General features: G+C 59.1%; 56 protein-coding genes and 2 pseudogenes (1 of these 58 running past the window's edge). 15 read left to right on the top strand and 43 right to left on the bottom strand.

The window, feature by feature from the left end; genetic code table 11:
- Positions 1 to 111 precede the first annotated feature (111 nt).
- Complete coding sequence (locus tag C6382_RS10630; RefSeq protein WP_038616029.1) at positions 112 to 519, top strand: SMI1/KNR4 family protein; 408 nt, start codon at positions 112 to 114, stop codon at positions 517 to 519.
- A gap of 144 nt (positions 520 to 663) precedes the next feature.
- Here C6382_RS10630 and C6382_RS10625 read toward each other — a convergent pair whose 3' ends face one another.
- Complete coding sequence (locus C6382_RS10625) at positions 664 to 2,424, bottom strand: cation:proton antiporter (RefSeq protein WP_107024452.1); 1,761 nt, start codon at positions 2,422 to 2,424, stop codon at positions 664 to 666.
- Positions 2,425 to 2,746: 322 nt separating this feature from the next.
- Between C6382_RS10625 and C6382_RS10620 the strand changes: the two genes are divergently transcribed.
- The gene (locus C6382_RS10620) at positions 2,747 to 3,232 is read left to right on the top strand and encodes an acyl-CoA thioesterase (RefSeq protein WP_107024451.1); all 486 of its coding nucleotides are present in this window, start codon (positions 2,747 to 2,749) and stop codon (positions 3,230 to 3,232) included.
- Here the strand turns inward: C6382_RS10620 and pdxY are convergent.
- Entirely contained in the window at positions 3,229 to 4,101 is an 873-nt protein-coding gene (gene pdxY / locus C6382_RS10615; protein WP_107024450.1) for a pyridoxal kinase PdxY, read from the bottom strand. The two genes, C6382_RS10620 and pdxY, sit on opposite strands and share 4 nt — an antisense overlap.
- A 118-nt stretch (positions 4,102 to 4,219) precedes the next feature.
- Here pdxY and C6382_RS10610 point away from each other — a divergent pair, with 118 nt between their 5' ends.
- Positions 4,220 to 4,612: a DUF3301 domain-containing protein gene (locus tag C6382_RS10610; protein WP_107024449.1), complete on the top strand. Its 393-nt coding sequence runs from the start codon at positions 4,220 to 4,222 to the stop codon at positions 4,610 to 4,612.
- Here C6382_RS10610 and C6382_RS10605 read toward each other — a convergent pair.
- A complete protein-coding gene (locus C6382_RS10605) occupies positions 4,609 to 5,580 on the bottom strand; it encodes a GTP-binding protein (RefSeq protein WP_107024448.1) in 972 nt (323 codons plus the stop codon). The genes C6382_RS10610 and C6382_RS10605 overlap by 4 nt on opposite strands.
- Before the next feature lie 77 nt (positions 5,581 to 5,657).
- Positions 5,658 to 6,866, bottom strand: a complete 1,209-nt coding sequence (gene zigA, locus C6382_RS10600) for a zinc metallochaperone GTPase ZigA (protein ID WP_107024447.1) — start codon at positions 6,864 to 6,866, stop codon at positions 5,658 to 5,660.
- A 133-nt stretch (positions 6,867 to 6,999) separates the two neighbouring features.
- Here zigA and C6382_RS10595 point away from each other — a divergent pair, with 133 nt between their 5' ends.
- Both C6382_RS10595 and folE2 read left to right on the top strand, forming a co-directional pair.
- A complete protein-coding gene (locus C6382_RS10595; RefSeq protein ID WP_107024514.1) occupies positions 7,000 to 7,380 on the top strand; it encodes a glutamine synthetase in 381 nt (126 codons plus the stop codon).
- A gap of 30 nt (positions 7,381 to 7,410) precedes the next feature.
- On the top strand, positions 7,411 to 8,298 hold the full coding sequence (folE2, locus tag C6382_RS10590; protein ID WP_107024446.1) for a GTP cyclohydrolase FolE2: 888 nt from the start codon (positions 7,411 to 7,413) through the stop codon (positions 8,296 to 8,298).
- A 16-nt stretch (positions 8,299 to 8,314) separates the two neighbouring features.
- Here the strand turns inward: folE2 and C6382_RS10585 are convergent, their stop codons facing one another.
- Entirely contained in the window at positions 8,315 to 8,842 is a 528-nt protein-coding gene (locus C6382_RS10585) for a DUF3617 domain-containing protein (protein ID WP_107024445.1), read from the bottom strand.
- Positions 8,843 to 8,969: 127 nt separating this feature from the next.
- Here C6382_RS10585 and cls point away from each other — a divergent pair, with 127 nt between their 5' ends.
- Complete coding sequence (gene cls / locus C6382_RS10580; RefSeq protein ID WP_107024444.1) at positions 8,970 to 10,409, top strand: cardiolipin synthase; 1,440 nt, start codon at positions 8,970 to 8,972, stop codon at positions 10,407 to 10,409.
- A gap of 4 nt (positions 10,410 to 10,413) precedes the next feature.
- On the opposite strand, the gene cfaB is transcribed toward cls, so the two are convergent.
- A complete protein-coding gene (cfaB, locus tag C6382_RS10575; protein WP_107024443.1) occupies positions 10,414 to 11,598 on the bottom strand; it encodes a C17 cyclopropane fatty acid synthase CfaB in 1,185 nt (394 codons plus the stop codon).
- A gap of 210 nt (positions 11,599 to 11,808) precedes the next feature.
- Between cfaB and lpdA the strand changes: the two genes are divergently transcribed.
- On the top strand, positions 11,809 to 13,209 hold the full coding sequence (gene lpdA / locus C6382_RS10570) for a dihydrolipoyl dehydrogenase (protein ID WP_107024442.1): 1,401 nt from the start codon (positions 11,809 to 11,811) through the stop codon (positions 13,207 to 13,209).
- Between the two features lie 2 nt (positions 13,210 to 13,211).
- Here the strand turns inward: lpdA and C6382_RS10565 are convergent, their stop codons facing one another.
- The 12 genes from C6382_RS10565 to C6382_RS10510 all read right to left on the bottom strand — a co-directional run bounded on the left by C6382_RS10565 (position 13,212) and on the right by C6382_RS10510 (position 25,578).
- Positions 13,212 to 14,417, bottom strand: coding sequence for a benzoate/H(+) symporter BenE family transporter (locus C6382_RS10565; RefSeq protein ID WP_107024441.1), 1,206 nt, complete (start codon positions 14,415 to 14,417; stop codon positions 13,212 to 13,214).
- Between the two features lie 103 nt (positions 14,418 to 14,520).
- Complete coding sequence (gene catA / locus C6382_RS10560) at positions 14,521 to 15,453, bottom strand: catechol 1,2-dioxygenase (protein WP_107024440.1); 933 nt, start codon at positions 15,451 to 15,453, stop codon at positions 14,521 to 14,523.
- A gap of 38 nt (positions 15,454 to 15,491) precedes the next feature.
- Positions 15,492 to 15,782, bottom strand: coding sequence for a muconolactone Delta-isomerase (catC, locus tag C6382_RS10555; RefSeq protein ID WP_038616059.1), 291 nt, complete (start codon positions 15,780 to 15,782; stop codon positions 15,492 to 15,494).
- 11 nt (positions 15,783 to 15,793) lie between these two features.
- Positions 15,794 to 16,915, bottom strand: a complete 1,122-nt coding sequence (locus C6382_RS10550; RefSeq protein WP_107024439.1) for a muconate cycloisomerase family protein — start codon at positions 16,913 to 16,915, stop codon at positions 15,794 to 15,796.
- 18 nt (positions 16,916 to 16,933) lie between these two features.
- A complete protein-coding gene (locus tag C6382_RS10545; protein WP_107024438.1) occupies positions 16,934 to 17,695 on the bottom strand; it encodes a 1,6-dihydroxycyclohexa-2,4-diene-1-carboxylate dehydrogenase in 762 nt (253 codons plus the stop codon).
- A 66-nt stretch (positions 17,696 to 17,761) separates the two neighbouring features.
- A complete protein-coding gene (gene benC / locus C6382_RS10540) occupies positions 17,762 to 18,769 on the bottom strand; it encodes a benzoate 1,2-dioxygenase electron transfer component BenC (protein ID WP_107024437.1) in 1,008 nt (335 codons plus the stop codon).
- Between the two features lie 25 nt (positions 18,770 to 18,794).
- Entirely contained in the window at positions 18,795 to 19,283 is a 489-nt protein-coding gene (gene benB / locus C6382_RS10535; protein ID WP_038616069.1) for a benzoate 1,2-dioxygenase small subunit, read from the bottom strand.
- Complete coding sequence (gene benA / locus C6382_RS10530; protein WP_107024436.1) at positions 19,280 to 20,638, bottom strand: benzoate 1,2-dioxygenase large subunit; 1,359 nt, start codon at positions 20,636 to 20,638, stop codon at positions 19,280 to 19,282. Before benA ends, benB begins: the two co-directional genes overlap by 4 nt.
- A gap of 106 nt (positions 20,639 to 20,744) precedes the next feature.
- Positions 20,745 to 21,701, bottom strand: coding sequence for an AraC family transcriptional regulator (locus C6382_RS10525; protein ID WP_107024435.1), 957 nt, complete (start codon positions 21,699 to 21,701; stop codon positions 20,745 to 20,747).
- Between the two features lie 111 nt (positions 21,702 to 21,812).
- Positions 21,813 to 23,066 carry an OprD family porin gene (locus tag C6382_RS10520; RefSeq protein WP_107024434.1) on the bottom strand — a complete coding sequence of 418 codons (1,254 nt, stop codon included), beginning with the start codon at positions 23,064 to 23,066 and terminating at the stop codon, positions 21,813 to 21,815.
- A 76-nt stretch (positions 23,067 to 23,142) separates the two neighbouring features.
- On the bottom strand, positions 23,143 to 24,474 hold the full coding sequence (locus C6382_RS10515) for an aromatic acid/H+ symport family MFS transporter (protein ID WP_107024433.1): 1,332 nt from the start codon (positions 24,472 to 24,474) through the stop codon (positions 23,143 to 23,145).
- A 147-nt stretch (positions 24,475 to 24,621) separates the two neighbouring features.
- A complete protein-coding gene (locus tag C6382_RS10510; protein ID WP_107024432.1) occupies positions 24,622 to 25,578 on the bottom strand; it encodes an AraC family transcriptional regulator in 957 nt (318 codons plus the stop codon).
- Between the two features lie 129 nt (positions 25,579 to 25,707).
- Here C6382_RS10510 and C6382_RS10505 point away from each other — a divergent pair, with 129 nt between their 5' ends.
- Positions 25,708 to 26,583, top strand: a complete 876-nt coding sequence (locus C6382_RS10505) for a LysR family transcriptional regulator (protein WP_107024431.1) — start codon at positions 25,708 to 25,710, stop codon at positions 26,581 to 26,583.
- 17 nt (positions 26,584 to 26,600) lie between these two features.
- On the opposite strand, the pseudogene C6382_RS10500 reads toward C6382_RS10505, so the two are convergent.
- From C6382_RS10500 to C6382_RS10490, 3 genes and pseudogenes are all read right to left on the bottom strand, one after another.
- Positions 26,601 to 26,899, bottom strand: a pseudogene (locus C6382_RS10500) (FAD-dependent oxidoreductase); the annotation flags it as partial.
- 1 nt (position 26,900) lies between these two features.
- Positions 26,901 to 27,992 (bottom strand): NAD(P)/FAD-dependent oxidoreductase, encoded by a 1,092-nt coding sequence (locus C6382_RS10495; protein ID WP_107024430.1) that lies wholly within the window; start codon positions 27,990 to 27,992, stop codon positions 26,901 to 26,903.
- A 42-nt stretch (positions 27,993 to 28,034) separates the two neighbouring features.
- Positions 28,035 to 28,373 (bottom strand): helix-turn-helix transcriptional regulator, encoded by a 339-nt coding sequence (locus C6382_RS10490; protein WP_107024429.1) that lies wholly within the window; start codon positions 28,371 to 28,373, stop codon positions 28,035 to 28,037.
- A 184-nt stretch (positions 28,374 to 28,557) separates the two neighbouring features.
- Between C6382_RS10490 and C6382_RS10485 the strand changes: the two genes are divergently transcribed.
- From C6382_RS10485 to chrA, 7 genes are all read left to right on the top strand, one after another.
- Positions 28,558 to 28,914, top strand: a complete 357-nt coding sequence (locus tag C6382_RS10485) for a metalloregulator ArsR/SmtB family transcription factor (RefSeq protein ID WP_107024428.1) — start codon at positions 28,558 to 28,560, stop codon at positions 28,912 to 28,914.
- 54 nt (positions 28,915 to 28,968) lie between these two features.
- Entirely contained in the window at positions 28,969 to 30,030 is a 1,062-nt protein-coding gene (gene arsB, locus C6382_RS10480; RefSeq protein ID WP_107024427.1) for an ACR3 family arsenite efflux transporter, read from the top strand.
- A 4-nt stretch (positions 30,031 to 30,034) separates the two neighbouring features.
- On the top strand, positions 30,035 to 30,751 hold the full coding sequence (gene arsH, locus C6382_RS10475; RefSeq protein WP_107024426.1) for an arsenical resistance protein ArsH: 717 nt from the start codon (positions 30,035 to 30,037) through the stop codon (positions 30,749 to 30,751).
- A gap of 65 nt (positions 30,752 to 30,816) precedes the next feature.
- Positions 30,817 to 31,821 carry an ArsJ-associated glyceraldehyde-3-phosphate dehydrogenase gene (locus C6382_RS10470; RefSeq protein ID WP_107024425.1) on the top strand — a complete coding sequence of 335 codons (1,005 nt, stop codon included), beginning with the start codon at positions 30,817 to 30,819 and terminating at the stop codon, positions 31,819 to 31,821.
- Positions 31,822 to 31,830: 9 nt separating this feature from the next.
- Entirely contained in the window at positions 31,831 to 33,063 is a 1,233-nt protein-coding gene (gene arsJ, locus C6382_RS10465; RefSeq protein ID WP_107024424.1) for an organoarsenical effux MFS transporter ArsJ, read from the top strand.
- A gap of 443 nt (positions 33,064 to 33,506) precedes the next feature.
- Positions 33,507 to 34,451 carry a chromate resistance protein ChrB domain-containing protein gene (locus C6382_RS10460; protein ID WP_107024423.1) on the top strand — a complete coding sequence of 315 codons (945 nt, stop codon included), beginning with the start codon at positions 33,507 to 33,509 and terminating at the stop codon, positions 34,449 to 34,451.
- The gene (gene chrA, locus C6382_RS10455) at positions 34,444 to 35,838 is read left to right on the top strand and encodes a chromate efflux transporter (RefSeq protein ID WP_107024422.1); all 1,395 of its coding nucleotides are present in this window, start codon (positions 34,444 to 34,446) and stop codon (positions 35,836 to 35,838) included. The genes C6382_RS10460 and chrA overlap by 8 nt, the downstream gene beginning before the upstream one ends.
- Before the next feature lie 43 nt (positions 35,839 to 35,881).
- Here chrA and C6382_RS10450 read toward each other — a convergent pair whose 3' ends face one another.
- The 22 genes and pseudogenes from C6382_RS10450 to mnmE all read right to left on the bottom strand — a co-directional run.
- Positions 35,882 to 36,013 carry a YHYH domain-containing protein gene (locus C6382_RS10450; RefSeq protein ID WP_107024421.1) on the bottom strand — a complete coding sequence of 44 codons (132 nt, stop codon included), beginning with the start codon at positions 36,011 to 36,013 and terminating at the stop codon, positions 35,882 to 35,884.
- Positions 36,014 to 36,069: 56 nt separating this feature from the next.
- On the bottom strand, positions 36,070 to 36,810 hold the full coding sequence (locus tag C6382_RS10445; RefSeq protein WP_107024420.1) for a TraX family protein: 741 nt from the start codon (positions 36,808 to 36,810) through the stop codon (positions 36,070 to 36,072).
- A pseudogene (locus C6382_RS10440) lies at positions 36,810 to 37,047 on the bottom strand (hypothetical protein). The gene C6382_RS10445 and the pseudogene C6382_RS10440 overlap by 1 nt, the downstream one beginning before the upstream one ends.
- 12 nt (positions 37,048 to 37,059) lie before the next feature.
- A complete protein-coding gene (locus C6382_RS10435; protein ID WP_107024419.1) occupies positions 37,060 to 38,190 on the bottom strand; it encodes a nickel/cobalt efflux protein RcnA in 1,131 nt (376 codons plus the stop codon).
- Between the two features lie 7 nt (positions 38,191 to 38,197).
- Positions 38,198 to 38,515, bottom strand: a complete 318-nt coding sequence (locus C6382_RS10430; protein ID WP_107024418.1) for a metal-sensing transcriptional repressor — start codon at positions 38,513 to 38,515, stop codon at positions 38,198 to 38,200.
- Positions 38,516 to 39,082: 567 nt separating this feature from the next.
- Positions 39,083 to 40,918 (bottom strand): glutamine--fructose-6-phosphate transaminase (isomerizing), encoded by a 1,836-nt coding sequence (gene glmS / locus C6382_RS10425; RefSeq protein WP_107024417.1) that lies wholly within the window; start codon positions 40,916 to 40,918, stop codon positions 39,083 to 39,085.
- Entirely contained in the window at positions 40,918 to 41,697 is a 780-nt protein-coding gene (locus C6382_RS10420; protein WP_107024416.1) for a DeoR/GlpR family DNA-binding transcription regulator, read from the bottom strand. The genes glmS and C6382_RS10420 overlap by 1 nt, the downstream gene beginning before the upstream one ends.
- A 218-nt stretch (positions 41,698 to 41,915) precedes the next feature.
- Positions 41,916 to 43,283, bottom strand: a complete 1,368-nt coding sequence (gene glmU / locus C6382_RS10415) for a bifunctional UDP-N-acetylglucosamine diphosphorylase/glucosamine-1-phosphate N-acetyltransferase GlmU (protein WP_107024415.1) — start codon at positions 43,281 to 43,283, stop codon at positions 41,916 to 41,918.
- A 123-nt stretch (positions 43,284 to 43,406) separates the two neighbouring features.
- A complete protein-coding gene (locus C6382_RS10410; RefSeq protein ID WP_107024414.1) occupies positions 43,407 to 43,826 on the bottom strand; it encodes a F0F1 ATP synthase subunit epsilon in 420 nt (139 codons plus the stop codon).
- Positions 43,827 to 43,870: 44 nt separating this feature from the next.
- Complete coding sequence (gene atpD / locus C6382_RS10405) at positions 43,871 to 45,247, bottom strand: F0F1 ATP synthase subunit beta (RefSeq protein WP_107024413.1); 1,377 nt, start codon at positions 45,245 to 45,247, stop codon at positions 43,871 to 43,873.
- 27 nt (positions 45,248 to 45,274) lie between these two features.
- Positions 45,275 to 46,135: a F0F1 ATP synthase subunit gamma gene (gene atpG, locus C6382_RS10400; protein ID WP_107024412.1), complete on the bottom strand. Its 861-nt coding sequence runs from the start codon at positions 46,133 to 46,135 to the stop codon at positions 45,275 to 45,277.
- 50 nt (positions 46,136 to 46,185) lie between these two features.
- The gene (atpA, locus tag C6382_RS10395) at positions 46,186 to 47,730 is read right to left on the bottom strand and encodes a F0F1 ATP synthase subunit alpha (RefSeq protein ID WP_107024411.1); all 1,545 of its coding nucleotides are present in this window, start codon (positions 47,728 to 47,730) and stop codon (positions 46,186 to 46,188) included.
- 21 nt (positions 47,731 to 47,751) lie between these two features.
- Complete coding sequence (locus C6382_RS10390; protein WP_107024410.1) at positions 47,752 to 48,288, bottom strand: F0F1 ATP synthase subunit delta; 537 nt, start codon at positions 48,286 to 48,288, stop codon at positions 47,752 to 47,754.
- Between the two features lie 12 nt (positions 48,289 to 48,300).
- Positions 48,301 to 48,771, bottom strand: a complete 471-nt coding sequence (locus C6382_RS10385) for a F0F1 ATP synthase subunit B (protein ID WP_010222733.1) — start codon at positions 48,769 to 48,771, stop codon at positions 48,301 to 48,303.
- A gap of 57 nt (positions 48,772 to 48,828) precedes the next feature.
- Complete coding sequence (gene atpE, locus C6382_RS10380) at positions 48,829 to 49,086, bottom strand: F0F1 ATP synthase subunit C (protein ID WP_003097235.1); 258 nt, start codon at positions 49,084 to 49,086, stop codon at positions 48,829 to 48,831.
- Between the two features lie 143 nt (positions 49,087 to 49,229).
- Positions 49,230 to 50,099, bottom strand: a complete 870-nt coding sequence (atpB, locus tag C6382_RS10375) for a F0F1 ATP synthase subunit A (protein WP_107024409.1) — start codon at positions 50,097 to 50,099, stop codon at positions 49,230 to 49,232.
- Positions 50,100 to 50,115: 16 nt separating this feature from the next.
- Positions 50,116 to 50,523, bottom strand: coding sequence for a F0F1 ATP synthase subunit I (locus tag C6382_RS10370; RefSeq protein ID WP_010222722.1), 408 nt, complete (start codon positions 50,521 to 50,523; stop codon positions 50,116 to 50,118).
- A gap of 149 nt (positions 50,524 to 50,672) precedes the next feature.
- Positions 50,673 to 51,545 carry a ParB/RepB/Spo0J family partition protein gene (locus tag C6382_RS10365; protein WP_107024408.1) on the bottom strand — a complete coding sequence of 291 codons (873 nt, stop codon included), beginning with the start codon at positions 51,543 to 51,545 and terminating at the stop codon, positions 50,673 to 50,675.
- A 9-nt stretch (positions 51,546 to 51,554) separates the two neighbouring features.
- Positions 51,555 to 52,346, bottom strand: a complete 792-nt coding sequence (locus C6382_RS10360) for a ParA family protein (RefSeq protein ID WP_045186348.1) — start codon at positions 52,344 to 52,346, stop codon at positions 51,555 to 51,557.
- Positions 52,347 to 52,364: 18 nt separating this feature from the next.
- On the bottom strand, positions 52,365 to 53,009 hold the full coding sequence (rsmG, locus tag C6382_RS10355) for a 16S rRNA (guanine(527)-N(7))-methyltransferase RsmG (RefSeq protein WP_107024407.1): 645 nt from the start codon (positions 53,007 to 53,009) through the stop codon (positions 52,365 to 52,367).
- Positions 53,006 to 54,898, bottom strand: a complete 1,893-nt coding sequence (mnmG, locus tag C6382_RS10350) for a tRNA uridine-5-carboxymethylaminomethyl(34) synthesis enzyme MnmG (protein ID WP_107024406.1) — start codon at positions 54,896 to 54,898, stop codon at positions 53,006 to 53,008. The genes rsmG and mnmG overlap by 4 nt, the downstream gene beginning before the upstream one ends.
- A gap of 516 nt (positions 54,899 to 55,414) precedes the next feature.
- Positions 55,415 to 56,374, bottom strand: the 3' portion of a protein-coding gene (mnmE, locus tag C6382_RS10345; RefSeq protein WP_107024405.1) for a tRNA uridine-5-carboxymethylaminomethyl(34) synthesis GTPase MnmE. 411 nt of this gene lie beyond the right edge of the window; 960 of the gene's 1,371 nt are visible here — the last part of the coding sequence; its start codon lies off the right edge, out of view; it ends in the stop codon at positions 55,415 to 55,417.

Here is a 56,374-nt window from a genome sequence, read left to right as displayed (position 1 = left end):
CTTGAGGCATTGCACAAAAAAACCCCGGGCTTGTCCCGGGGTTTTGCTTTTAGCGCAGCGGGCTACTAGGGTATAACGCGCAGCGTGTCGTAAAGGTTAGAGGATAGAACCGTGGAAGAAGTCATCGAACAGCTCCGAGAAGCCAATGAACCGGTACCGGTGCCGCTGGAGTTGCCGGACGAAGACCAGCTGGTCGAAATCGAAGAAGAGTTGTTCATCAACATTCCATTCGTCTTCAAGGAGTTCCTGCTGACGGTCAGCGACGTGGTCTATGGCAGCCTGGAGCCCGTCACTGTCACCGATCCGCAGTCGCACACTTACCTGCCGGAGGTGGCGGCCAACGCCTGGGATGCGGGTGTGCCGCGGGACCTGATCCCGATCTGCCAGGATGGCGACGATTACTACTGCGTCGAAGAAGACGGCACTGTCGTGCTGTGGTCCGGCGAAGAAGAGATCGTCACCGAAGAAAGCTGGGAATCGGTCTGGCACTGGGCACGGGATGTCTGGCTGGAAAGTTGAATGAGAAATATCCTCACAAATTAACGGCCCTTCGCCACTAATGTTCGTAGAATCGCCATGCCTTTCTGTGCGTGGCGATTTGCTACCACTCCATCCCCTCGGACATTCGAATCGTCCGCGCAGGAAGCGTCTTGCCCCATCGCCCTAGTGATGATTCTCCTGATGGTTGTCCAGCGTCTCCAGCAACGCGATCTGCATGCGCGTGTGCACGCGGATAAGCCAGCGCCAGAGCAACGCCGCCACACCCGCCGCCACCACCACAATCAGCACCAGCAATTCGCTGGTCGGCAGAATGCTCGCCGAAAGTGCTGACAACAGCAGGAAGATCACCAGCAGCGACAACAGCGGGATCACTTCGGCAATCACCCGGCGCACCCGTTGGGTATGGCGCCCGGCCATTTCCGGTTTGACCCCCATCTCGGCCAGCAGCATCGACAGTGCCTTGAGCTTGCGATAGGCGGCAATCAGGAAGGGTAGCGACAGCAGCAATGCCGCGCCCCAGATCAGTGCCTTCTGCTGGCCTACGTCGCTGATCCATTCCCCCAGGTATTCGCCGATGCGCGCAGCGAAATAGCCGCCACTGAAAAATATCGCCACCACCAGTGCCAGGTTCACCCCCACCTGCAGCAGGATGCGCCGGATCATCGAGGCCAGTAACGCGCCCTCGCCCTGCGGCTGAATACTGCGTAGCCACTCGCCGTACAACGACAACACCCGCGCCAGGCGCTGCGGGACGACCTTGGCAAGCTTCAGCGACAAAGGGTCAGCGCCACGGATCAGATAAGGCGTGAGCAGCGTTGTGATCGCCGATACGGCCACCGTGACCGGGTAGATAAAGTCGCTGGTAACCTGCAGGGTCATGCCCAGCGCCGCAATGATGAAGGAGAACTCGCCAATCTGAGACAGCCCCATCCCCACCCGTAGCGAGGTGCGTCCGTCATTGCCGGCGATAAATGCCCCCATGCCACAGGACAGCATCTTGCCCAGCACCACGGCCACGGTGATGACCGCGATCGGCCAGGCATATTCGACCAGCACCAACGGGTCGATCATCATGCCGATGGCGACAAAGAAAATCGCACTGAACAGGTCACGAACCGGTTCGATCAGACGCTCGATTTTCAGCAACTGTCGTGACTCGGCCATGATTGCACCGATCAGGAAAGCCCCCAGCACCATGCTGTACTCGAGCTTGACCACCAGCAGGCAGAAACCGAAACACAGACCGAGCACGGTGATCAGCAGCATCTCGTTGCTTTCGAAACGTGCGACGTAGGCCAGTAGCCGCGGCACCAGCAGAATACCGATGACCAGTGCCACGATCATGAACAGCGACAGCTTGCCGACGGTGGAAAACACTTCGCCGGAACTGACCGAGCCACTGACGGCGATCCCCGAGAGCAAGGCGATGATGCCGATACCAAGGATATCCTCGACGATCAGCACCCCAAAGATCAGCTGGGCAAAGCGCTCGTTCTTCAACTTCAGGTCGTTGAGCGCCTTGACGATGATGGTGGTCGAGGAAATCGCCAGAATTGCACCCAGGAACACCGAGTCCATGGTGCTCCAGCCGAACCAGCGGCCGATCTCGAAACCGATCCAGATCATCAGCACGATTTCCAGGAACGCCGCGATAAACGCCGTGGCGCCGACTTTGAACAGCTTGCGCAGGCTGAACTCCAGGCCCAGACAGAACATCAGGAAAATCACCCCGAGCTCAGCCAGGGTATTGATCGTGTCTTCGTCGTGAATCAGGCCAAAAGGCGGGGTGTGGGGGCCGATGATAAAGCCGGCGACGATGTAACCCAGCACCACCGGCTGTTTGAAACGGTGAAAGAGGATGGTGACCACACCCGCAACCAGCATGATCACTGCCAAGTCCTGGATAAAGCTGATGGCATGCACGGCGTGGTACTCCTTACCTTGAGACGAAGGACAAACCGCGACTCATCCCAGGAATAGACTGATTGAGTTGCGGGTACATAGTGTTTTTAATGTAGAAAAACCACCTTGCATGAGCCTTCTCAGGTTAACACTGCCGCCTTTCGCGAAAAGTCGGTGCAATAAGTGGAAACAGATCGACCAAATCAACGCCGTAAATGGCACAAACAGCGTGACGGCAAGGCCGCTGTCAGCGTCCCGTCTTTAGATGGGAATCGTAATAGGGGAAAGAAGCGTGAATACCAGTCGCCACCCCGCCTCAGCGCAACCTAACCGTGAGCACACTATGGAACCTGGAAACGCCCAGCTGTCGATGACCGTCCTGATGACCCCGGACATGGCCAACTTTTCTGGCAACGTTCATGGCGGCACGCTGCTGAAATACCTCGATGAGGTCGCCTATGCCTGCGCCAGCCGCTATGCCGGGCGTTATGTAGTGACCCTGTCAGTCGACCAGGTGGTCTTCCGCGAGCCGGTGCATGTCGGCGAACTGGTGACCTTTCTGGCCTCGGTGAACTACACCGGCAACACCTCGATGGAAGTCGGCATCAAGGTGGTCACCGAAAACATTCGCGAGCGTTCGGTGCGCCACAGCAACAGCTGCTTTTTCACCATGGTTGCCGTCGATGACGACCGCAAACCCGTGGCTGTGCCGCCGCGCCAGCCGGAATCCAGCGAAGAAAAGCGCCGCTTCCTGCAAGGCAAGCAGCGCCGGCTGATTCGCCAGGAGCTGGAAAAACGCTACCAGGAGCTCAAGGGCGACTCGCTTTAACAGCTCAGGCGCCGAGCCTCGAAGCGCACCCGTGGATGCACGATGCGGTCCTGGGCCCGCGCCAGCTCGAGTTCGTAGCTGGCGCAGGCCTGGGTTTCGAGCAACACTTCATGCACGGCGGCGGCGGTGAATTCGAACGCGGTCACCCAGCTATCGCCCAGCAACAGGCGGGCCAGAAACAGCCCTGAAGTCAGGTCACCCACGCCCACCGGGTGACGCGGGAAGGCCAGCAGCGGCCGACGCAGGTGCCAGTTGCCTTCGGCGGTGACCAACAGCATCTCGAAGTCTTGCGCCCCGCGTCCTGGATAAGCCAGGTGCTTGACCAGCACCGCTTTCGGCCCACGATCCAGCAGGCTGCGAGCCATGGCTACACAGTCTTCCAGGGACTCCGGCCGGCGATCACAGAAACTGTCCAGTTCGAGCTGATTCGGGCATAGCACATCGGCAGCCGCCAGCGCTTCTTCGAGCAAAAAGCTGCTGACTTCAGCCGGTACGATGCAGCCCTTTTCCGGATGCCCCATGACCGGGTCACACAGGTACAGGGCTTGGGGATTGGCAGCCTTGATCCGCGCCACGCCATTGAGGATTGCGCGCCCCTGCTCGGCGCTGCCCATATAGCCGGACAACACCGCATCGCAATTGCCCAGCTCGCCGATCGCGGCAATGCCCTCGACCAGTGCGGGAATTTGAGCTGGCGCAAGCACTTCTCCCGTCCACTGACCATACTGAGTGTGGTTGGAGAACTGCACGGTGTTGAGTGCCCAGACATTCACACCGACTCGCTGCATCGGGAACACTGCAGCGCCATTACCGGCATGGCCGAAAACTACATGGGACTGGATGGCGAGCAGATGCGGCGTTCGTTTCATGCAAGACTTCCGAAGCAATGAATTGGAAAACAAGACGCGCAGTATGGCGTCAAATGCCACCTGTACGACAGAGCGGGGAGGCAGTTAAGCTGGGCGTACTTCGCTGGAGTAAATGTAAATGCTGACCCTGGGTAATCTCTGCGTGCTGATGCTGCTGGCTACGGCTGGCGCCTGGCTCTGGCACAACCACGGATTGCGTGAAAAGGCCCTGGAACGGGTCAAGCAGCACTGTGCAAAACTCGATCTGGAACTGCTCGATGGTAATGTAGCGCTCAAGCGCATTGGCTTTGTTCGCGACGCTCAGGGTCGCAAGCGCCTGGCCCGTGTGTATAACTTTGAGTTCACCGTCACCGGTGAGCAGCGCCACCCAGGCAGCGTCACCCAGTTCGGCGCCCACAGCATGCAGATCGAACTGGCGCCCTACCCGTTCGAAATCAAACCGGCTCAGCAGGCCGACAACGTCATCGAAATGAATCAGTGGCGCCAGGACCATAACCGTTGGCGCAACTAGAGCCGGCAAGCCTGCATGGCTTGCTGCAGCAACTTCTGATCCTGCGCAGTGGTGAAAATCAGTTCGATGCGCGAGTCCCGGCGCCATTCGCTGGGCTGCCAGTGCAAATCGCCCTGCCCGCCTACAGCATTGATCGACTGCCAACCTTGCGGGCTGTGGATAACCAGTTTGGCCCGGCACCAGTCGAAGTCACGCAATAACTGTTCGAGACGCGAGCGTTCGAACATCTGCTGCGGATGCCAGCGCCAGCCGATACTCCAGCCCTCTGCAGCATCCTGAATGCTGCAGATTGGCTCATGTGAATTTACCCACAGAGTCGCCATAGGCCCGCCTGTATTTGGCAGAACCAACTTATCCACAGACTCGGTTGCGCTCGATGCAAACACCTGGGTTGGCAACTCCGATAACGGCAATCGCCCCTGCTCGGTCCAGTACAGCGACTGACGGGGCAGCTGTGAAGTTATCCACAAGCGTTGTTGCTCATCCAGCCCTTGGGACTTATTCAACACCAGCAGGCCCGCGTCGGCCAAAGCGTCCTGCTGCGCCTCAGGTAAAGCGATGCGCCCTGCCAGTTGCCCGGCATCCAGCACCATTACCGCTGGCTGTACGGCCAATACCCCATGCCATGGCGGCTGTCGAAGCTGTTCCAGCAATTGCTGTGGATGCCCCAGACCCGAGGGCTCGATAAACAACCGGTGGGGCCTGGCTTTGCGCAGTAGACGCCCCAATCCGACCTGAAAAGGCGCGCCATTGACGCAACACAGGCACCCCCCCGCCACCTCACCCATGGCGATGCCCTGATCATCTGTGCTCAGCAACGCCGCATCCAGTCCGACCTGACCGAACTCATTGATCAGTATCGCCCAACGCTCATTTGCAGGCCGCTGGGTCAGCAACTGGCGAATCAGGCTGGTCTTGCCAGCCCCCAAGGGGCCGGCAATGACGTGGGTAGGAATGTTCTGCAGCATTTGACAGTAGGCGCCCTGGATTTTCGTCACTATGCCGTTACATCAGGCCATCCAGTCAAGACCCGAGCACTCGCGCATCAGGCCGCTTCCTCGTCGTACCAAGGCCCGAAAGGATCTGCAAGTTGCAACCAGCTGTCGGTGCCATCGGCCATTTCCGCGTCGCTCAGCAGGCAGGCGTCCAGTTCGGCCTTCAGTAGGGCAAAGTCGATGTTCTGACCGATGAACACCAGCTCCTGACGGCAATCACCGCATTCGGCAGTCCAGTTCTTGAGGATTGCCGCCGTACTCTGTTCATCTTGCGGCCAGTGCTGACGCGGCACAAAGCGCCACCAGCGCCCGGCAAAACCATAACGCATCATGCCCCCGGCCTGCGACCAGCTGCCGGCCTCCTGATGCTTGCTGGCTAACCAGAAAAACCCTTTCGAGCGCAGCAAGCGACCATTACTCCACGGCCCGTGGATAAAGTCGAAGAAGCGCTGTGGGTGCAGCGGTCGACGGGCCTGCCAGGTGCTGGCGGCGATGCCGTACTCCTCAGTTTCCGGCACATGTTCACCGCGCAGCTCCTGCAGCCATCCCGGTGCCTGGGCGGCACGCTCGAAATCGAAAAGACCGGTATTGAGGATCGACGCCAAAGGCACCTGGCCCATAAGCATCGGCACGATCCGCGCATGGGTGTTGAGGCTGCGCAGAATAGCGCAGAGCTCTTCGCGTTCATGGCTGCTGATCAGGTCGATCTTGCTGAGCAGGATCACATCGGCAAACTCCACTTGCTCAATCAGCAGGTCACTGATCGAGCGCTGGTCGTCCTCGCCCAAGGTTTCGCCATGACTGGCCAGGCTTTCAGCCGCCTGGTAATCACGCAGGAAGTTCACCCCGTCGACAACCGTGACCATGGTGTCCAGCCGCGCCTGGTCGGCCAGGCTACGGCCCTGTTCATCACGGAAAGTAAACGTCTCGGCAACCGGCAGTGGTTCGGAGATGCCGGTGGACTCGATCAGCAGGTAGTCAAAGCGGCCCTCTCGCGCCAGCCGGCCAACTTCTTCGAGCAGGTCCTCACGCAGGGTGCAGCAGATGCAGCCGTTGCTCATCTCCACCAGTTTTTCTTCAGCGCGGTTGAGGCTGACATTGCGTTGCACCTCGCTGGCGTCGATGTTGATTTCACTCATGTCGTTGACGATCACTGCCACCCGCAGGTTCTCGCGGTTGCGCAGGACATGGTTGAGCAGGGTGCTTTTGCCGGCACCCAGAAAGCCGGAAAGCACGGTGACGGGAAGGCGGTTGGGCATGATCAGATCCTCATCGGGGCGGGTGCATTCGTACGATGCATTGCATAATGTTATATTATAACAATACAATCTCGCCAAGCTGCTTTACTTGAACTCGACCGAAGGCCCTCGCGAAGGACGCCAACAAATGAACATGCTGTACTCGTCTGCCGCTGCTGCATTACTGCTGTGCCTGCCTGCTGCTGCCGTGGCCGTTCCGCTGAGCAAAGACCTGGCGCTATGCACCCGTAGCGCCACCTTGCTGGCATGTGGCGATGCGCAAGGCAATTACTACAGCGTGCGCAGCGAGGGCAGCACGACGTATCTGCGCGGTTATGAAGTGCAAGGACGGCGGCTATGGACACAGACCAACAGCCGCTACGGGCAGCTGACGTTTTACACCGGCCTGGCCAGTGACGGTGAAACCTGGGTGGGTTACAGCCGCAAAGTCGGCTGGACCACCTTCAATCGGGTTTCCAGTTCCAGCGGGCAGCGCTTCAATCTGCACTGCAGTCGCCTGAGCGGCTGCCAGTAATCACCATCGCCACAAGAATACGAGCTGCCCATGACTGCCCTCACGCTTCCTGATATTGCCGCGCATGCTATCCACAGCGCCTTGCCCCTGGACTGGGTAGGCATGTGCAACATTGCCTTGCCGGTGTTGTTTGATGGCAGCATGTTGCGTGCAAGTGCCGACGCTGGCGTCAGCCTGGACGATGGCAGCTCACGCGGTATCCACATGTCGCGCTTGTATCTGGCACTGGAGGTGTTCGAACAGCAGCCTTTAACAACTCTGCTCATTCACCAGGTGTTGGATACATTTCTGGAAAGCCACGCAGGATTATCAGTGGGTGCTTATTTGAATTTGCGCTTTGAGCTCATGCTCAAACGTCCGGCATTGATCAGCCCGTTGGCGGGTTGGAAAGCCTACCCAGTCAGCCTTTCTGCACAGCTGAAAGATGAAGTGTTCCACGTGGAACTAAAAGTGCAGCTGGATTATTCCTCCACCTGCCCTTGCTCTGCTGCCCTGGCCAGGCAATTGATTCAACAGCAATTCCTCACCGATTTCGGCAACCGTACCCTCAGCCATGAAGCTGTACTCAGCTGGTTGGGCAGCGCCCAAGGTGTGAGGGCAACGCCTCACAGCCAACGCAGTGTGGCGCAATTGCAGATACGCTTGAAGCAAGGGGGCAGCGAACTGCCAATCAAGGCACTGATTGATCAGGCTGAGGCAGCACTGGGCACCGCCGTGCAGACTGCGGTGAAGCGTGCAGATGAGCAGGCCTTTGCCTTGGCCAACGGTCAGAACCTGATGTTCTGTGAAGACGCAGCTCGTCGCCTGCACCTGGCCCTGCAACGCCTGACCTGGCTAAGCGGCTTCGCCCTGCGCGTGGAACATGCAGAGAGTCTGCATGCCCACGATGCGGTCGCTCACAGCCAATGGCACTGGTAACGCAATTCAACACACTTCAGGTCCGTGGCTTGACGCTGCCGCAGTCGTCGCCCAGCCAAACTGCACGAGTGTTCATGCTGCCTTGTTGTTGGACACCCGAAGCATTGAAGGTACCGTTCACCGCGGTCGTGAACTCTTTATTGCTCTGGAATGTTGCTACACCATTGCCCTGCGCTTTCGGGCAGCTGAAAGTGAACTTCCAGACATTACCAGCGCGCTCGGTAATCTTCTGGGTGCAACCGGACTTCGGGTCCTGCAGCGGAATATCGTTGGTCTTGACCTGTTCAGGCGTCAGGCACGAACGCACCCCCTGACCGGCGACACTAATCCCCTGCTTGGCCAAGCCGCCTTCAATCATCGCCCGTTGCTCGGGCGGCAGGTTCTTCAACTGGCCGAGCATGAAGCCCATGTCCGGCAGAGCCTTGCCATCGACCTGCATGTTGCTGGTGGTCAGCTCCCATAGCCCCGGTTGCAACACCTGCGCATGCACCAACGGGCTCGACACACCCAGGACCAATGCCAGCATTGGCAGACGACTCTTCATGTAGTGACTCCTCGAAACACCAGCCCCAAGCTGGAACACAGCTTAGACGTCAATTTGCCCTTTCGGTTGCAAGGACCGTGTGGAACATGCTCTGTTAGAGGCAGTGCCTTTGGATCGCAGGATGCATATGGATTACCACAGCCCCTACTTCTTCGGTTACCTCATCGGTGCCCTGCACTTGCTCGGTGCCATTGCCGCCATGCATGCGGTGCTCACCGTGCGCACTGCCCAGGGTGCAACCGCCTGGGCCTTGTCGCTGCTATTTATCCCCTACTTAACCTTGATCCCTTACCTGGTATTCGGCAGCCGCACCTTCGATGCCTACATCCAGGCGCGGCGCCAGGCCAACCAGGAAATGCACGTGGCCATGGCCGACCTGAATTGGCGACCCTGGGTCGATGAAGCCCTGGCGGCACGCAACTCCGAATCCTATGGCGCATTGCGCGCCATGCCCAGGTTGGGACGAATGCCATGTCTGGCAAACAACCAGCTGCGCCTGCTGATCGATGGCAAGGCGACCTTCGACGCCATCTTCGCCGCCATCGAGCAGGCACGCGACACGGTGCTGGTACAGTTTTTCATCATCCATGACGACAAGCTTGGCCGCGCCTTGCAAACCTTGCTGTTAAAGAAAGCCGCAGAAGGGGTAAACATCTATGTGCTGTACGACCGGGTCGGCAGCCATGCCCTGCCCGCCAGCTACAGCCAAAAGCTGCGTTATGGGGGTGTGAACATCCGCGCCTTCGCCACACGACGCGGTTGGTTCAACCGCTTTCAGGTCAACTTCCGCAACCACCGCAAGATCGTCGTGGTCGATGGCTTGCAGGGTTTTCTCGGTGGGCATAACGTCGGCGACGAGTACCTGGGCGAAAAGCCGAAGCTTTCGCCCTGGCGCGATACCCACGTGCAAGTCAGTGGCCCGGTGCTGGCCTGCCTGCAGGAATCCTTCGCCGAGGACTGGTTCTGGGCCACACGCAAACTGCCACCGTTGATCCTGCCCGACACCTACCCCGAAGATGGCGTGCTCTGCCAGGTGCTGGCCAGTGGTCCGGCCGACCCTCAGGAAACCTGCTCGCTGTTCTTCGTCGAGGCCATCCATTCGGCAAGGGAACGGCTGTGGATCACCAGCCCCTACTTCATCCCTGATGAAGCAGTGTTCGCCGCGTTGCGCCTGGCTGTGCTGCGCGGAGTCGATGTGCGCATCTTATTGCCGTCGCGCGCCGACCATCGCATCGTCTACGCTGCCTCCAGCCTGTTCGCCTTCGAAGCGGTGCGCGCCGGGGTAAGGATGTTCCGCTATGGTCCGGGCTTCCTGCACCAGAAGGTGGTGCTGATCGACAACGAAATCAGCGCCATTGGCAGCGCCAACCTCGACAACCGCTCGTTCCGTCTGAACTTCGAGGTGATGCTGTTGACGGTCGACCGCGACTTCGCCGATCAGGTCGAAGCCATGCTCATCCACGACTTCGAGCTGGCGCAAGAGATCAGCGCCGAGGACATCCAGGACACCCGTCGCCTGCAACAACTGGGTATGCGTATTGCCCGGCTTATCTCGCCGATTCTCTGAACGCTTAGCGGTAGAGGTCTTCGCGGGTCAGTGGCAGGTCATGATGGCCGTCGGCAAAGGGTTTGACCGCAAGGATCTGGTGCAGGTTGATCCGGCCCTTGGCGAACGCATAGGAACAGCCGGCCAGGTATAGGCGCCAGATCCGCAGGGCCTTTTCCGGCACCAGCGTCGACGCTGCTTGTAACTGGCTTTCCAGCCGGTCGCTCCAGTGCTTGAGCGTACGCGCATAGTGCAGGCGCAGGCTCTCGACATCGACAATCTCAAGGCCAGCCTGACTGATGCTGGCGGAAATCATCGACAAGTGCGGCAGCTCGCCCTGAGGAAACACATAGCGCCCGATGAAACTCCCTGCACCCCGCCCTACAGGACGCCCATCCACATGCTTGGCGGTGATGCCGTGGTTCATCACCAGGCCACCTTCGCGCACGGCACCGAACAGACGCTGAGAGTACAACGCCAGATTGGCATGGCCGACGTGCTCGAACATACCGACACTGACCACCTTGTCGAAGCGGCCATCCTGAGGAATGTCGCGGTAGTCGAGAATCTGCAGCTTGACCTGGCCTTGCAGACCTTCGTCTTTGACCCGCTGGCGGCCCAGCTTGAGTTGTTCCTTGCTCAGGGTGATGCCAAGCACCTTGGCGCCAAACTCCCGAGCAGCAAAGCGCGATAACCCACCCCAACCGCACCCAACGTCGAGCAGGTAGTCACCCTTCTGCAGGCGCAGCTTGCGGCACAGGTGCTCGAACTTGTTCTGCTGGGCCTGCTCGAGGGTGTCCTGCTCGGTTTTGAAGTAGGCGCAGGAATAGGCCATGTCCCGGTCCAGCCACAGCTGGTAGAAGTCGTTGGACAGGTCGTAGTGATAGGAAATCGCTGCCGCGTCAGTCGCCTTGTCGTGTTCGTGGCGCACTGGCTGGTCATCGACTTCATGCTTGAGCAAGGCTTCGCTGAGCTCATCGCAAACCCGGATCACCTCACCGATGGTGCCCTCCAGCTCCAGCTTGCCTTCGACAAAGGCGGCGCCCAGTTCGTCCAGGCTTGGATGGGTCAGTTGGGTGATCAGCTGCGGATCCTTGACCAGGATGGTGACCTGCGGTTTAGGTCCAAGATCGAACTCATGACCATCCCACAGCTTCAGGCGCAGCGGCAGTCGCAGGCTTTGCAGAATGGGCGGAAGTTGCGCAAGCATAAATTGAACCTCCCTTTCTTCATCGGACGTTACCGCCAAAGGGTAGTTCATCTGTTGGAAGTTTCAGCCTATCGCGACCATAGTCTGAAGCTGTCGCCCCCATTCCAGACCCTTTTGGGGAAATCGAAGCACACGATAAATTGTATACAATCAATCGCCTGGCAGACTAATCTTGGCGCCATTGTCGATTCTTCATCCTGGAGTACAGCAATGAAAACCTATGATGTGGTGATCATCGGCGGTGGCCCGGGCGGCTACAACGCCGCAATCCGCGCCGGTCAGCTGGGCATGAGCGTAGCCTGTGTGGAAGGCCGCTCGACCCTGGGTGGCACCTGCCTGAATGTCGGTTGCATGCCGTCCAAGGCACTGCTGCATGCCTCGGAGCTGTATGAAGCGGCGCTAGGCAGCGAGTTCGCCAACCTGGGAATCGAGGTCAAACCCACCCTTAACCTCGCCCAGATGATGAAACAGAAAGACGAAAGCGTGACGGGCCTGACCAAGGGCATCGAGTTCCTGTTCCGCAAAAACAAGGTTGACTGGATCAAGGGCTGGGGTCAGATCACCGGCCCGGGCCGGGTCAATGTCAGTGCTGAAAATGGCAGTGTCACTGAACTGCAGGCCAAGGATATCGTCATCGCCACCGGCTCCGAGCCAACCCCGCTGCCGGGGGTGACCATCGACAACCAGCGCATCATCGACTCCACCGGTGCCCTGTCGCTGCCCAGCGTGCCCAAGCACCTGGTGGTGATCGGCGCCGGGGTGATCGGCCTGGAGCTGGGTTCGGTGTGGCGGCGCCTGGGGAGTCAGGTCACTGTGATCGAATACCTTGAGCGCATCTGTCCGGGCACCGACGAAGAGACCGCCAAGACCCTGCAACGCGCGCTGGCCAAGCAAGGCATCAGCTTCAAGCTGGGCAGCAAGGTCACTCAGGCCACCGCCTCGGCGGACGGCGTCAGCCTGAGCCTGGAACCTGCCGCCGGCGGCGCCAGTGAAAGCCTGCAAGCGGACTATGTGCTGGTCGCTATTGGCCGTCGCCCGTATACCAAGGGCCTGGGCCTGGAAAATGTCGGTCTGGAAACCGACAAACGCGGCATGCTCGTCAATGAGCACCACCGCTCGACAGTGCCGGGGATCTGGGTGATCGGCGACGTCACCTCCGGCCCGATGCTCGCGCACAAGGCCGAAGATGAGGCGGTGGCCTGCATCGAGCGGATCGCCGGCAAAGCCCATGAGGTCAACTACAACCTCATCCCCGGGGTGATCTACACCCGGCCGGAACTGGCCAGCGTCGGCAAGACCGAAGAGCAGCTCAAGGCCGAAGGGCGTGCCTACAAGGTCGGCAAGTTTCCCTTCACCGCCAACAGCCGGGCGAAGATCAATCACGAGACCGAAGGCTTCGCCAAGGTCCTGGCTGACGCCAACACCGACGAAGTGCTGGGCGTGCATCTGGTCGGCCCGAGCGTCAGCGAGATGATCGGCGAATTCTGCGTGGCCATGGAGTTCTCGGCCTCGGCCGAGGACATCGCCCTGACCTGCCACCCACACCCGACCCGTTCCGAAGCCTTGCGTCAGGCGGCGATGAACGTCGAAGGCATGGCTATGCAGATCTGACTTCAGTCCGCCTGTACCCCTGCCCCGCTCACCTGTGGCGCTGGTCGCCGCAGGTGCAGCAACAGATGCGCGAACAAGCCAAATATCAGCCCCCAGAATGCCGCTGACAAACCCAGGAATGACATGCCTGAGGCCGTCACCAGGAAGGTGATCAACGCCGCCTCGCGGTCACTCGGCACACTCATCGCCCCGGCGAGCGCCCCCCCAATCGCACCAAACAACGCCAGCCCGGCCAGTGCCGCGATCAAGGCAGCGGGAAACGCCGTAAACAGTGACACCAGCGTTGCCCCGAACACCCCCAGCAGCAAATACAACACGCCACCACAGACACCCGCCCAATAGCGTTTGCGCGGATCTTCATGCGCTTCGCGGCCCGTGCAGATGGCCGCCGTAATCGCCGCCAGGTTCAGTCCATGGCAACCGAAAGGCGCGAGGATCAAGCTGGTGAGCGCGTTGCTGGCGATGATCGGGCTGGCCGGGGTTTGATAGCCGTCATTGCGCAACACGACGATGCCCGGCACGAACTGCCCGGTCAGCGCCACCATCACCAGCGGCAGGCTGATGCTCAACACAGCACTCCAGCTGAACGCCGGTGTGGTCCACACCGGCGTGGCCAGGCCCAGCACCAGCGCCGAGCTGTTCATTTCGCCGCTGAACACGGCAATGCTCACCCCGCACACCAGCACGGCCAACACTGCGTAGCGCGCAGCGATGCGCTTGAACACCAGGTAGCTGACAAACATCGCCACCACCAGCAGCGGTTGCGACTTCAATGAAGTGAACAACCCGGTACCGAAGCTGAACAGAATACCTGCCAGCATCGCTGCGGCGATTGCCGGCGGCAGCTTGCCGACAATGCGGTCGAAGGCGCCCGACAGGCCTACCAGCAGTATCACCAGGTTGGCGACGATGTAGGCACCGACCGCCTCGGCAAAAGCGATATCCGGTAACAGCGCCACCAGCAAGGCCGAACCCGGTGCCGACCAGGCAATCACCAACGGCACCTTGAAGCGCAGGCTGAGCGCCACGCCCAGCACACCGCTGCCGATGGAAATGGCCCAGACCCACGAAGACAGTTCAGCCGCCGACAGCTGTGCGCTGTGGGCGGCCTGAAAGATGATCACCAAGGGACCCGCGTAGGAAATCAGGGTGGCGATGAAGCCGGCGACCAAGGCAGAGAGGGAGAAGTCCTGGAGTATTGTTTTCATTGGATTATCCAGTGAGTGGCTTCTTAAAAGCATCGCGGGGCAAGCCCGCTCCCACAGGTTGCTGTGGGAGCGGGCTTGCCCCGCGATCAATTCAACCCAGTCCTCAAGCGTCCTGCAACGCCCGTGGCCGCTTGCTGCGCTCTTCGCTTGCAGGCTTGGGTGCACTGAGCAGCTGGAAGTCGAAGTCCATTTCGGCAAAGCGTCCTTCCACACCACGAGCATCGGCTGCCGCTGCATCCTCGACAAAGCGCAACTCGCCGATCAGTCCGTCGCGAGTGGCATAAGCAAAGTCGTCCCACAGGTACTGATCACCCGCCAGGTTGATCTGGGTGGTCAGGTGACGATAACCCGGCGCAGAAATGAAGAAGTGGATATGCGCCGGACGATTGCCGTGGCGACCCAACTGGTCGAGCAGCTCCTGGGTCGGTCCGTCTGCAGGGCAGCCATAACCCGACGGCACGATGCTGCGTGCGCGGTAGCGGCCTTCGGCATCGGTGACGATGCGCCGACGCAGGTTGTAGTCCGACTGGGTGCTGTCGAAGTACGAGTAAGTGCCCTGGGTATTGGCATGCCACAGATCCACCACAGCGCCAGCCACCGGCTGGCCCTGCTCATCCAGGACGCGGCCCTGGAGGAACATCACGGTGCCCGGATCCTGGCCATCATCCATGCGCACTTCGCCTTCGGCCATCGGTGCGCCAGCGACATACAGCGGCCCTTCGATGGTGCGCGGGGTGCCGCCGCTGATCCCGGCTTCGGCATCCTGGGCATCCAGTTGCAGGTCCAGATAGTGCTCGACGCCCAACCCGGCCACCAGCAGGCCGGCTTCCTGGCGCGAGCCCAGGCGGTTGAGGTAGTCCACCGCCTTCCAGAACTCATCAGGGGTAATTTGCAGGTCTTCGATAATGCGGGCCACGTCATTGACGATCCGGTTGGTCACCAGCTTCATGCGCGGGCTACCCAGGTCGTTGTTCAGGCCACTGACTTCTTCGAAGAATTTCTGGACATCGGCAGTGTGAGCAATCTTCACGGTCATGATATGTACCTCGAATTGTTGTTATCGGCGTTTGGCGTTCAACGGTCGTCGCTGTGGATCGATGATGGGTGACGGCACAGGCCATCGATTTCGATGTCCATGTAGGGGAACAGCGGCAGTTGCATCAGGGTGTCGTGCAGCGCCTCGACGCTGGGCAGGTCGAACACGCTGTAGTTGGCGTAGTGCCCGGCAATGCGCCACAGATGGCGCCAGCTGCCTTCGCGCTGCAGACGCTGGGCCAGTTCCTTTTCGTCGGCCTTGAGCGTTGCGGCTTTGGCCGGGTCCATATCCAGGGGCAGGTTCACGGTCATTTTCACGTGGAACAACATGGCATCTCTCCTTACTTGCGGCTGAAGAACGCCAGGCGCTCTTCGTCCAGGGTCAGGCCCAGGCCCGGGGTGCGTGGTACGTGCAGGGCGAAGTCGCGATACACCGGCGCTTCGATAACGATCTCTTCGGTCAGCAGCAGCGGGCCGAACAGTTCGGTGTGCCAGGTCAGTTTGTTCAAGGTGATGAAGGCATGGGCGGCGGCCAGGGTGCCGATCGAACCTTCGAGCATGGTCCCGCCGTACAGGGCGATACCGGCGGCTTCGGCGATCTGCGCGGTGCGCAATACGGCACGCGGGCCACCGTTCTTGGCGATCTTCAGGGCGAAGATGCTGGCGGCGCCGTCGGCTGCCAGGCTGAAGGCATCCTCGACGCTTTCGATCGATTCATCGGCCATGATCGGTGCCGGGCTGCGCTGATTCAGACGCACTTGGCCGGCACGGTTGATGCGCGAGATCGGCTGCTCGACCAGGTCGATACCGTTGTCGCCCAGCACCTGACAGGCGCGAATCGCCTGCGACTCGTCCCAGTACTGATTGACGTCGACCCGCACGCTGGCGCGTTCACCCAGTGCGCGTTTGATGGCGATCACATGGTTGAGGTCATGGGCGACTTCATTGGCGCCGATCTTCAACTTGAAGACGCGATGACGGCGCAGGTCGAGCATCTGCTCGGCCTCGGCGATGTCGCGTGCGGTGTCGCCACTGGCCAGGGTCCAGGCCACTTCCAGACTGTCGCGTACACGCCCGCCAAGCAGTTCGCTGACTGCCAGGCCCTGGCGCTTGCCCTGGGCGTCGAGCAAGGCGCTTTCGATCCCGGAGCGGGCGAAGGTGTTGCCCTTGATGACCTTGTCCAGACGCTGCATCGCCGCATTGATATTGCTGGCATCCTGGCCGATCAACAGCGGCGCGAAGTAGCTGTCGATGTTCTGCTTGATGCTTTCCGGGCTTTCGTTGCCGTAGGCCAGGCCACCGATGGTGGTGGACTCACCAAGGCCTTCGATGCCATCCGAGCACTGCAGACGGATAATCACCAGGGTCTGTTTCTGCATGGTGTGCATCGCCAGCTTGTGCGGGCGAATGGTGGGCAGATCGACGATCAGCGTCGAGATGCGTTCAATCAGGGGATGACTCATCGAGATCTCCAGGGGCGCTCAGCCGAGGTCGCCGCCGCCAACCGGCAACACCGTGCCGGTGATGTAGGAAGCCTCGTCGGAGGCCAGAAAGAGAATCGCGCCAACCTGCTCATCGAGGTTGCCGTAGCGTTTCATCAGGCTACTGTCGAGGGTCTGGTCAACGATCTGCTGGTACCAGATTTTCTCGTCGCTGCTCTGCTCGGCGCTGTTGCGCGGCACCCGGCGTGGCGGTGCTTCGGTGCCACCGGGCGCCGTGGCATTGACCCGCACGCCGCGGCCGGCGGTCTCAAAGGCCAGGCAGGCGGTCAGTGCATTCACCCCGCCTTTGGCGGCGCCATAGGGCACGCGGTTGACGCTGCGCGTGGCGATCGAGGAAACGTTGACGATTGCGCCGCTGCCCTGCTCAAGCATGAAAGGCAGCGCCGCATGGCAGCACCACAGGGTGGGGAACAACGAGCGACGTACTTCGGCTTCGATCTGCGCTGCTTCGTAGTGCTCGAAAGGCTTGGCCCAGATGGTGCCACCAACGTTGTTGACCAGCACGTCGAGGCGGTCAAAACGCTCCACCGCCGCTGCCATCACCCGGCTGCATTCGCTGTGCTGCTCCAGGTCTGCGGTCAGGGTCAGCACGCCTTCGCCTTGCAGCTCGTGAACCAGTTCCGAGCGATCCACCGCCACCAGGGTCGCGCCCTCTTCGAGCAAGCGCTCGCACAGCCGGCGACCGATTCCCTGCGCCGCACCGGTAACCAGCGCGACCTTGTTGTCGAATCTGTTGTTCATGACAACCTCGAATAAAAAGGGGACCGACCGTACCCGCACGATGCGCCCGGCCCCATAAAAACGGCTTCAGGCAGCGGCGGCGAATTTTTCGTAGTAGAAGTTCGCCGGAGTGATGCCCTGCTCGCGGATGTACTGGCTGACCGCCTCGACCATCGGCGGTGGGCCGCACAGGTACACATCGACATCGCCTTCGTTGAGGTGACGCGGCTCGATGTGCTGGGTGACATAGCCCTTGAGCGGGTGCTGACTCTCCGGGTTGGCCACGCAGGCGCTGAAGCTGAAGTTGGGGATGCGTGCGGCAAAGGCCTGCAGGCGATCCAGTTCGACCAGATCGAAATCGTTGGTCACGCCATAGATCAGATGCAGTGGATGCTCGCTGCCCTGCTCGGCGATTTTCTCCAGCATCGCGGTGAACGGTGCAAGCCCGGTACCCCCCGCCAACAGCAGCAATGGCCGGCGGATTTCACGCAGGTAGAAACTGCCCAACGGACCGGCCAGGGTCATGCTGTCGCCAGCCTTGGCGAGACCTGTGAGGAAGCTGCTCATCAGCCCGCCCGGTACGTTGCGGATCAGGAAGCTGACCTCGCCGTCCTTTTGCAGCGAACTGAAGGAGTAAGCACGGGTCTGTTCGCTGCCAGGCACGCCGAGGTTGACGTACTGACCGGGCAGGAAGGCCAGACGGCTGAGGGCATCGCCCTTGATTGACAGGGCAATGGTGCTATCGGAAAGCTGACGCACCGCACTGATGCTGGCCTGGTAGCTGGACTGCTCGGTCTTGCATACCTGGGACGAGGCTGGCACGCGCACCACGCAATCGCTTTCAGCGCGCATCTGGCAGGTCAGCACATAACCCTGAGCGGCTTCTTCCTCGCTCAAGGCGTCTTCGATGTATTCCTGGCCCAGGTCGTAGCGACCGGCCTCGGCAAAGCACTTACAGGTACCGCAGGCGCCATCACGGCAGTCCAGCGGGATGTTGATGCCCTGGCGGTAGGCGGCGTCAGCCACGGTTTCGTCGGCCGTGGCGTCAATGAAACGGGTAACCCCGTCTTCGAAATTCAAGGCGATCTTGTGCATGGCGCACCTCGCAGAAAAGCTGGATTCAGATGTGGTAAACGTCGATGACCTGACGCACGTAGTCGTTCTTGAGCACGACTTTCTTGGCCTTGATCAGCGGCCGTTCGCCGCGCACATCAAGGGTGTAGAAACTGGTGCCGAAGTGACTGTCCACTGTCTTGTAGCGAAAGCTCAGGGTGTGCCAGTTGAAGCGCACCTTGCAGACGCCATCGTTCTGTTCCAGCAGTTCGATGTTGCTGATGTTATGCGAGGTCCGGGTGTCGGGCATGGTCGCACTGGAGCGTTCGGTCTTGATCCGGAACACCCGGTCTTCCAGACCGCCACGGTTGCCGTACCAGATCAGCGAAATTTCCCGTTGCGGGTCTTCGGTGAGCTGGTCGTTGTCGTCCCAGGCCGGCATCCAGAAAGTGGCGTCGGCGGCGTAGCACTCCAGCCAGTTGTCCCACTGGCTGTCGTCCAGGTAACGCGCTTCTTCGTAGAGGAAGTCGCGTACTTGCTCGAAGGAAATGCTCATTGCACGGCCTCCACCGGGATCAGCTGTTGCTCGTCGGCGAGGGCCTTGAGCATGGTTTCCTGCCAGTACTTGTGTTGCAGCACGAACAGGCCTTCGTCTTCGGTACGCACACCGCTCATTTGCGGATGCAGATCGATTTCCTGGGCAGCGGCATCGGCGCCGTCGACCCAGTGGGTTGCCCCACGCGACATGTCGTTCCAGCCACGCCCGCCCTGGTAACCCATCTGGCACGAACGGAATTCTTCCAGGTCGTCCGGAGTGGCCATGCCACTGACGTTGAAGAAGTCCTCATACTGACGGATGCGCTGGGCCCGGGCCTCGGCGCTCTCGCCCTTGGGCGCGATGCAGTAGATGGTGATCTCGGTCTTGTCCACGGCGATCGGCCGGGCGATACGGATCTGCGAGCTGAACTGGTCCATCAGGTACACGTTCGGGTACAGGCACAGGTTGCGCGAGTTCTCGATCATCCAGTTGGCGCGGGCCTGACCGAAGTCGGCGGCCAGCTCGTCACGGCGCTCGAACAGCGGACGGTCCTCAGGGTTGGCCCAACGGGTCCAGAGCAGCAGATGACCTTTGTCGAAGGAGTAGAAACCACCACCGCTCTTGGCCCAGCCGCCAGCGCTCATGGTTTTCACTTCGCTGCCCGCCTCGCGCTGCTTGCGCTGGTTCTGGGTAGCGGCGTAGTTCCAGTGCACGGCACTGACGTGGTAGCCGTCGGCACCGTTCTCGGCGGTCAGCTTCCAGTTGCCTTCGTAGATGTAGGAGGAAGAACCGCGCAGCACTTCCAGGCCTTCGGGCGACTGATCGACGATCATGTCGATGATCTTTGCCGACTCGCCCAGATGCTCTACCAGCGGTACCACGTCCGGGTTCAGGCTGCCGAACAGGAAACCACGATAGGACTCGAAACGGGCAACCTTGGTCAGGTCATGGGAGCCTTCACAGTTGAAGCTCGCCGGGTAACCGGCATCGACCGGGTCCTTGACCTTGAGTAGCTTGCCGGAGTTGTTGAAGGTCCAGCCGTGGAACGGGCAAGTGTAGGACGAGCGGTTACCGCTCTTGTGCCGGCAGAGCATCGCACCGCGGTGGCTGCAGGCATTGAGGAAAGCATTGAGCACCCCATCCTTGTTGCGCGCGATGAAAATCGGCTGGCGCCCCATGGTGGTGGTGAGGAAGTCGTTCTTTTCAGGAATCTGGCTTTCGTGGGCAAGGTACAGCCAGTTGCCCTCGAAAATGTGTTTCATCTCAAGATCGAACAGACGGGGGTCGGTGAACATCTCGCGCTTGCAGCGAAAGACGCCCTTCTCCTGATCTTCTTCAAGCAGGGAATTAAGGTAATCGAATCCCAGGGACATGGCCGGGGCCTCCGTTGTTATTGTGGTCAGGCCATGTCAGGTTAGGGAGCGAGGGGCACGGCAAATATCCGCTTTGTGCAGACCTTTATCCGTTTTCTGCAAAGTGTCAGGAACGACGCTTGAGGGTGTCGGAGGGCAGTTCGCCGAACAGCGACTTGTAGTTTTCCGAGAAACGGCCCAGGTGGGCGAAGCCGTAGTCCATGGCCAGTTCAGTGATACTGCGCACCGGGCAGTTGGGGTCGGCAAGGCAGGCGTGGATGCGCTCGAGCTTCTTCTGGCGGATGTAGATTTTTGGCGTGGTGCCGGCGTTGCGCTCGAACAGCGCATACAACGAACGCAGGCTCATGCTGGCCTGGCGCGCCAGTTGTTCACTGCAGATATCCAGCTTGAGGTTGCCCTCGATGTAGCCGGCAATCCGGTCGAAGGTCACGGCCTGACTAGTCAGTGCCTCGCGACTGACGTTGGTCGGCATCAAGGTCAGCATCTTGCTGGCGACGATCTGACTGTAGTGCTCCTGCACCCGCAACAGCGGCTCGCTGGCTTCGGCTTCATGACAGACCATGGCCAGCAAGCCGGAGAATCCTTCCAGCGCCAGCAGCTGGTAATGGCTCTGGAGGAAGCGCACACCTTCGCCGGGACGCTGCCAGCGTTGTTCATCGCAGACACTTTCCAGCAAACGGTTGGGCAGCTTGAGAATGAATTTTTCGCAGTCGGCCGAATAGGCAAGGTCGACCGGCTCGTCCGGGTTGATCAACAGCAACTCGCCAGGCCCCAGCAAACGTTCGGCACGACCGCGCCGCCACAGGCAATGGCCACGCAGCAGGATCTGCAGGTGAAAGACGTTTTCCAGGGCCGGCGACATCACCCGTACTTCGCCACCGTAACTGATCCGGCACAGATCAAGGCTGGCGAACTTGCGATGATCGAGGCACGCCTCCAGATGCCCGTAACGCGGCAGGCGGATGTTATGCACCCCCACATGCTGATTGACGTAGGTCGACACGGCATAAGGATCGGCACGGTCGAAAACCCGGCTGCGCTCGCTGAGCAGGGGACTCTCCATACCAGGACACTCGTTGTAGTTGTCCTGGCAGTCTAAGCGATAGTGCCGACCTTGGACCAATCGAGGGATGGACGGTGTATTTCCAAAGCATCGCGGGTGTAGGAACGAGCGTTACAACAACGTCCAGGTATACGTCAGGATCACCCGGTTCTCATCAATATCCGAGCGGTAGTTCGACCGCGCCATGGCATTGCGCAAGCGTACCCCGAGCCCCTTGAGTACCCCGCTCTGTACCGCATAGCCAATGTCCAGGTCGCGCTCATGCTCCTTGCCCTCGAAGCCGAGCCCGGTGTCGACATTGTTGCCCTTCAGGTAGCGCACCGTTGCCGTCAGCCCCGGAACCCCCATGGCCACGAAGTCGTAGTCATAACGCACCTGCCAGGAACGCTCATCGGCATACGAGAATTCATAGGTCGGTACTTCGTTGCCGAGCGGCGAGATATTCGGAAACACGCGCGGAAACGCGTTCTCACCGTAGATACCCTGGTAGCCGACGCTGAACGTATGCCCGCCGTGCTTGGCCGATAGCAGCGAATAGAACGCCTGGTTGTCGATATCGCCGATCCGACTTTCTCCCTGCTCCTTGGCGCTGAAGTAGCCAAGGTTGGCGCCCAGTAGCCAATCACCCACTGGCTGGTTGTGTTTGAAGCCGACAAAGCCCTGCTGGTAGATATCCTCCAGGCGGCCATACCAGAGGCTCATAGTGCTGCGGTTGGCATTGAAGCTGTAGTCGCCACCGGCAAAGTTGAAAGCATCGCTGTCAGCCTGACGCTGGGGCAGGTGGCCGAGCATGGCGATCAGTTTTTCATCGCCTGCTTCGTTGCGCAGGCTGGTGGAGCTCAGGTGTCCCGCCTGCAGGGTCAGGCCGCTGATTTCAGCCGAGCTGATGCTGGCGCCCTGATAGGTCGGCGGCAGCAGGCGCGAGTCATTGTATTGGAGGATCGGCAAGTTGGTTTGCAGTTCACCGACCTTCAGTTCGGTCTTCGAATAGCGCAGCTTCAAAGTTGCCCCTGCGCGGCTGTATTCATCCGCCGCGCGGCCGTCATCCTGGACCGGCAGCAGGCCGGTGCCGGTCCGGTCCGGGCTGCTGTCGAGCTTGATACCGAGCAGGCCGATGGCATCGACGCCAACGCCAATCGGCCCCGGGGTGTAGCCTGATTTGAAGTTGAGGATAAAGCCCTGCCCCCACTCCTCGGCCTTGGACTGCTGGTTGGCGCCAACGATGCCGGAAAAATCACGGCTGAAGTAGTAGTTGCGCGCTTGCAGGGTGGCCGTGGCGTCCTTGAAAAAGTCAGGTTCGGCGGCCTGGGTAGTGAAACTCAGGGCGAACAAAGGCAGCAACCCGATTGGACGGAGGTTGTTCATGATGACGTGCTCTTTTTATTGTTGTTTTAACTTGAGAACTGTGGCGTCGGTATCGCTGGGCAAGCCCGCGAGTCGTCTAGACCGCCGACTGCAGCCTTGCCCCGGCCTGCGCCGAGCTACGGCTGGCAAACACCATCATCGCCACTGCCGCTACCGCGCCCGGCACAGCAAAGGCCATGAAATTCAGCGCCAGCGGCAACTGGATCCCCAGCAGCAGGCCGCCGAGGATCGGTCCGACGATTGCCCCGCTACGACCAATGCCCGATGCCCAACCCAGTCCCGTGGAACGGATGCCCATCGGATAGAACTGGGCGACGCAGGCATAAGCCAGGATCTGGGTACCGATAGTGGTTGCCCCGGCAATCGCGATCAGCAGGTACAGCACGGGTGTCGGGCTCTTGAAGCCCAGCAGGCTGATCGACAACGCCGCCAGCGCAAAGAACACCACCAGTACGCGGTCGAGCTTGAAGCGATCACCAATCCAGCCACCGCCAACAGCCCCAAATATCGCCCCGAAGTTGAGCACCAGCAGGAAGGCCAGACTCGATCCCAGGCCGTAACCGGCATTGTTCATCAGTTTTGGCAGCCAGGAGTTGAGGGCATAAACCATCAGCAGGCAGCAGAAGAACGCGACCCAGAGCATCAAGGTGCTCAGCGCCCGGCCTTCACGAAACAGCTGCGGTACCGAGCCACCCGCTTCGACACCAGTGACCACTTGCAAACGGTCGCCTGCCTGTGGCTGGTAGCTGGGTTCGACCCGTTGCAGCAATTGGCTGGCCTGCTCGGTTCGTCCCTGACGCACCAGAAAACCCAGGGACTCCGGCAGGAAACGCAGGATCAACGGCAACAGCAGCAAGGGGACGATGGCGACGTAGAACACCGACTGCCAACCGAACGCCGGTAACAACACGATGCCCAAGCCAGCCGAGAGCATGCCGCCCACCGAGTAGCCGCTGAACATGATTGCCACCAGGGTGCTGCGCATGCGCTTGGGAGCGTACTCGTTCATCAACGCCACGACGTTGGGCATCACGCCACCGATTCCCAGGCCCGCCAGAAAGCGACAGATACCGAATTCGCTCGGGTTGCGGGCAAAGCCGTTGAGCACGGTGAAGCCGCTGAAGAGGATCACGCAGATCATGATGGCCCTCTTGCGGCCGATGCGGTCCGACAGCGGCCCGAACACCAAGGCGCCAAACATCATGCCGAACAGGGCGTAGCTGCCCAGGGCCCCGGCCTGCAACGGGGTCATGCCCCACTCCTGCATCAAGGCCGGCAACACCACGCCATAAATGACCAGGTCGTATCCGTCGAAGATGATGATCAGCGCGCACCAGAACAGCACACGCCAGTGGAAGGTATTGAACTTCGCCTGATCGATCAGGCCATTGATATCGATAGCTCGCATGTGGCGTGTCTCTTTTGTTGTTGTTATCGAAACCCGAAGGCGAACCTGCCGAGCAGTGTTCGCGATCTCAGGTTAGGAGCAGTACAAAAGGGCCAATAGCCATTTCCTGCGAATCGCTATCCAGTTTGCGCAAGGGCTGACCAGGGGTCAGCGATGACGTTTGAAGGTGGCCGAAGGCAGTTCACCAAAACGCTGGCGATAGCTTTCGGCAAAGCGCCCCAGGTGCAGGAAACCGTAGTCCAGGGCGATCTCGGTAACGTTACGCACCGGGCTTGCCGGGTCCTGCAGGGCAGCATGAATGCGCTCAAGCTTGCGCTGGCGCACATAGCCCTTGGGCGACAATCCGGCATGGCGCTCGAACAGTGAGTACAAGGTGCGCTCGCTGACCCGTGCAACATTCATCAGCTGGACGACACTGATATCCTGCTCCAGATGGGCGTCGATGTAGGCTGCCAGCTGCTCGAACGAGTGGGGCTGCTGCACCGGCTCAGCACGCTGAACGTTGTTGCCGAGCAAGCTGAGCAACTTGCTGGCAACGATGCGCCCGTAATGCTCCTGGACCTGCAGCAACGAGTCCGTCGACTCCGCCTCTTCGCAGATCAACCCGAGCAAGCCGATAAAGCCTTCCAGCTCACCGGTGACATGGCGCGCGCTGTTGAAACGAATGCCACCCTCGGGCAACTGCCAGCGCTGCTCCAGACAAGCTTGCTCCAGCAGACTGACCGGCAACTTGAGGATGAACTTCTCGCAGTCGGCCGAATAGGTCAGGTCGACCGGATCGTCCGGGTTGATCAATAGCAGCTCGCCGGGCACGTAGTGATGTTCGTTGCCACGAAAACTGGACTGGCAGTGGCCCTTGAGCAGAATCTGCAGGTGATACAGCGAACCCAGGGCCGGCGAGGTGATCCGTGCTTTGCCGCCATAGCTCAAGCGGCACAGGTCAAGGCTGGCGAACTTACGGTGATTGATGCTCGCCTTCAGGTCGCCGGTTCTGGGCAGGCGCAGGCTATGGCCACCGACATGCTGGTTAACGTATTCGGACACGGCATAAGGGTCGGCGCGCTGAAACACACAGCTGCGCTCGCTCAACAGGTGGCTGCTCATGGGCTGCCCTCTTCTTGTTCTTGCTGGACGATATCCACAGGGTCTGGTTATCCACAGGGTCCCAGCTTGCGTCAGCACAAGCAGGCAGTCCAATATCTGTTGGGTAGGCAACAATACCCTGGAGGTATCATGGAACTGCGCCATCTGCGTTACTTCCGGGTGCTCGCGCAGACCCTGAACTTCACCCGCGCCGCCGAGCAGCTGCACATTGCCCAGCCACCTTTAAGCCGGCAAATCCGCCAGTTGGAGGAAACCCTCGGGGTCGATTTGCTCGAGCGCAGCCGTCCGCTGCGCCTGACCGAAGCCGGGCGCTACTTTTACGAACAGAGTGCAATGCTGCTCGACCAGCTCGAGCAAATTTCCGAAGGCACCCGGCGTATTGCCAACAGCGAGCGCCAATGGCTGCGCATCGGCTTCGCGCCCTCAACCCTTTACGATCTGTTACCTGAGCTGATTCGCCAACTGCGCAGTTATCAGGAGCTGGAGCTTGGCCTGCAGGAAATGATCACCCTGCAGCAGGTCGAAGCCTTGAAAGCCGGACGCATCGATATCGGTTTTGGCCGCATCCACATCAAAGACCCGGCCATACACCAGCAGGTGCTGCGCGAAGAGCCGCTGGTAGTCGCCCTGCCCTGCGGCCATCCGCTGATCGGCCAGCCCATCGACCTGATGCGCCTGGCCTTTGAACCCTTCGTGCTCTACCCCGCCACCCCGCGCCCGAGCTACGCCGACCACATCATGGCGTTGTTCTCCAGTCAGGGCCTGAGCGTGCAGGTGATTCAGTGGACCAACGAACTGCAGACCGCCCTCGGACTGGTCGCCGCTGGCCTGGGGATAACGTTGGTGCCCGCCTCGGTGCAGCGCCAGCACCGCGACGACATCGTTTATGCACCGCTGAGCGAAGCAGCAGCGGTTTCACCGATCATTCTCAGCCGCCGGGTTGAGGATAACTCGCCACAGGTCCAGCATTGCTTGAGCCTGATTGAACGCATGACCGAGCACTAGAGCCGCACACACCTTGCTCAAGCCAAGGTGGCCTGAATTTTATCCACAACCCCGGAATGAAAGCGCTCGGCGAGGAACGGAGTGATACCCACAGGCGAAGGTTCCTCATGCAGGACCTTGTCGATCATCACCCCGGTGATCGCCGACTTCAGGATGCCGGTGCGAAAGTGTCCACAGGCATTCAGGTAACCGGAGACTTCCGGCACTGCCCGAGGATCGGCAATTCATCCGCTGACCTTGGGCGCAAACCAGCCCACGTACGCTTGAGGTTAATTTGCGCCAGCTCCGGAATACAGCGAATCGCACCCTGCCAGAGGTCAGTCCTGGCGGGGCGAAGCTGACAGGTGAGACGGGCAATCCTTGCCCAGGTGACGAAGCAGTCGAGGCATCAGGTAACCGGCGTCAGCGCCCACGCCCCTGAGCGTTGCCGAGGCGAAGTTGCGTTGCCTGGGCAAGCCCACGAAGTACAAGCCAGGCACCTGGCTTGCCACACCGTTGCGTTGCAGCATACGCCCACCCTGGTCTGTGATCGGGAGGGCAGTCAGAAAGTCGAGGTTTGGCTGGAACCCCGTCGCAAAGATCAGCGCATCGATCTGGGTTGTGCTTCCGTCCAACCAAACTACACCATCTGGCTGCACCTGCTTGAACATGGCCCTGCGCTGGAATCGACCGGTATTGAGAGCATGTCGGTATTTGCCGCTGTCCAGCACGGGTGTGCTCTGGTCACTCAACCATCGCGTGTGCTCCAACCGAGTGAGTTTCAGCCAGGCGTGAAAATCGAGCCCGAGGATTCGCTGAGGGAAGAAGCGGATCTTCCCGCGGGTTGCCAGCAACACCTCAGCGAAACCTGCAAGCTCATAGGCAATTTGCACAGCCGAGTTCGCGGCACCTACTACCACGACACTTTGCCCGGCAAAGGGCTCTGGCGTTCGATATGCCGAGCTATGCAAACAAGTCCCGGAAAAGCTCTCCAGCCCTGGAATGCTGGGCGTGAATGGACGGCTAAATCCACCCGATGCCACCACCAGCGCATGCGTGGTGAAGGTCGCTCCGGTGTCGCAGCGAACCTCAAATAGCTTTCCCTTCAGCGCAACGTCCACCACTCGGGTTTCCCCCTGAAACGGCAGTCGAAACTCGACAGCGTACGTCTCCAGGTACTTCACCACTTCGTCCCGTAGCGGATAGCTCTTGGCGTCACCAGGAAACGTCAGCCCTGGCAGTGCTGAGTATTCTGCCGGCGAAAACAACTGCAGGCTGTCGTAGTAGTTACGCCAGTTGCCACCGGGGCGTGCCTGCTCATCGACGATGAGGAAGTCCAAGCCGTGTTGCTGCAAGTGCCAGCCAAGCGCCAAACCTGCTTGGCCACCGCCGATGACAATCACATCCAAAGTACGATTCGATTCATTCATATATGCGCACTCATGCATACATAAAGACAAAAAAAGGCCTCGCTACGGACAGCACAGCGAAACCAGACCCTTGGTTCGCTGGAGGAGACCCTCAAGACGCTCGACGATCGCCCCGCCATTCACTTCGTAGAAAACCTGCCGGCCCACCCTGGTGGCCTTCACGATTTGGGCGTCATGCAGCACCTGCAGGTGCCTTGAGATAACAGAACGCTCCTGCGGCAGCTCTTTGGCGATCTCACCGACATCCGCCCGGCCCAGCAGAAGCACGCGCTTGAAAACCGCGACCCTGGAGGGTTCGCAGAGAGCTTTGAAGAAGGCTTCATCCAGCGACTCAATAGCAGCATCGATGGCTTGGGCGCGGAGATTTTCGGTAGTAGTCATAGGGACAATATATGTGCACGAATATGCACATGTAAAGCCACCCTTCATCATGGGTTGCCATACATACGGAAAAGCGTATATTCGAAAAAACACATATATACAGAACATCTAGTGATGACAACCACGAGGTCCATGAGCGCATCAAGCTGTTCGCCCCCGTGAAAACCAAACACTGAGAACCGCCATGACTGACTCGCTGACACCTACCAAGGTTTTCAAATGCCTCGCCGACGAGAACCGCATTCGGATGATGCTGCTGATCGCTCGCGAGGAAGAGCTGTGCGTCTGTGAACTGATCTGTGCCCTGGAAGAAAGCCAGCCCAAGGTTTCCCGCCACCTGGCGCAACTGCGCACGTGCGGCCTGCTGGAAGACCGCCGGCAGGGCCAATGGGTCTACTACCGTCTGCATCCAGAGCTGCCCGCCTGGGTACGCGAGATTCTGATAACGACGCTGGAGGCCAATCGCGAGTGGCTGAGTAGCAGTGCCAAACAACTGGACACCATGGGTGACCGCCCACAACGCGTCGCTACCTGCTGCTGATCACTGTCGAGAAAAACCGATATAGGAACGTTCTGACGTTTAGGGAGATCCACCATGAGCAAGAGCCGCCTTTCATTCCTCGATCGCTACCTGACGGTCTGGATCTTTCTGGCCATGGGGCTTGGCATAGGTCTGGGCAGTCTCTTCCAGGGTTTGCCGGCGTGGCTGAACAGTCTGTCGGTGGGCACAACGAACATTCCCATCGCCATTGGGCTGATCGTCATGATGTACCCGCCATTGGCGAAGGTGAAATACGAGGAATTGCCACAAGTCTTCAAGGACAAGCGCATCCTCACCCTGTCGCTGATTCAGAACTGGGTGATTGGCCCGGTGCTGATGTTCTGGCTGGCTGTCGTATTCCTCTCCGACAAGCCTGAGTACATGACCGGCCTGATCCTCATCGGCTTGGCACGTTGCATTGCCATGGTGCTGGTGTGGAACCAGATCGCGGGCGGCAACAACCAGTACGTGGCGGGCTTGGTCGCCTTCAACAGCATTTTCCAGATCCTGTTCTTCAGCGTGTATGCCTGGATATTCCTGGGCCTTCTGCCTCCGCTGTTCGGCCTGGAAGGTAGCGTCATCGAAACCAGCTTTCTCGAAATTGCCCAATCGGTACTGATCTATCTGGGTATCCCATTCCTGGCTGGCTTCCTGACCCGCAAGATCCTGATCAGCCGTAAAGGCTCCGCTTGGTACGAGGAGCGCTTCATTCCGAAGATCAGCCCGCTGACGCTCGTGGCGTTACTGCTGACCATCGTCGCCATGTTCAGCCTGAAAGGCGACATGGTGCTGCAACTGCCTGTGGATGTGCTGCGCATCGCCATCCCGCTGACCATCTACTTCGTGGTGATGTTCTTCATCAGCTTCTGGATGGGCAAGCTGCTGGAGGCCGATTACCCACGTACCACCGCGCTGGCCTTCACCGCTGCGAGTAACAACTTCGAACTAGCCATTGCCGTGGCCATTGCCACCTTCGGCCTTGCCTCGCCAGTAGCCTTTGCCACCGTCATTGGGCCGCTGGTGGAAGTACCTGTATTGATCTCGCTGGTTGGCGTTGCCTTGTGGCTCAAGCGTCGCTGGTTCGATCAGCCATCTGGTGCCTTGTCCCAGGAGTGAAATCATGACTGAACACCATATTCCCAACATCGACAGTGAACTGATCGATCTGCCGTCTTCAGACAAATTGGCGATCGAACAGCAATCCACCCACAAGCCTCGCATCCTGCTCTTGTATGGATCGACCCGCGAACGCTCCTTCAGCCGCCTTCTGACCGAGGAAGCGGCACGTCTACTGGAGCACTTCGGTGCCGAGACGCGAATCTTCAATCCGTCCGGCCTGCCACTGCCGGATGACGTGCCCGATGACCACCCCATGGTTAAAGAACTGCGTGATCTGGTGCTCTGGTCGGAAGGCATGGTCTGGTGTTCGCCAGAACGCCACGGCGCTATGACCGGCGTGTTCAAGTCGCAGATCGACTGGATTCCGCTGAGCATGGGCGCAGTGCGTCCTACACAGGGCAAAACCCTCGCGGTGATGCAGGTCTGCGGCGGCTCGCAGTCGTTCAATGTGGTTAACCAACTGCGTGTACTCGGCCGCTGGATGCGCATGTTCACCATCCCTAACCAGTCGTCAGTACCGAAAGCCTATCTGGAGTTCGACGAGTCGGGCCGCATGAAGCCCTCTGCGTACTACGACCGTGTCGTCGACGTGATGGAGGAACTGGTGAAGTTCACCCTGCTTCTTCGTGATCGCGCCGACTACATGGTCGACCGCTACTCCGAACGTAAAGAGTCGGCTGAAGAACTGTCGAAGCGTGTCAATCAAAGATCCATCTGAGACTTACATCAATCCGCTCACCACCCCCTCTGACCCCTCGCTAACCGCAACTCGAGAACAACAACATGGCAATCAAAGTAGGCATCAACGGGTTTGGACGTATCGGTCGCTTGGCGCTGCGCGCGTCCTGGGATTGGCCAGAATTCGAATTCGTGCAGATCAATGACCCGGCCGGCGATGCCGAAACCCACGCCCACCTGATCAACTTTGACTCGGTCCACGGACGCTGGCACCGTGAAGCAGGTGCAGAAGGCGACTCGGTGGTGATCGATGGCAAGCGCATCAAGGTGACCGCCAACAAGAGCATCGCCGACACCGACTGGTCGGGTTGCGACCTGGTCATCGAGGCCAGCGGCAAGATGAAAACGGTGGCCTTGCTCCAGGCCTACCTGGATCAAGGCGTGAAGCGCGTGGTGGTCTGTGCTCCGGTGAAGGAAAAGGGTGCGCTGAACGTAGTCATGGGCGTCAACCAGCACCTGTTCGACCCGGCCCAGCACCGCATCGTCACCGCCGCCTCCTGCACCACCAACTGCCTGGCTCCGGTGGTGAAGGTGATTCACGAGAACCTGGGCATCCGCCACGGCTCGATCACCACCATCCACGACCTGACCAATACCCAGAGCATCCTCGATACACCGCACAAGGACCTGCGCCGCGCCCGGGCCTCGGGCATGAGCCTGATCCCGACCACTACCGGTTCGGCCACGGCAATCGCCGAGATCTTCCCCGAGTTGCGCGGCAAGCTCAATGGTCACGCGGTGCGGGTACCGCTGGCCAACGCCTCGCTGACCGATTGCGTGTTCGAAGTAGAACACGCGACCACGGCTGAAGAGGTCAACGCGCTGCTGAAGGCGGCTGCCGATGGCCCGTTGAAGAACATCCTGGGCTATGAAGAGCGCCCGCTAGTGTCCATCGACTACCGCACCGATCCGCGGTCCTCGATCATCGATGCGCTGTCGACCCTGGTGGTCAACGGAACCCAGGTGAAGATCTACGCTTGGTACGACAACGAGTGGGGCTACGCCAATCGTGCAGCGGAGCTGGCCCGACTGGTCGGCGCGGTGGAGTAAACGGCGATCATGAAGGCGTTGTCAGCTCTGTTCGCGGAAGTGCGTCAGTACCTGCTGGTTACCGGCAATTACTGGGCCTTCACCCTCACCGACGGCGCATTGCGCATGTTGGTGGTATTGCACTTCCATACGCTGGGCTACACGCCGCTGCAGATCGCAGCGCTGTTCCTGTTCTACGAGATTTTCGGCGTGATCACCAACTTGGTGGGCGGTTACCTCGGCGCTCGCCTGGGGCTCAATCGCACCATGAACATCGGCCTGGGCCTGCAGGTGCTGGCCTTGCTGATGCTCACGGTGCCGGCAGCCTGGCTGACGGTGGCCTGGGTAATGGCAGCCCAAGCGTTGTCCGGTATCGCCAAGGACCTCAACAAGATGAGTGCCAAGAGCTCCATCAAGCTCTTGGTACCGGACAGCCAGCAAGGCACCCTCTACAAGTGGGTGGCCATCCTCACGGGCTCGAAAAACGCGCTCAAAGGCGCGGGCTTTTTCCTCGGCGGTGCGCTGCTCGCATTGCTCGGCTTCAGCATGGCGGTGCTGGCCATGGCAACGGTGCTGGCATTGATCTGGATCGGTAGCTTGCTACTGCTGAAAAAGGACCTGGGCAAGGCCAAGGCTAAACCGAAGTTTCGCGACATACTGTCCAAGAGCCGGGCAATCAACATCCTCTCGGCGGCACGCCTGTTTCTCTTCGGCGCCCGCGACGTGTGGTTCGTCGTAGCGTTGCCGGTGTACCTGAGCAGCACATTTGCCTGGGACTTCTGGCAGGTCGGCGGCTTTCTTGCCGTCTGGATCATCGGCTACGGCATCGTGCAGTCATTTGCCCCCTACATCACCGGCAAGAAGCGTGGCCATGTGCCGGACGGTCGAGCAGCCTTCACCTGGGCGATCACGCTGGCCGGATTGCCTGCGCTGATTGCGCTGGGGCTGACTGCCGGCTGGCCGGCTCAGGTGGTACTGCTCGGTGGGCTGATGCTGTTTGGTGTGCTGTTCGCAGTGAACTCATCGCTGCACAGCTACCTGATCGTCAGCTATGCCAAGGAGGATGGGGTATCGCTGGACGTGGGCTTCTACTACATGTCCAACGCTCTGGGGCGGCTGGTCGGCACGCTGCTTTCCGGCTGGGTGTTCCAAGGCTATGGCCTGGAAGCCTGCTTGTGGGTATCCAGTATTTTCGTACTGGCTGCAGCGCTCATCTCGATCGCCTTGCCCAGACACCACGACACGCCACAGCAGCCAAACTGATCACCAACCAAGAGGTGCGGGCACTTATGCCTGCGCCTTTACCAAAAATTGTTCGATCTCAGTGACAGTGCTGCGGGCTGTACGGGTAACCCCGATCAACGTCGCTGACGCCAAGCACCGCCGGCCCCTGCTCGGCATCGTTGGTTGTGACAGAGGTTGACTGCGCAGACGTGCCCATTCTTTTTGAGTTGTCCACTGACAAGCTGCCGCTGAACCAGGTATGCCCGATCGGTCGGTAGTTCCTGCCAAAAATTGACGCTGTGCCATGAGCTTCGGGTCAGCAGTGGGCTAGTCCAGCTTCCTTTTCATCTATTGCTGAACCCAGGCAACCGAACCCTTACGAGTGCCACAGCAGATTGCAGATCAGTTGATAAATTGTTATTTCCAACCATCCCACACATGAGTAATGTAAAAATATCTACATTATTTAAATCGAGCTCTACATGAACAACTGGTTGGCTCTTGTACTCGGTCTACCGACAGCTAACGCCACCGAGCGAATGCGTGCATGGCGGGCATTAAAAGCTACCGGTGCCGCTGTTCTGCGAGACGGGGTCTATCTACTACCTCAAACAGACTCATGCCATGCCGCGTTGAGCGCTGTGGAGCGGGACATCCTGGCAATTAACGGGGTGGCGCTGCTCCTGCCCGTTGTGGACCCAAACGGGGCACGCTTCGCTGAGCTGTTTGATAGAGCTGACGATTACACAAGGCTGGGAACTGAGATCGATGAGTGCCGCCTGCAGCTCAACGCGGAAAACGCGCTGGCTACGACCAAGCAAATTCGAAAGCTGCGCAAGGCGTATACCCAACTAGCAGGCATCGACTACTTCCCTGGGCAGCCAAAGCAGCAGATCGATGAAGCGCTGAAGTCGCTGGAGGTTGCAGTCAGCCGAGCACTATCGGCAGATGAACCCAGTGGCCAGGATTCATCGATCATGCTGCTGAGCGTGGGTGAGTACCAGGGGCGGATCTGGGCCACGCGCAAGCGTCCTTGGGTAGACCGGTTGGCCAGTGCCTGGTTGATCAAGCGCTTCATTGATTCTCAAGCTCAGTTAGTATGGTTAGACCATCCGTCCGATTGCCCAGCAGATGCGCTCGGCTTCGACTTTGATGAGGCGACCTTCAGTCATGCGGGCAATCGCGTCACTTTCGAAACGTTGAAAGACAGCTTCGAGCTGGATGTACCAGGTCTCAACCGCCTTGCCTCACTTGTCCATTACCTGGATGTCGGAGGAATACAGCCTATTGAAGCGGCTGGAGTCGAGCGAGTACTGGCAGGGCTTCGCGAGACCATTACCGATGACGATCAGCTATTGAATGCAGCAGGTGCCATCTTCGATGGGCTGCTAGCTGGCTTCGTGCAGGAGGACGCCATCGATGAATAAAGACACCCAACCGGTGGATGCACCTGACCTGGCGCGACCAGCACCTATTAGCTTGGCTCAAGCACTGTGGTTCTGGCTGAAGCTCGGCTTTATCAGCTTCGGCGGGCCTGCGGGTCAGATCTCGATCATGCACCAAGAGCTGGTAGAACGTAGGCGCTGGATCTCAGAGCGGCGCTTTCTCCATGCATTGAATTACTGCATGTTGCTTCCTGGGCCAGAGGCGCAGCAGTTGGCGACCTATCTCGGCTGGCTGATGCATCGCACCTGGGGTGGAGTGATTGCGGGTGGGCTGTTTGTGCTCCCTTCACTCTTCATTCTGATTGCACTTTCATGGGTCTACATCGCCTTCGGTGAGGTACCCATCGTGGCTGGCCTGTTCTATGGCATCAAGCCCGCTGTGACTGCCATTGTGGTCCATGCCGCTCACCGGATCGGTTCAAGAGCACTCAAAAACGGGTGGCTGTGGGCCATTGCCGCCGCTTCGTTCGTTGCGATCTTTGCCTTGAACGTGCCTTTCCCGATGATCGTCTTGGTCGCGGCATTGCTGGGTTATCTGGGTGGTCGGCTTGCCCCGGAAAAATTCCGGACCGGTGGCCATGGTGCTGCGAAGAAGTCCTACGGCGCGGCCCTGATCGATGATGAAACCCCAACGCCGGACCATGCTCGATTTCGTTGGTCTCGGCTGATGCTGCTGATACTGGTAGGGGCCGTGCTTTGGTTGTTACCCATGGGCATCCTGACCGCGATGTTTGGCTGGAGCGGTACGCTCACCCAAATGAGTTGGTTCTTTACCAAGGCAGCGTTACTGACATTTGGTGGTGCGTATGCGGTGCTGCCCTATGTCTATCAGGGCGCGGTGGGACACTACGGCTGGCTGACCCCAACCCAAATGATCGATGGCCTGGCCCTAGGTGAAACCACGCCGGGTCCGTTGATCATGGTCGTGGCGTTCGTTGGCTTCGTCGGTGCTTATGTCCAGCAAGTCTTTGGCCCCGAGCAGGCATTCCTAGCGGGGGCCGTAGCGGCGAGCTTGGTGACCTGGTTCACCTTCTTGCCTTCCTTCCTGTTCATTCTGGTCGGTGGGCCTTTGGTCGAGTCGACCCATAACGAACTGAAATTCACCGCGCCACTCATCGGCATTACAGCTGCTGTGGTGGGAGTGATCCTGAACCTGGCGATGTTTTTCGGTTACCACGTACTCTGGCCCAATGGATTTGGAGCAGGTCTGGACTGGCCGTCGCTGGTGATTGCGATAGCCGCTGCCATAGCGTTGTTTCACTTCAAACGCGGCGTTATTCAGGTACTGCTCAGCTGCGGTGCAGTCGGTTTGCTGGTGTACATAGTACGCAATGGGGACTGGGGAGCGTTTTTCCAGCTGTGGTCCTGATAGCCACCATGGGGGAGGCCCAGCAGCCGCTGGACTTTGCCGCTTAGTGGCAGTGGTAACCGCCAGTTTTGTGGTTAGTGTGGCAACCTTTGGCGTCGGTACCACCACTGTGCGCGAATGCGGCTGCCGAGGAAAACGAAAGAACAGCGGCAATCACGAGAGATACGACTTTCATCGGCCTACTCATAGCCGAGCCCGCAAATTCTTGGCGGATGAAGGCATGTTTTTGCCTCACAGACACAAGCGAAGCGCTTGCAACGCAACCAAGTGCGCAGGATAGAACCAATACCCCCATTGGCGAACCGGCTGCACATTGAAGTGGAGGCTCTGGCGCAGCAGCCACAGGCCGAGAAGTGGAGCCGCAAAGGCAGCTCCCAAGGCTAAGATTGACGGAGGGTCGAGATCCAAGGCTTTGGCAACGATGCTGCTGCGAGTGTTAATTAGCACGCACAGGAGTGCAGGCAGTAACCACAGTATGCCTGGTCGCTTAATCGCAATGAGCACTGCCGCAGGTACAAGGACGCCGTAGAACCCGTACATCAGAGTATCGTCGAGCAGGTAAGCCAATACCCCGGCGGTGATTGCCGTGGCTCCGGCCAGCCATGTGCGGTGGTGAATTCCCCACGTGATCAGCAGCCCAAATGTCAGGGTAACCAGTACGTTGAATAAGCCGGACGCACTGATGTAGCGATAGGGCACCTCGGATATGATCGCGAATACGATCATCAAGATGATGTATCTACTATTGGTCGCTGTCAGCAACTCACCGGGCCTTGTGCGTGCGACGTTGGCTGCAATTGCTACACAAAACAGCGGAAAGGCGAGCCGTCCAACGATAAACAGGTCGCCCATTTCGGGCCACACCAAGCGTAAGTGATCGATGACCATGGTGATCATGGCCAACCACTTGATCAGGTCCTGGCCCGCGTTACGATGCCTGCTAAGCGACACTGTTGGCTCATACGCACTCATCACGAGCCTCCCCAAACCAGCACAGTAAACAGTAGATACCGTCTGCCCTTGACCAGGGTGACGATCAGAAGGAAACGCCACAGGGGCTCACGCATGATGCCCACGACCAAGGTCAGTGAATCGCCAATGATGGGTGCCCAGCATGCCTACGAGCACTGCCTACGACTGCATTGGCAGCAGGGTGGCGGCACCGAGTGCTGCCAGAAACAGGCCGATATAGCTGGTCAGCTCAAACACCGAACAGGCCCCTTAGCTGTTCAGCCCGATCCAGCCATGGAAGCCCACATAGAGGCCGACACCGATAATCAGGACGCTGGAGAGATAGGGCGCACGCCGCGCCACGGTCCCCAGCCATGGCCAGCGATTGGAGGCTTGCCTGGCGCCAATAGCTGCTGCGCTTCCTACGGCCACCAGGGTAAGCGCCAAGCCAATGCTGAAGCACAGGACCAGCATGCCACCTAGTGCGACCTCTTTAACCTGGAGGCAGAGCAGCAATACCGTAATGGCTGCGGGGCATGGAATAAGGCCACCGGTCAGGCCAAACATGATGATCTGACCTGTTGTCACGTCCCGGTTGGTAAAGCGCTTACGGATGTCGTTGGCATGGGCACGTTCATGCGCGTCCTGGTAGCCATCGACTGACAGTTCTAAACCCTCAAGCTCGGAATGGGCGTGACCATGATCGTGCTCGCGGTAATCAAGATCATAGTCATGTGAATGACCCGCATGGCCGAGACTGAGCCGGGCGCTGAATTCATGGGGCTCAGGAATATCGACCGTCGATTGGAGGTACCCCTCTCGCTCGACAAAGGCGAATCGCTGGGTCTGCCCATCGGACCTGGTAGTGGTCAATAGAACTTGTGCAGCCGGCCAGGCATGGCCACTTAACACTTTCATCCGCCAGTGCGGGGGCACACCGTGTTCAAAGATTGAAAGCTCGATCCGGCCATGGCCGGTATCAATACGGTGAGTTTCATCGTGATGCGCGTGATCATGATCGCCATGATGGTGATCATCGTCTTGCTCGAACTTGAACATCTGCTCGCCACGCCACGTCCGCCAGAGCATCCACAGCGCAATTACAATGATCAGGGCAGAAGACGCGAGCTGGAAGTAAGGCTCCGTAGTCTGCGCATCCAGCCCCTTACCCAGGTACATCCCACCGATTGCGACCAGCCAGACCACCAGCGTGTGGGAAATCGTGGCGGCAAGGCCCAACAGAATCGCCTGCTTCACAGTGCCTCGAATAGCGACGATGAATGCGGCCATCATGGTTTTGGAGTGGCCAGGCTCAAGCCCGTGGAAAGCACCCAGCAAGATGGCACTGGGGAAATACAGCCAGGCTCCGCCCTGCTGTAGCAACTCTGCGAAATTCGGCATGGGGAACCTAAAGGTACTTGGTGATTTGCTTGAATTCTTCAAGCGAGGAGCGATCACCGCTACTCAATGCCACAACGGTGTCTTCCAGGCAGTGGTCGATGTGATCCTGAATGAGCGTGCGCTTGGCCTGGCAAACCGCTTTTTCAACTGCATGCAGCTGCTGCGCGATGTCAACGCACTCGCGGCCCTCCTCAATCATCGCGATGATGCTTCGCAGGTGCCCATCGGCACGCTTGAGGCGCTTGATGATCGCTTCGTGGCTTTGGTGGGTATGTGTATGACCATGCGGGTGGTCATGGGCATGGAGGTGCTCATGCTCAGTCATGATTTGAGTCTCCGGTTCCGATGAATTACGCTGGCATCGTATCCCCCAGGGGGGGATAGGTCAAACCTGTGCCCATATCCTGTAATTGCCTCAAAGGCGCCCAGTGATGTTCAGTCGTTCTCTATCAACGATGGTGATTTTTGCTCTCGCTCTGGCCATTATCACGGCTTGAACAGGGCATGCCTATTCGTTGTCAGTGCCCGGCAAACATCCCGCACCGGAGGTGGTGCAAGGAGCGGAGCATGATCACAGCCATGGAGCATCGTCCTGTGACCCGTATTCCGACCATTACCACTCGCCACTAACCCCTGACCACCAGCATGCGCCCCCTCAGCTGAGCTCTGACGTGCAGCTGACTGCGCAGCAGTTACACGTGGACCAACGACTGGGCCAGTCAACCATGACACTCATGGCGAGACCTACAACGCAGCTCAAGGCGACTTCCACAGTTACAGCAAGGCCAAGCAGGTGAAGGGGGACAAAGGAGGAGCCGGGAGGCAAACCTCTCCGGCTCGTGCGACAGTTTTAATTCTCTAAAACCAAAACCATTGTTAACAACAGCAATCGTTACTCTACAGTTACCGATTTCGCCAGGTTACGCGGCTGGTCGACGTCAGTGCCTTTGAGCACCGCCACGTAGTACGACAGCAGTTGCAATGGAATGGTATAGAGGATCGGTGCCAGGGCATCGATGATGTGCGGCACAGCGATCACATGGGTGCCTTCGCCATTGCTCATACCGGCGTTTTCGTCGGCAAAGACAATCAGCTCACCGCCACGTGCCCGTACTTCCTGCAGGTTGGACTTGAGCTTCTCCAGAAGTTCGTTGTTCGGCGCCACGGTGACCACTGGCATGTCGCTGTCCACCAGGGCCAGCGGGCCATGCTTGAGTTCACCGGCTGGATAGGCTTCAGCGTGGATATAGGAGATTTCCTTGAGCTTGAGCGCCCCTTCCATGGCCACCGGGAACTGCGCGCCACGACCGAGGAACAGGGTGTGGTGCTTGTCGGCAAACAGCTCAGCGGTTTTCTCGACGATGGCGTCCATGGCCAGGGCTTCGCCCAGGCGCGTCGGCAGGCGACGCAGTTCTTCGACCAGCTCGGCTTCGACACCGGCCTTCAATGTGCCACGTACCTGGCCCAGGGACAGGGTCAGCAGCATCAACGACACCAGCTGGGTGGTGAACGCTTTAGTCGAAGCCACACCGATTTCCGGACCCGCCTGGGTCAGCAGGGTCAGATCCGATTCGCGGACCAGCGAGCTGATGCCAACGTTGCAGATCGCCAGGCTGCCGAGGAAACCGAGTTCCTTGGCATTGCGCAAGGCGGCCAGGGTGTCGGCGGTTTCACCGGACTGGGAAATCGAAACGAACAGGGTGTCGGGTTGCACCACCACCTTGCGGTAGCGGAACTCGCTAGCCACTTCTACCTGGCACGGAATCCCGGCCAGTTCTTCGAGCCAGTAACGTGCAACCATGCCAGCGTGATAGCTGGTGCCACAGGCGACGATCTGCACGTTACGGACTTTGGCGAACAGCTCGGCGGCTTGCGGGCCGAAGGCCTGAACCATGACGTGGTCCTTGCCCAGACGCCCTTCCAGGGTGCGCTGTACCACGGTTGGTTGCTCGTGGATTTCCTTGAGCATGAAGTGACGATAGGTGCCCTTGTCGGCAGCTTCGGCACCTTCGTGGTACTGCACGGTTTCGCGCTGAACCGGGTGACCGGCCAGATCCCAGATAGTTACCTGGTCGCGGCGGATTTCAGCGATATCGCCTTCTTCCAGGTACATGAAGCGGTCGGTCACCTGACGCAGGGCCAACTGGTCGGACGCCAGGAAGTTCTCCCCATGGCCCAGGCCAATCACCAGCGGGCTGCCGCTGCGGGCGGCCAGCAGGCGGTCTGGCTGGTGCGCACTGATTACCGCCAGACCATAGGCGCCGTGCAGTTGCTTGACTGCAGCCTTCAGGGCATCGACCAGGTCAGGAACGGTTTTCAGGGTGTGGTGCAGCAGGTGGACGATGACTTCGGTGTCGGTCTCAGAGCTGAACACGTAGCCCAGGCCTTTGAGCTTTTCACGCAGTTCTTCGTGGTTCTCGATGATGCCGTTGTGCACCACCGCCAGATCCTGGGCGGAGAAATGCGGGTGGGCATTGTGCTCGGTTGGCGCGCCATGGGTTGCCCAACGGGTGTGGGCAATACCCAGCTGGCCTGCCAGCGGATCGGCGCCTACAGCGGCTTCCAGCTCGCTGACCTTGCCGATGCGACGACGACGCTCCAGGGTCCCCTGCTGGCTGAAGACCGCTAGACCTGCGCTGTCATACCCGCGGTATTCCAAGCGCTTGAGGCCTTCGATGAGGATGGTGGTGATATTACGTTCGGCGACGGCACCAACGATTCCACACATTAGTTATGCTCCTTGGAGAGTGCGGCACAAATCACATGGACGCCGCGGGCTTCAATTTGTTCGCGCGCCTCAACGGGCAAGCGCTCATCGGTAATCAGGGTGTTGACGCTGCCCCAGGGCAGCTCAAGGTTGGGAATCCTGCGCCCGACTTTGTCGGACTCGACCATTACGATCACTTCCCGGGCCACTTCGGCCATGACCCGGCTCAGGCCGAGCAACTCATTGAAAGTCGTAGTGCCGCGCACCAGGTCGATGCCATCGGCACCAATGAACAACTGGTCGAAATCGTAGGAGCGTAGTACCTGCTCGGCGACCTGCCCCTGGAACGACTCGGAATGCGGGTCCCAGGTGCCGCCGGTCATCAACAGCACAGGCTCGTGTTCCAGCTCGCTCAGGGCACGGGCCACATTCAGCGAGTTGGTCATCACTACCAGACCCGGCTGGTGGCCCAGCTCGGGAATCATCGCTGCGGTGGTACTGCCACTGTCGATAATGATGCGTGCATGTTCACGGATACGTCCGACCGCCGCCCGGGCAATCGCCTGCTTATACAGCGAAACCGGCAGGCCCTGATCAGCGATCAGCTCCTGAGGCATGGTCACCGCACCGCCATAGCGGCGCAGCAGCAAGCCGTTGGCCTCCAGAGCGGCGAGATCTTTGCGGATGGTGACTTCCGAGGTTTCGAAACGTTTGGCTAGCGCATCAACGCTCACTTCCCCCTGCTCGTTGAGCAAGGCGAGGATATTGTGGCGGCGCTGTGGAGTGTTACGTTTCGACATGGCGTCTTTAAGTTTCGTTTCGAAAGTTACTGATGCCAATCAAAACCTAAAGCTTCCAGATCGTCAAGCAGGGATGGGTAATTTTCCGATCGGGGTACGTTATCCACAAAGCTTCGCGGGGCAAGCCCGCTCCTACAGTTGTGGGATTTATCCACACAGAAAGCAAAAGGCCGACTTATGCACAATCCAGTCGGCCTTCTTGTTCAGCTGTGCATAACTCAGTTCTTGTTGATTTTCTCTGGTCGCTTCCAGCCGTCGATGTTGCGCTGACGCGCACGGCCGACGGCTAGCTGGCCAGCTTCGACATTCTGAGTAAGGGTCGAACCTGCCGCCGTGGTGGCACCGTCGAGGATATCCACAGGCGCCACCAGGGAGTTGTTGGAGCCTATGAACACGTCCTCGCCGAGGATGGTCTTGAATTTGTTCGCGCCATCGTAGTTGCAGGTGATGGTACCGGCACCGATGTTGGTACGTGCACCGACCTCGGCATCGCCCAGGTAGGTCAGGTGACCGGCTTTGGCGCCCTCACCGAGGTGGGCGTTCTTCAGTTCGACAAAGTTACCCACATGGGCACGGGCTTCCAGCACGCTGCCTGGACGCAGGCGGGCAAACGGGCCGGCATCGCTGCCTTCACCCATAATCGCGCCTTCGAGGTGGCTGCTGGCCTTGACCACGACCCCCTTGCGCAGGGTGCTGTTCTTGATCACGCAGTTCGGGCCGATCACCACGTCGTCTTCAATGACCACACGGCCTTCAAGGATGACGTTGATGTCGATGAGCACGTCGCGGCCCACGGTGACTTCACCACGCACATCGAAACGCGCCGGATCACGCAGGGTCACGCCCTGGGCCATGAGGCGACGCGCTGCACGCAGCTGGTAATGACGCTCAAGCTCCGCAAGCTGGCGACGGTCATTGGCGCCCTGCACTTCCATCGGGTCCAGCGGCTGCTCGGTGGCCACCACCAAGCCATCGGCAACGGCCATGGCAATCACGTCGGTGAGGTAGTACTCGCCCTGGGCGTTGTTGTTCGACAGCCGCCCCAGCCATTCGGCCAGGCGTGCACCCGGCACCGCCAGAATGCCGGTGTTACCTTCCTTGATGGCTTTTTGCGCGTCGTTGGCATCCTTGTGTTCAACGATCGCTGCCACCTGCCCTTGGGCATCACGGACAATGCGACCGTAACCGGTTGGATCATCGAGGTTGACCGTCAACAGGCCCAACTGCTCAGAACTGACCTTGGCCAGCAGGCGCTTGAGGGTGTCGACTTCGATCAGCGGCACATCGCCGTAGAGGATCAGCACCGTATCAGCAGCCAGTGCCGGCAAAGCTTGCGCGACCGCATGTCCGGTACCCAGTTGCTTGTCTTGCAGCACAAAATTCAGGTCGTCGGCTGCCAAACGCTCACGAACCAGCTCAGCACCGTGCCCGATCACCACATGAATACCTTGAGGCTGAAGCTGACGGGCGCTGTGGATAACATGGCCAAGCATGGAATCGCCAGCGACCGGGTGCAGTACTTTGGGCAGCGCAGAGCGCATCCGAGTGCCTTGGCCAGCGGCGAGAATAACGATATCGAGAGACATTGACGGGCTACCAATCCGGGGAGGTCAGTGAGAAGACCAGAATATAAAACGCAGAAAAAGAAAAAGGGTAGCCGAGGCTACCCTTTAACTCAATCGCAACAGAAGTGACCGGCGAGTGCCGAATTACTTCATTCTGCGCATTTGCTGGACGGTACGCAGCTGGGCTGCGGCCTCGGCCAGACGAGCGGCGGCGGCGCCGTAGTCGAACTCCGCGCCTTTTTCGTGCAGGGCGTTCTCAGCAGCCTTGAGGGCTTCCTGAGCCTGAGCTTCGTCCAGGTCGGTAGCACGTTGCACGGTATCGGCAAGCACCTTGACCATGTTCGGCTGGACCTCGAGGAAACCACCAGAGATGTAGAACACCTCTTGGGCGCCACCCTGCTTGGTCAGCGTGATCGGACCTGGCTTCAGATTAGTGATCAGCGGCGCGTGGCCTGGAGCGATACCAAGATCACCCAGGTTACCGTGCGCAACCACCATCTCGACCAGACCGGAGAAAATCTCTCCTTCCGCGCTGACGATATCGCAATGGACTGTCATAGCCATCTGCTTGCCTCAACCTGATTAGCGCCCCTTGCGGGGCGCCGGGATTACAGTTTCTTGGCTTTCTCGACCGCTTCTTCGATGCTGCCAACCATGTAGAACGCTTGTTCTGGCAAGTGGTCGTAGTCACCTTTGAGGATGCCGCTGAAGCCAGCAATGGTGTCTTTCAGGGAAACGTATTTGCCTGGAGAACCAGTGAAGACTTCTGCCACGAAGAACGGCTGGGACAGGAAGCGCTGGATCTTACGAGCACGGGATACCAGCTGCTTGTCGGATTCGGACAGTTCGTCCATACCCAGGATCGCAATGATGTCCTTCAGCTCTTTGTAGCGCTGCAGCACGTACTGGACGCCGCGAGCGGTGTCGTAGTGCTCGTTGCCGATGACGTTCGGGTCCAGCTGGCGCGAAGTCGAGTCCAGTGGATCGACCGCTGGGTAGATACCCAGGGAGGCGATGTCACGGGACAGTACGACGGTGGCGTCCAAGTGGGCGAAGGTGGTCGCTGGCGACGGGTCGGTCAGGTCGTCCGCAGGTACGTATACGGCCTGGATCGAGGTGATCGAACCTTCCTTGGTCGAAGTGATACGCTCTTGCAGAACGCCCATCTCTTCAGCCAGGGTCGGCTGGTAACCTACTGCCGAAGGCATACGGCCCAGCAGTGCGGATACTTCGGTACCGGCCAGGGTGTAACGATAGATGTTGTCGACGAACAGCAGAACGTCGTTACCTTCGTCACGGAACTTCTCAGCCATGGTCAGGCCGGTCAGCGCTACGCGCAGACGGTTTCCTGGTGGCTCGTTCATTTGGCCGTATACCAGAGCAACCTTGTCCAGTACGTTGGAATCCTTCATCTCGTGGTAGAAGTCGTTACCCTCACGAGTACGCTCACCCACACCGGCGAACACGGAATAACCGCTGTGCTCGATGGCGATGTTACGGATCAGTTCCATCATGTTTACGGTTTTGCCTACACCGGCACCACCGAACAGACCAACCTTACCACCCTTGGCGAACGGGCAAACCAGGTCGATAACCTTGATGCCGGTTTCCAGCAGGTCGTTGCCGCCTGCCTGGTCAGCGAACGAAGGCGCTGGGCGGTGAATACCCCAACGCTCTTCTTCACCGATCGGGCCAGCTTCGTCGATCGGGTTACCGAGGACGTCCATGATACGGCCCAGGGTCGCTTTACCGACCGGTACCGAGATTGGAGCCTTGGTGTCGACAACGTCCAGACCGCGCTTCAAGCCTTCGGTCGAACCCATCGCAATGGAACGCACTACGCCGTCGCCCAGCTGCTGCTGAACTTCCAGAGTAGTTTCCGCGCCTTGTACTTTCAGCGCGCTATAGACATTCGGAACGCTGTCACGTGGGAATTCCACGTCGATGACGGCGCCGATGATTTGAACGATACGTCCGCTACTCATAGCTGGATCCTCTGAATATTTGAACCGTTAAACCGCGGCAGCGCCGCCGACGATTTCCGAGATCTCTTGGGTGATCGCAGCCTGACGCGCCTTGTTGTAGATCAGCTGCAATTCGCTGATCAGGTCACCGGCGTTGTCGGTGGCGTTTTTCATCGCGATCATCCGGGCAGCTTGTTCAGCTGCGTTGTTCTCGACCACCGCCTGGTAGACCTGCGACTCCACGTAACGCACCATCAGGCCGTCCAGCAGCTCTTTGGCGTCAGGTTCGTAGAGGTAGTCCCAGTGGTGCTTGAGTTCTTGATCCGGGGTTGCAACCAACGGAATCAACTGCTCGACCGTTGGCGTTTGCGTCATGGTATTGATGAACTTGTTCGATACCACGGACAGACGATCGATACGACCGTCCAGGTAAGCGTCCAGCATGACCTTGACGCTGCCGATCAGATCATTGATCGACGGCTCTTCGCCCAGGTGGCTGATCGCTGCAACGACGTTACCGCCGAAGCTGCGGAAAAACGCCGCACCTTTGCTGCCGACCACGCAAAGATCGATCTCGATCCCTTGCTCGCGGTTGGCCGCCATGTCCTTGACCAGGGCCTTGAACAGGTTGGTGTTCAAGCCACCGCACAGACCACGGTCACTGCTCACGACGACATAACCAACGCGCTTTACAGGGCGGTCGATCATGAACGGGTGACGGTATTCCGGGTTGGCGTTGGCCAGATGACCAATTACCTGGCGGATACGCTCCGCATAAGGACGGCTAGCAGCCATGCGCATTTGAGCCTTGCGCATTTTGCTGACCGCCACTTTTTCCATGGCGCTGGTAATTTTTTGCGTGCTTTTGATGCTCGCAATCTTACTGCGAATCTCTTTTGCGCCTGCCATGTAACACCTATCAGGTTAGCAAGCGGGGGCTGCAAAGCCCCCGCTGCGGCTTACCAGGTTTGGGTGGCCTTGAACTTCTCGATACCGGCTTTGATGCCAGCGTCGATTTCGTCGTTGAAGTCACCCTTCACGTTGATCTTCGCCATCAGTTCGGCGTGATCACGGTTGAAGTAAGCAATCAGCGCTTGTTCAAAGCTGCCGACTTTGGCGATTTCAACGTCGGTCAGGAACCCACGCTCAGCGGCATACAGCGACAGCGCCATGTCCGCGATGGACATTGGAGCGTATTGCTTCTGCTTCATCAGCTCGGTAACACGTTGACCGTGCTCGAGTTGCTTACGGGTGGCTTCGTCCAGGTCAGAAGCGAACTGGGCGAATGCCGCCAGTTCACGGTACTGAGCCAGAGCGGTACGGATACCACCGGAGAGCTTCTTGATGATCTTGGTCTGAGCGGCACCACCCACACGGGATACCGAAACACCGGCGTTAACTGCAGGGCGGATGCCCGAGTTGAACATGGCCGATTCCAGGAAGATCTGACCGTCGGTGATGGAAATCACGTTGGTCGGAACGAACGCGGAAACGTCGCCAGCCTGGGTTTCGATGATCGGCAGTGCGGTCAGGGAACCGGTCTTGCCAGTTACAGCACCGTTGGTGAACTTCTCAACGTACTCTTCGGAAACGCGCGATGCACGCTCCAGCAGACGGGAGTGGAGATAGAACACGTCACCTGGGTACGCTTCACGTCCTGGTGGACGGCGCAGCAACAGGGAGATCTGACGGTAGGCAACGGCCTGCTTGGACAGGTCATCGTATACGATCAGCGCGTCTTCACCGCGGTCACGGAAGAACTCGCCCATGGTGCAACCGGCGTATGGCGCCAGGAATTGCAGTGCGGCGGATTCCGAAGCACTGGCAACCACCACGATGGTGTTGGCCAGGGCGCCGTTTTCTTCCAGCTTGCGAACGATGTTGGCGACGGTGGAACGCTTCTGGCCGACAGCAACATAAACACAGAAAATACCGGAGTCTTTCTGGTTGATGATGGCGTCGATCGCCATGGCGGTCTTACCGATCTGGCGGTCACCGATGATCAGCTCACGCTGGCCACGGCCGACAGGGATCATGGCGTCGACGGATTTGTAGCCAGTCTGTACAGGCTGGTCTACCGACTTACGCCAGATCACGCCCGGAGCAACTTTCTCGACCGCGTCGGTCTCGGTGTTGCCCAGTGGGCCTTTGCCGTCGATTGGGTTACCCAGTGCGTCGACTACGCGACCCAGCAGTTCCTTACCAACTGGAACTTCGAGGATGCGGCCGGTGCACTTGGCGCTCATGCCTTCAGCGAGGGTGTCGTAGGCGCCCAGTACTACCGCACCAACGGAGTCTTGCTCCAGGTTGAGGGCCATACCGAACACGCCACCTGGAAACTCGATCATTTCGCCGTACATTACGTCGGCCAGACCGTGAATCCGCACGATACCGTCAGAAACGCTGACGACAGTACCCTCGTTGCGGGCTTGGGAGGTCACGTCGAGTTTCTCGATGCGACCCTTGATGATTTCACTAATTTCGGAAGGATTGAGTTGCTGCATTGCTCTGCTGCCCCTTCAAACTCAAGATTTCAATGCTTCGGCCAGTTTCGCGATTTTGCCGCGAACCGAGCCATCGATTACCAGGTCGCCGGCGCGGATCACGACACCACCGATCAGGGTGGCATCCTCCGTCGCATGCAGGCGCACTTCCCGGCTGAGCCGTGCACTGAGAACCTTGGCGAGTTTGTCTTGCTGTTCTTGGTTCAACGCAAAAGCACTGGTGACTTCCACGTCCACGGATTTCTCTTGTTCGGCCTTGTACAGCTCGAACAAAGCCGAAATCTCCGGCAAAAGCAGGAGACGGTCGTTTTCCGCGGCAACATGAATGAAATTCTGTGCCTGTGCATCGAACTTGTCACCGCACACGTCAATAAACGCGGCGGCCTTTTCTGCGCTCGTCAGTCGCGGGGCCTTGAGCAGGCGCTGCATCGTGTCGTCTTCCGACACTGCAGCAGCCAGGCCGAGCATGGCTGACCAATTGGCCAGTTGCTGATGGGCCTGGGCGTGCTCAAAGGCCGCCTTAGCGTAAGGTCGGGCCAACGTGGTCAGTTCTGCCATGATCGCCCTCGCTTAAATTTCAGCGGCCAGTTTATTAACCAGCTCCGCATGCGCGTTTTGATCGATTGTGGCGCCAAGGATCTTTTCAGCACCGCCGACAGCCAGCAGACCCACTTGGGCACGCAGGGCGTCTTTGACACCGTTAATTTCCTGTTCGATCTCGGCTTGAGCCTGAGCCTTCACACGGTCAGCTTCGACGCGGGCCTGATCACGGGCTTCCTCGACGATCTGAGCACCGCGCTTCTTGGCTTGCTCAATGATTTCGGCTGCCTGAGCTTTCGCTTCGCGCAGTTGCTGACCCGCTTTATCTTGGGCCAACTCCAGGTCGCGAGCTGCTCGGTTGGCAGCGTCCAGTCCATCCGCGATCTTCTTCTGACGTTCTTGCAATGCCGCGATGACCGGAGGCCACACGAACTTCATGCAGAACAGCACAAAAATGAAGAACGCAACGGACTGACCAATCAGGGTTGCATTAATGTTCACGCCAACACCTCGCTCGTTCTTTGTCCATCACACCAAACCACTCGAGAATTCGAGTGATTAGCCGGCGATTTGACCAACGAAGGGATTAGCGAAGGTGAAGAACAGAGCGATACCAACACCGATCATGGTTACGGCGTCGAGCAGACCGGCAACGATGAACATTTTAACTTGCAGCATTGGAACCATCTCTGGCTGACGAGCAGCGCCTTCCAGGAACTTGCCGCCCAGCAGGCCGAAACCAATGGCGGTACCCAGAGCACCCAGGCCGATCAGCAGAGCAACAGCGATAGCGGTAAGACCAACTACAGTTTCCATCTTTCCTCCCGACTTTTACGTCGTATTGGTTAGGTTTTTTAGTTTGAAGCGGTAAAACAAAATCGATTGGTACAGCTGCCCTTGCGGACTTTTTCGACCCTTCCCAAAACCTGCGCAAGGGTCATCAGACACGCCAGGCGGTCTTAATGGTTATCTTCGTGAGCCATCGACAGGTAGACGATGGTAAGCATCATGAAGATGAACGCTTGCAGGGTGATGATCAGGATGTGGAACACAGCCCACGCCCATTGCAGCACCACACCCAGGCCGCTCAGCCACAGCAGGCCGCTGCCGAACATAACAGCGATCAGGATGAACACCAGCTCGCCGGCATACATGTTGCCGAACAGACGCAGGGCCAGCGAGATCGGCTTGGCGATCAGGGTGACGAATTCAAGCAGGAAGTTGACCGGAATCAGCAGGATCTGAACGAAAATGTTCTTGCTGCCGAACGGGTGCAGGGTCAGCTCGCCGAGGAAGCCGCCGATGCCCTTGACCTTGATGCTGTAGAAAATGATCAGGGCGAACACGCTGAAGGCCATGGCCAGGGTCGCGTTCGGGTCGGTGGTCGAGACCGCGCGGAACGGAATGTGCGGATCACCGGAGATCAGAATGGCCAGTTGAGGAATCCAGTCGACCGGGATCAGGTCGATGGCGTTCATCAGGAAGACCCAGACGAAAATGGTCAGCGCCAGTGGGGCGATCACCGGGCTGCGACCGTGGAAGCTGTCCTTGACGCTGCCGTCGACGAACTCAACCATCACTTCAACGAAGTTCTGCAGGCCGCCAGGCTGGCCGGAAGTCGCCTTCTTGGCTGCCATGCGGAACAGGAATACGAAAAGCAGACCCAGTGCCACCGACCAACCCAGGGTATCCAGGTGGAAAGCCCAGAAGCCCATTGCTTTGGCTTCTGCTGCGGAATGGGCAAAGCCCCAACCGCCGTCTGGTAGTTGACCGAAGGTCAGGTTCTGCAAGTGGTGCTGGATATAGCCCGAAGCGGTTTCTGCTGCCATGGTTGCCTCAAACGCCCTAAGGTCTCGAAAGTCTTATATTCATCAGCAGGGGCGCGAACCAGCTGACCAACTGGGTCAGCAGAAAGACGCCGAAGACTGCTAACGGCGCCAATGGCTTCACTCCTGCAAACGTCAGTGCAAACAGCACTGCCGTCAAAATCAATTTGCCTGCTTCGCCAGCGTAAAACGACTTGACGATAGCTTGCGCTGCCCTGGCCCCCGTGTAACGAAAAGCCTTCCAGGCGAAATACACATTTGGCAGCCAGGCAATCAACCCTCCGCAGAGTGCTGAATATCCACTGACCGCCCCGTGCCACTGCCACAACGCCAAAGTTGCCAGCAAAAACACGACACACTGAGCCAACAGTACCGGAAAAACCGCCCAGCGATGGAAAGGCAAGCGGTTTGGCGTGCGGGTTTCCATCACAACTGCTCCTCAAAAGTCGACTAACCAGTCAGCTATGACTTGGCATAATTTGTGCCGACAAAATGCGCGCAGAGTATAGGGGCGGTTTAACCCCTATTCAACTGCCGGGTAGTGATTTCCGACTGCGCGCTACAAAAGGAATTGTTTCAGCGGATGTGAGCTAGCACACCTTGCAACTCATCTAGCGAGTTGTAACGGATAACTAACTGGCCCTTGCCCTTGTTGCCATGACGTATCTGTACTGCCGAGCCCAAACGCTCTGCCAGACGTTGTTCAAGCCGGGTAATGTCCGGATCAGGCTTGGCCGCTTCGACCGGTTCCGGCTTGCCATTGAGCCACTGGCGCACCAGGGCTTCGGTCTGGCGCACGGTCAGTCCACGTGCGACAACATGACGCGCCCCATCCACCTGCTGTTCTTCCGGCAAACCAAGCAGTGCCCGGGCGTGCCCCATCTCCAGGTCGCCGTGCGAAAGCATGGTCTTGATCACTTCCGGCAGCGAGATCAGGCGCAGCAGGTTGGCCACGGTGACCCGCGACTTGCCCACGGCATCCGCGACCTGCTGCTGGGTCAGCTGGAATTCCAGCTGCAGGCGCTGCAGGGCGATGGCCTCTTCCACCGGGTTGAGGTCTTCGCGCTGGATGTTCTCGATCAGGGCCATGGCGATGGCCGCTTCATCGGGCACATCGCGGACCATGGCCGGAATGGTTTCCATGCCGGCCTGCTGACTGGCGCGCCAGCGGCGTTCGCCAGCGATGATTTCAAAGCGGTTGTCGGCGATCGGGCGCACCACGATCGGCTGCATCACGCCCTGGTTCTTGATCGACTGAGCGAGTTCTTCCAGCGCTTGCGGGTCCATGTCCCGACGTGGCTGGTACTTGCCGCGCTCGATCAGGTCGAGCGGCAGATGTTGCAGTTCTTTCTGGTCGACCTTCACAGCCTGCTCTTCGAGCGCGCTGACGGTAGGACCACTGAGCAGTGCATCCAACCCACGTCCGAGACCCCGTTTCTTAACGGCCATACGGATTCCTTAAGTTGTTTGTGCAGTGCGTGATGGACGGCGCTGACGGCGTACGAGTTCTCCAGCCAGGGCCAGGTAAGCCAGCGCGCCGCGCGATTGCTTGTCATACGCCAGGGCCGGCATGCCGAAACTCGGCGCCTCGGCCAGGCGAATGTTACGCGGGATCACCGTGTCGTAGAGCTGATCGCCGAAGTGTTCCTTGAGCTGCGCAGAGACATCGTTGATCAGGCTCAGGCGCGGGTCGTACATGGTCCGCAGCAGGCCTTCGACCTTCAGCTGCGGGTTCAGGCGTTCGCCAATGCGCTTGATGTTATCCACAAGGTCGCTCAAGCCTTCCAGGGCAAAGTATTCACATTGCATTGGAATGATCACGCCATCGGCGGCGACCAGGGCGTTGAGGGTCAGCATCGACAGCGATGGCGGGCAGTCGATCAGGATGTAGTCGTAGTTCTCACGAATCGGCGCCAGCGCGGTACGCAGACGGCTTTCCTTCATCTGCATTTCCAGCAGCACCACTTCCGCGGCGGTCAGGTCGCGGTTGGCCGGCAGCAGCTGGTAACCACCGTGTTCGGAGAAATGCATGGCCTGGGCCAGATCGCATTCACCGATCAGCAGGTCGTAGACCGAATGTTCCAGGACGTGTTTATCCACACCGCTACCCATGGTGGCGTTGCCCTGTGGATCGAGATCGATCAGCAGCACCCGGCGCTTGGTAGCGACCAGCGATGCCGCGAGGTTGATACAGGTGGTGGTCTTACCCACACCACCCTTCTGGTTCGCGATAGCGAATACCTTAGCCATTCTTGCTTGTGTTCCCAATCATGCCGTGCGGCGCAGTATCAGCAGATGGCGCTGGCCTTGGCAACCCGGAACGGTCAAGGCCTGCTCGCTATCCACTCTGAAATCTGCCGGCAATGCTACCAGCTCGTCGGCAGGATGCAGCCCTTTCATTGCCAGCCACTGCGTCTGTTCGTCGCCAAGGTGGCGCGTCCAGTTGGTGAAGTTCTCCATGCTGCTGAAAGCCCGGGAAACAATTCCGCTGAAAGGCTGCGCCGGTTGGAACTCTTCGACCCGCTTGTGGATAACTGTCAGGTTGTCCAACTTCAGCTCAAGCTTTACCTGGGTCAGGAAGCGGGTTTTCTTGCCATTGCTGTCGAGCACCGTGACTTGCTTGTCCGGATGCAGGATCGCCAGGGGAATACCCGGCATGCCGCCGCCGCTACCCACATCGAGCCAGCGCTCGCTGTGGATAAACGGCATGACGCTCAGGCTGTCGAGCAGGTGGCGGGAAACCATTTCGTCCGGATTGCGCACGGCGGTCAGGTTGTAGGCCTTGTTCCACTTGATCAGCAAGGCCAGGTAGGCCAGCAATTGCGCATGCTGCGCCTCGCTCAGCTCGACACCGAGCTGGCGGGCACCTGTGGACAACTCTTCGGCGTGTTGAGGGGTGACCTGAGAACTCAAGCGCTTTGCTCCAACTCACGGCCTGCGCCGCGTTTTTTCAGATGAATCAGCAACAGGGAAATCGCCGCCGGGGTCACACCGGGGATCCGCGATGCCTGGCCCAGGGTTTCAGGCCGGGTCTGACCGAGCTTGCTCTGAATTTCCTTGGACAGTCCGGAAATACCGCTGTAGTCGATATCGTCGGGCAGGCGGGTATCTTCGCTGGCACGCAGCCGGGCGATTTCTTCCTGTTGCCGGTCGATGTAACCGGCGTATTTAGTCTTGATCTCGACCTGTTCGGCCACTTGCGGATCGATCTCGCTGCCACCGGTCACTTGCATCAGGCCAGCGTAGTCGATTTCCGGACGGGTCAGCAGGTTGAGCAAGTTGTATTCATGGCTCAACGGTGTGCCGAATTTCTCGGCAATGGCCTGACCTTGCGCGGTGTCCGGGCGAACCCAGGTGGATTTCAGCCGTTGTTCTTCCAGGGCGATGCCTTCACGCTTGGTGCTGAACGCAGCCCAGCGCTGGTCATCGACCAGACCCAGCTCGCGACCTTTTTCGGTCAGGCGCAGGTCGGCGTTGTCTTCACGCAGGATCAAGCGGTATTCGGCGCGCGAGGTGAACATCCGGTACGGCTCTTGGGTACCCAGGGTGATCAGATCGTCGACGAGCACGCCGATGTACGCTTCGTCACGACGCGGGCACCAGCTTTCGCGGCCCTGGGCGCGCAATGCGGCGTTGGTACCGGCGAGCAAACCTTGCGCACCGGCTTCTTCGTAACCGGTAGTGCCATTGATCTGCCCGGCGAAGAACAGGCCGCCAATGACTTTGGTTTCCAGGCTGTACTTGAGGTCACGCGGATCGAAGTAGTCGTACTCGATGGCGTAGCCCGGGCGCACGATGTGGGCATTTTCCATACCGCGGATCGAGCGGACGATCTCCAGTTGCACATCGAACGGCAAGGATGTGGATATCCCGTTCGGATACAGCTCGTGGGTGTTCAGGCCTTCCGGTTCGATGAACACCTGGTGGCTTTCCTTGTCGGCGAAGCGATGGATCTTGTCTTCGATCGACGGGCAATAGCGCGGACCGATGCCTTCGATAACCCCGGAGTACATCGGCGAACGGTCGAGGTTCGAGGCAATGATCTCGTGGGTACGGGCATTGGTGTGGGTAATCCAGCAGCTCACTTGTCGCGGATGCATGGCTTTGTCGCCCATGAACGACATCACCGGAATCGGCGTATCGCCAGGCTGCTCGGTCATTACCGAGAAATCCACAGAGCGTCCGTCGATACGCGGCGGGGTTCCGGTTTTCAACCGGCCGACGCGCAGCGGCAATTCACGCAGGCGATGGGCCAGGGCGATAGCCGGTGGATCACCGGCGCGCCCGCCGGAGTAATTCTGCAGACCTATGTGGATAAGTCCACCGAGGAAGGTCCCGGTGGTCAACACCACGGAGTCGGCGAGGAAACGCAGACCCATTTGCGTGATCACACCGCGCACCTGGTCCTGTTCGACGATCAGGTCATCGCAGGACTGCTGAAATATCCACAGGTTGGGCTGGTTCTCAAGAATTTCGCGCACTACCGCTTTGTAGATAGCGCGGTCGGCCTGTGCGCGGGTAGCGCGCACAGCCGGACCTTTGCGGTTGTTCAAAACACGGAATTGGATACCGCTCTTGTCAGTAGCCAGCGCCATGGCGCCGCCGAGCGCATCGATTTCCTTGACCAGGTGGCTCTTGCCAATGCCACCGATAGCCGGGTTGCAACTCATATGACCGAGGGTTTCCACGTTATGGGTCAGCAGCAGGGTTTTTACGCCCATGCGTGCAGACGCAAGCGCAGCCTCGGTACCGGCATGGCCGCCGCCGATGACGATCACTTCAAAACGGGAAGGGAAATCCACCACGCACCTCGTGCCTGTTTCGGGAATAGATAGGGATAACGCACAAGTATAGGGACTTACCCCCCTCTAAAGGAACCTTTTGCACAAAATTTAACCAGGCTGTGGATGAGTGGCGAGCAATAGAAATAAAGAGAGAGAAATTTATTAAAGCTTTGTTTTTATGTTTATTCTTATGCACCACCTTTTCTGTGGATAAGGTTCTACAGGCCTTTATTTACCTTATGTACAGAGGTTCAAAACCCTGTGGTCTACCGGGCATGAGCGTTCTGGATAAGCGCTTTAAGCCTGTGGATGAAATGCCTACTTACCCACAAGCGGAGTTATCTCCAGCCTTGAATGGCAGTTATCAACGGAGCTGAGGCATGGTTTTCCACAGGGCTTATTTCACAGATTTGTGGATAGCCGCGCAGGCGAGAAGGCAGGACTCGCGCATTGGCAGTCCTGAAAGGAAGGGAAAATCGAAGGAAGGAGTACAGCAGCCAGGCCCGTTGCGGACCCAGCTGTGGATAAAGACGCTTACTTGCCGATGCAGAAGCTGGAGAAGATTCGTCCCAGCAGATCGTCGGAGCTAAAGGCACCGGTAATCTCGCCCAAGGCTTGCTGGGCCTGACGCAAGTCTTCAGCGAGCAGCTCACCGGCACCTGCGAGGGTCAACTGCGCACGACCGTGCTCCAGGTGTGAACTGGCTTGGCGTAGCGCCTCCAGATGGCGCCTGCGGGCACTGAAGCTGCTTTCAGCCGTCTGTTCATAACCCATGCAGGCCTTCAGGTGCTCGCGCAGCAGCTCCAGCCCCATGTCGGCATCCTTGGCACTGAGGGTAATGGTGACGTGGCCATCCGCGCTTTGTTCCATGGCGACGGTCTCGCCACTCAGGTCAGCCTTGTTGCGAATCAGCGTGACCTTGGCTGGATCGGGGCGCAGATCGAGGAACTCCGGCCACAGGGCAAAGGGATCACTGGCTTCCGGCGCGGTGGAATCGACAACCAACAACACCCGATCGGCTTCGTTGATGGCCTTGAGCGCACGCTGCACGCCGATTTTTTCCACATGGTCATCGGTATCGCGCAGTCCGGCAGTATCCACAACGTGCAACGGCATACCGTCGATGTGGATATGTTCACGCAGGATGTCCCGGGTGGTGCCGGCGATATCAGTAACAATTGCCGCCTCACGCCCGGCCAAAACATTGAGCAGGCTCGACTTGCCAGCATTTGGCCGACCCGCGATGACGACGGTCATGCCATCGCGCAACAGAGCCCCCTGCCCGGCCTCACGCTGCACTGTGGATAAATTCGTTCGCACGTCATCGAGCATGCTCAGCACGTGGCCATCGGCGAGGAAGTCGATTTCCTCTTCGGGAAAGTCGATAGCCGCTTCCACATAGATCCGTAGGCTGATCAGTTTCTCGGTGAGGTTATCCACACGGCGGGAAAATTCGCCTTGGAGCGAGCGCAAGGCATTGCGGGCTGCCTGTGC

This window comes from Pseudomonas sp. BBP2017, from assembly GCF_003024385.1.
Classification (GTDB): Bacteria; Pseudomonadota; Gammaproteobacteria; order Pseudomonadales; family Pseudomonadaceae; genus Aquipseudomonas.
This window is presented reverse-complemented; position numbering and strand designations above follow the sequence as displayed.

Excerpts from the sequence above, each read along its gene's own strand:
- glmU (WP_107024415.1), bottom strand. The coding sequence starts at position 43,283 with ATGTCTCTCGATATCGTTATTCTCGCCGCTGGCCAAGGCACTCGGATG.
- C6382_RS10520 (WP_107024434.1), bottom strand. The coding sequence starts at position 23,066 with ATGAACAACCTCCGTCCAATCGGGTTGCTGCCTTTGTTCGCCCTGAGT.
- catC (WP_038616059.1), bottom strand. The coding sequence starts at position 15,782 with ATGTTGTTCCACGTGAAAATGACCGTGAACCTGCCCCTGGATATGGAC.
- C6382_RS10595 (WP_107024514.1), top strand. The coding sequence starts at position 7,000 with ATGCTGTACTCGTCTGCCGCTGCTGCATTACTGCTGTGCCTGCCTGCT.
- C6382_RS10510 (WP_107024432.1), bottom strand. The coding sequence starts at position 25,578 with ATGAGCAGCCACCTGTTGAGCGAGCGCAGCTGTGTGTTTCAGCGCGCC.
- glmS (WP_107024417.1), bottom strand. The coding sequence starts at position 40,918 with ATGTGTGGAATCGTTGGTGCCGTCGCCGAACGTAATATCACCACCATC.
- cfaB (WP_107024443.1), bottom strand. The coding sequence starts at position 11,598 with ATGCTTGCGCAACTTCCGCCCATTCTGCAAAGCCTGCGACTGCCGCTG.
- atpB (WP_107024409.1), bottom strand. The coding sequence starts at position 50,099 with ATGGCAGCAGAAACCGCTTCGGGCTATATCCAGCACCACTTGCAGAAC.
- C6382_RS10390 (WP_107024410.1), bottom strand. The coding sequence starts at position 48,288 with ATGGCAGAACTGACCACGTTGGCCCGACCTTACGCTAAGGCGGCCTTT.
- zigA (WP_107024447.1), bottom strand. The coding sequence starts at position 6,866 with ATGCCCAACCGCCTTCCCGTCACCGTGCTTTCCGGCTTTCTGGGTGCC.
- atpA (WP_107024411.1), bottom strand. The coding sequence starts at position 47,730 with ATGCAGCAACTCAATCCTTCCGAAATTAGTGAAATCATCAAGGGTCGC.
- C6382_RS10545 (WP_107024438.1), bottom strand. The coding sequence starts at position 17,695 with ATGAACAACAGATTCGACAACAAGGTCGCGCTGGTTACCGGTGCGGCG.
- C6382_RS10410 (WP_107024414.1), bottom strand. The coding sequence starts at position 43,826 with ATGGCTATGACAGTCCATTGCGATATCGTCAGCGCGGAAGGAGAGATT.
- atpG (WP_107024412.1), bottom strand. The coding sequence starts at position 46,135 with ATGGCAGGCGCAAAAGAGATTCGCAGTAAGATTGCGAGCATCAAAAGC.
- C6382_RS10360 (WP_045186348.1), bottom strand. The coding sequence starts at position 52,346 with ATGGCTAAGGTATTCGCTATCGCGAACCAGAAGGGTGGTGTGGGTAAG.
- benC (WP_107024437.1), bottom strand. The coding sequence starts at position 18,769 with ATGCACAAGATCGCCTTGAATTTCGAAGACGGGGTTACCCGTTTCATT.
- C6382_RS10525 (WP_107024435.1), bottom strand. The coding sequence starts at position 21,701 with ATGGAGAGTCCCCTGCTCAGCGAGCGCAGCCGGGTTTTCGACCGTGCC.
- C6382_RS10430 (WP_107024418.1), bottom strand. The coding sequence starts at position 38,515 with ATGACTGAGCATGAGCACCTCCATGCCCATGACCACCCGCATGGTCAT.
- C6382_RS10485 (WP_107024428.1), top strand. The coding sequence starts at position 28,558 with ATGACTGACTCGCTGACACCTACCAAGGTTTTCAAATGCCTCGCCGAC.
- catA (WP_107024440.1), bottom strand. The coding sequence starts at position 15,453 with ATGACCGTGAAGATTGCTCACACTGCCGATGTCCAGAAATTCTTCGAA.
- C6382_RS10550 (WP_107024439.1), bottom strand. The coding sequence starts at position 16,915 with ATGAGTCATCCCCTGATTGAACGCATCTCGACGCTGATCGTCGATCTG.
- chrA (WP_107024422.1), top strand. The coding sequence starts at position 34,444 with ATGAATAAAGACACCCAACCGGTGGATGCACCTGACCTGGCGCGACCA.
- C6382_RS10505 (WP_107024431.1), top strand. The coding sequence starts at position 25,708 with ATGGAACTGCGCCATCTGCGTTACTTCCGGGTGCTCGCGCAGACCCTG.
- C6382_RS10610 (WP_107024449.1), top strand. The coding sequence starts at position 4,220 with ATGCTGACCCTGGGTAATCTCTGCGTGCTGATGCTGCTGGCTACGGCT.
- C6382_RS10490 (WP_107024429.1), bottom strand. The coding sequence starts at position 28,373 with ATGACTACTACCGAAAATCTCCGCGCCCAAGCCATCGATGCTGCTATT.
- C6382_RS10620 (WP_107024451.1), top strand. The coding sequence starts at position 2,747 with ATGGAACCTGGAAACGCCCAGCTGTCGATGACCGTCCTGATGACCCCG.
- C6382_RS10420 (WP_107024416.1), bottom strand. The coding sequence starts at position 41,697 with ATGTCGAAACGTAACACTCCACAGCGCCGCCACAATATCCTCGCCTTG.
- pdxY (WP_107024450.1), bottom strand. The coding sequence starts at position 4,101 with ATGAAACGAACGCCGCATCTGCTCGCCATCCAGTCCCATGTAGTTTTC.
- C6382_RS10495 (WP_107024430.1), bottom strand. The coding sequence starts at position 27,992 with ATGAATGAATCGAATCGTACTTTGGATGTGATTGTCATCGGCGGTGGC.
- C6382_RS10445 (WP_107024420.1), bottom strand. The coding sequence starts at position 36,810 with ATGAGTGCGTATGAGCCAACAGTGTCGCTTAGCAGGCATCGTAACGCG.
- C6382_RS10450 (WP_107024421.1), bottom strand. The coding sequence starts at position 36,013 with ATGAAAGTCGTATCTCTCGTGATTGCCGCTGTTCTTTCGTTTTCCTCG.
- benA (WP_107024436.1), bottom strand. The coding sequence starts at position 20,638 with ATGTCCCTGGGATTCGATTACCTTAATTCCCTGCTTGAAGAAGATCAG.
- arsB (WP_107024427.1), top strand. The coding sequence starts at position 28,969 with ATGAGCAAGAGCCGCCTTTCATTCCTCGATCGCTACCTGACGGTCTGG.
- C6382_RS10565 (WP_107024441.1), bottom strand. The coding sequence starts at position 14,417 with ATGAAAACAATACTCCAGGACTTCTCCCTCTCTGCCTTGGTCGCCGGC.
- lpdA (WP_107024442.1), top strand. The coding sequence starts at position 11,809 with ATGAAAACCTATGATGTGGTGATCATCGGCGGTGGCCCGGGCGGCTAC.
- C6382_RS10460 (WP_107024423.1), top strand. The coding sequence starts at position 33,507 with ATGAACAACTGGTTGGCTCTTGTACTCGGTCTACCGACAGCTAACGCC.
- atpE (WP_003097235.1), bottom strand. The coding sequence starts at position 49,086 with ATGGAAACTGTAGTTGGTCTTACCGCTATCGCTGTTGCTCTGCTGATC.
- arsH (WP_107024426.1), top strand. The coding sequence starts at position 30,035 with ATGACTGAACACCATATTCCCAACATCGACAGTGAACTGATCGATCTG.
- cls (WP_107024444.1), top strand. The coding sequence starts at position 8,970 with ATGGATTACCACAGCCCCTACTTCTTCGGTTACCTCATCGGTGCCCTG.
- C6382_RS10515 (WP_107024433.1), bottom strand. The coding sequence starts at position 24,474 with ATGCGAGCTATCGATATCAATGGCCTGATCGATCAGGCGAAGTTCAAT.
- C6382_RS10435 (WP_107024419.1), bottom strand. The coding sequence starts at position 38,190 with ATGCCGAATTTCGCAGAGTTGCTACAGCAGGGCGGAGCCTGGCTGTAT.
- benB (WP_038616069.1), bottom strand. The coding sequence starts at position 19,283 with ATGAGCATTTCCTTCGAGCAAGTACGCGACTTCCTCTACGAAGAAGCG.
- C6382_RS10605 (WP_107024448.1), bottom strand. The coding sequence starts at position 5,580 with ATGCTGCAGAACATTCCTACCCACGTCATTGCCGGCCCCTTGGGGGCT.
- C6382_RS10470 (WP_107024425.1), top strand. The coding sequence starts at position 30,817 with ATGGCAATCAAAGTAGGCATCAACGGGTTTGGACGTATCGGTCGCTTG.
- atpD (WP_107024413.1), bottom strand. The coding sequence starts at position 45,247 with ATGAGTAGCGGACGTATCGTTCAAATCATCGGCGCCGTCATCGACGTG.
- C6382_RS10365 (WP_107024408.1), bottom strand. The coding sequence starts at position 51,545 with ATGGCCGTTAAGAAACGGGGTCTCGGACGTGGGTTGGATGCACTGCTC.
- C6382_RS10370 (WP_010222722.1), bottom strand. The coding sequence starts at position 50,523 with ATGGAAACCCGCACGCCAAACCGCTTGCCTTTCCATCGCTGGGCGGTT.
- folE2 (WP_107024446.1), top strand. The coding sequence starts at position 7,411 with ATGACTGCCCTCACGCTTCCTGATATTGCCGCGCATGCTATCCACAGC.
- arsJ (WP_107024424.1), top strand. The coding sequence starts at position 31,831 with ATGAAGGCGTTGTCAGCTCTGTTCGCGGAAGTGCGTCAGTACCTGCTG.
- C6382_RS10585 (WP_107024445.1), bottom strand. The coding sequence starts at position 8,842 with ATGAAGAGTCGTCTGCCAATGCTGGCATTGGTCCTGGGTGTGTCGAGC.